Source organism: Virgisporangium aliadipatigenens, from assembly GCF_016863615.1.
In the GTDB taxonomy this organism is placed as follows: domain Bacteria; phylum Actinomycetota; class Actinomycetes; order Mycobacteriales; family Micromonosporaceae; genus Virgisporangium; species Virgisporangium aliadipatigenens.
The window spans coordinates 57,672-114,766 of record NZ_BOPF01000017.1; the positions used below are offsets into that span (position 1 = coordinate 57,672).

Genomic DNA, 57,095 nt, shown 5'->3' on the forward strand with positions numbered 1-57,095 from the left:
CGGGGAGCGTTCCATCGCGCGCGGCTACTCGAAGGCGGTCAAGCGGGCGCGGCGGCTGATCTACCTCGAGGATCAGTACATGTGGTCCTCGGACGTGGCCCGGTTGTTCGCGCGGGCGCTCAGGACCAACCCGGAGCTGCACCTGGTGGTCGTGGTGCCGCGCCACCCCGACGTGGACGGCGCACTGGCGCTTCCGCCGAACATCGTCGGCCGTCAGCAGGCGCTCGCCCTGTGCCGCAAGGCGGGCGGCGAGCGGGTGCACGTGTTCGACGTGGAGAACGAGCAGGGCACGCCGGTGTATGTGCACGCCAAGGTCTGCATCGTCGACGACGTGTGGGCAAGCGTGGGCAGCGACAACTTCAACCGGCGTTCGTGGACGCACGACAGTGAGCTCTCCTGCGCGGTGCTCGACGGGACCCGCGACCCGCGGGAGCCGGTCGATCCGGCGGGCACCGGGGAGGGCGCCCGGGTCTACGCCCGCGAACTGCGCCTGCGGCTGTGGCGCGAGCACCTCGACCGGCCGATGGACGGCAGCGCGGACGACGACCTGATCGACCCGTCGAAGGCGGTCGAGGCGATCGCGGCGTCGGCCGACCGCCTGGACCAGTGGTACGCCGGTGGCAAGGTCGGCCCGCGCCCGCCCGGACGGCTGCGCTGGCACCGCCCCGAACGCCTGCACGTCTTCTCGAAGCTGTGGGCGGTTCCGCTGTACCGGGTCGTATACGACCCCGACGGGCGGCCGCTGCGTAAGAGACTGGCCAAGCGATGGTGAGCGGAGACGACAGTGTGCGCCGGGCCGAGGTAGACCTCACGGAGTGGTTCCTGGCGGCCGACGAGCGGGACAACCCGGACACGGCGCTGCCGCTGTGGACCACCGGCAACCGGGCCACGCCGCTGGTGCACGGCGCCACGTACTTCGACCGCCTGGTGGAAGAGGTGGAGGCCCTGGAGGAGGGCGATCACCTCTTCTTCACCGACTGGCGGGGCGATCCCGACGAACGGCTGCGCGACGAGGGCCCCACCGTGGCCGAACTCTTCGGCGCCGCGGCCCGGCGCGGGGTCGTCGTCAAGGGCCTGATGTGGCGTTCGCACCTGGACAGGTTCCAGTACAGCGAGGAGGAGAACAGGCACCTGGGCGAGGAGGTGGCGCAGGCCGGCGGCGAGGTGCTGCTGGACCAGCGGGTCCGGCGGGGCGGCTCGCACCATCAGAAGCTGGTCGTGCTGCGCCATCCGAACGCGCCGGAGCGGGACGTGGCGTTCGTCGGCGGGATCGACCTGTGCCACAGCCGCCGCGACGACGCCGCGCACGGGGGCGACCGCCAGGCCGTGAACATGTCGCCGCGCTACGGCGAGCACCCGCCGTGGCACGACGTTCAGCTGGAGCTGCGGGGGCCGGTCGTGGGTGCGCTCGACACCGTCTTCCGGGAACGCTGGACCGACCCGACGCCGTTGGACCATCACAGCCCGGTGGCCTGGGCCAGGGACAAGCTGGACGGGGCGGACCTGCGGCCGGACCCGCTGCCCGAGCAGCCGGACGCGCCGCCGGAGTGCGGGCCGCACGCCGTTCAGGTGTTGCGCACGTATCCGGCGATCAAGCCGGGGTACCCGTTCGCGCCGGTGGGGGAGCGGTCGATCGCCCGGGGCTACACCAAGGCGGTCAACCGCGCCCGGCGGCTGATCTACCTGGAGGACCAGTACCTGTGGTCCCGTTCGGTGGCGCGGCTGTTCGCGCGGGCGCTGCGCGCCAACCCGGACCTGCACCTGGTGGCGGTGGTGCCGCGCTACCCCGACGTCGACGGCGGGATGGCCCTTCCGCCCAACCTGATCGGCCGGCAGGAGGCGATCGCCCTGTGCCGCAAGGCCGGCGGCGACCGGGTGCACGTGTTCGACGTGGAGAACCACGCCGGCACGCCGGTGTACGTGCACGCGAAGGTGTGCGTGGTCGACGACGTGTGGGCCAGTGTGGGCAGCGACAACTTCAACCGCCGTTCGTGGAGCCACGACAGTGAGCTCTCCTGCGCGGTGCTGGACGGCGAACTCGACGGTCGAGCGCCGGACGATCCCGGTGGGCGAGGGGACGGGGCGCGCCGGTATCCCCGAAATCTTCGTCTTGCCCTGTTGAAGGAGCACCTGGACCTCGACGACGACGCCGACCTGGTCGATCCGGAGTCGCTCTTCCGGTGCCTGACCGAGCGGGCGAACGCCCTGGACGCGTGGCACGAGGGCGGGCGGAAGGGGCCGCGCCCGCCGGGGCGGCTGCGGCATCACCGGCCGGAGCGGCTCCCGCTGCCGACGCGGCTGTGGGCGCTGCCGGCGTACCGGCTGATGTACGACCCCGACGGGCGAGCCTGGCGGGACCGGTTCCGGAGGCGCTGGTAGCCGCCATTCCCGGAGCGACGCGATGTGACCCAACCCACTTTCGATACGAGACCGTTCCGTTTTTACCGGGGAGATCCGTAGAGTCTCCACGTGAAACGGAACCGTCTCGTATTTAATTTTGGGGGGAAGGCGTGAACGTTCCGGAGAACACCGGGCACCCGCGCCGCTGGGCCATCCTCGGGGTCCTCGTGGTGTCCCTGCTCGTCGTGGTGCTCGACAACACCGTGCTCAACACCGCCCTGCGCGTGATCGCCGACAAGGAACAGGGCCTCGGCGCCACGCAGGGCGAGCTGGAATGGGCGATCAACTCCTACACCCTGGTCTTCGCGGGCCTGCTCTTCACCGCCGGCGTCGTCGGCGACCGCATCGGCCGCCGGCTGATGCTGACCGTGGGGCTCGTCGTCTTCGGTGCCGCGTCGCTGGCCTCGGCCTACGCGCAGAGCCCGGAGCAGCTCATCGCGGCGCGGGCGTTCATGGGGCTCGGCGCCGCCGGCATCATGCCCGCCACGCTCTCGATCATCTCGAACGTCTTCGACCCGCGCGAACGCGCCCGTGCCATCGGCGCGTGGGCCGGCGCGGTCGGGCTCGGCGCGGCCATCGGACCGCTGGTCGGTGGCGGCCTGCTGGAGAAGTTCTGGTGGGGCTCGGTCTTCCTGATCAACGTGCCGATCGTGATCGGCGGCGTGGTGGCCGTGACGGTGCTCGTTCCCGAGTCGAAGGACCCGAAGCCCGGGCGCATCGACGTCGGCGGCGTGCTGCTGTCCATCGTCGGCCTCACCGCGCTCGTGTACGGCATCATCCACGGCGGCGAGCACGGGTTCGACCGGCCGCAGGCGTGGGTGTCGATCGTGGCCGGCGTGGCGGTGCTCGCGACGTTCGTGTGGATCGAGAGCCGCTCGACGCACCCGTCGCTGGACGTGCGGCTGTTCCGCAACCCGGCCTTCTCGGCGGCCTCCGCCGCGGTGGGGCTGGCGTTCTTCGCCGTGCTCGGGTCGTTCTTCTTCATCGTGTTCTACCTGCAGCTGGTGCGCGGGCTGTCGCCGCTGGAGACGGGCTGGCTGATGGTGCCGTTCGCGGTGGCGCAGCTGATCTTCGCGCCGCGCAGTGCGGCGATGGTGCGCCGCTTCGGGCCGAAGTTCGTCGCCTCGGGCGGGCTCGCGCTGACGACGCTGGCGCTGGTCGGGTTCACCCTGATCCGGGCCGACACGCCGGTCTGGACGGTCGGGGCGCTCTTCTTCCTGATGGGCGTGGGCATGGCCAACGTCATGCCGCCGGCCACGGAGTCGATCATGTCGACGCTGCCGCGCGAGAAGGCCGGCGTGGGCTCGGCCGTCAGCAACACCGTGCGCCAGGTGGGGGGCGCGCTGGGTGTGGCGGTGCTCGGTTCGCTGCTGTCGGCGGCGTACCGCAACGCGATGGACGACCAGGTCGCCGGCCTCCCGGCACCGCTGGCGAAGGCCGCGAAGGAGTCGCTCGCCGGCACCTACGGCGTGGCCGACGGCCTGGGGGAGCGCGGTGCGGCGCTGATCGCCCCGGCGAACGCGGCGTTCATCGACGCGATGCACATGGTGGCGCTGGCCTCGGTGTTCGTCGGCGCGATCTCGGTCGCCGTGGTGCTGGCCTGGATGCCGCGCCGCAGCACGACCGCTCCGACGCCGACGCAGAAGCGGGAGACACCACAGGAACCCGCGTTGGCCGAGGCCACCGTGTAACGCCACAATGAATTCCATGACGCCAACCACTGCCGCGGTCGACCCGGACAAGCGCACCCCGGGCCGGCCGCGCAGTGCGCGCGCCGAGCAGGCCATCATCGACGCCGTTCTCGACCTGATCGCCGAGGACGTCGCCATCGAGGCGCTGTCGATCGAGTCCGTCGCGGCGAAGGCCGGCGTCGGCAAGGCCACCATCTACCGGCGCTGGTCCTCGAAGGAGGATCTGATCGTCGACGCGGCCGCCTCGCTCAAGCTCCCCGTGCCGGACCTGGTCGGGGAGGACGTGCGGGACGACCTGATCGCGCTCCTGACGTCGATGGGGCCGAGCGAATCGGCGACGAAGCGCAACCACGTCTTCACCTGCCTCTCCGCGCAGGTGCAGCGCAGCCCCGAGCTGCAGGTGTGGTACCGCAAGGTGATCGAGCCGCGGCGCGAGCGGGTGCGCGAGGTGCTGCGCCGCGGGATCGCCGAGGGCATGCTCCGCCCGGACCTCGACGTCGAGGTCACGTTGACCGTTCTGTCCGCACCCATGACGGGACGTCCGATCGGCGGCCTTCAGACCCAGATCGATCGGGGGGAACTGGCGGAGCGGGTGGTGGACGCCGTACTCGATGGCGCGCGCCGCCGCTGACCGTTCCGGCATGTTGGCACACATCGCCGAACAGGCGACAGGAAGCGGACAGGCGGCCCGGTTCAGGGCAGTATGGGGGCTGTGACGGTGGAGCCCGGTACGCAGTTGGACGTGGACCCGGCCGGAGGCGGGCTGATTCGCCTCCACGGGGAGCTGGACATCCGCACCTGCGTGAAGCTTGAGCAGGTGGTGGGTGTCGCCGTCGACGAGGGGCGCCGCGTGGTGCTGGACCTCGCCGAGCTGACGTTCTGTGACTCGACCGGACTCGCCGGACTGGTGCGGCTGCACAAGCGGGCCCAGGCGGCCGGCGGCGAGCTGGTGCTGCGGGACCCGGTGCCGCGCGTGCAGACCCTGCTCGGGCTGACCGGCCTCGACCGGCTCTTCCCCATCGAGAGCACGGTCTGAGGCGTTACTCCCCGTCGAGCCCTTGCTCGATGGCGAAGCGCACCAGCTCCACCCGGTTGTGCAGCTGGAGCTTGCCGAGCGTGTTCTGCACGTGGTTCTGCACGGTGCGGTGCGACAGCACGAGGCGTTCGGCGATCTGCTTGTAGGAGAGCCCCTTCGCCACCAGCCGCAGCACCTCGGTCTCCCGGGTGGTCAGCTGCGGCACGTCGGGCGTCGCCGGGGTGCTGGCCAGCCGCCGGTACTCGCCGAGCACGAGGCCCGCGAGCCCGGGCGTGAACACCGCGTCACCGGCCGCCGTGCGCGCCACCGCGTCGAGGAACTCCGCGGGCGACGCCGACTTCAGCAGGTAGCCGGCCGCGCCGGCCTTCACCGCGTCGAGGACGTCCTGCTGCTCGCCGCTCGCCGAGAGCATCAGCACGCGGGTGCTCGGGTGCGCGTTGAGCAGGCCGCGGATCACCTCGACGCCGGAGAGGTCGGGCAGCTGCAGGTCGAGCACCACCACGTCGGGGCGGGTGGCGGCGGCCAGGCGCACCGCGGCGGCGCCCTCACCCAGGCAGGCGGCGATCTCGTAACCGGCGGCCGCGAGGTCACGGGCGACGCCGTCGCGCCACATCGGGTGGTCGTCGACGACCATCACGCGGATTGCCTCCCCCATGCCGCACACCCTAGTTGGTGCGCGGTACGCGGAGTTCGACCTCGGTGCCCTCACCCGGTTTCGAGTAGATCTCGACGGTGCCGCCCAGGTCGGCGAGGCGTCCCTTGATCGACTGTGCGACCCCGAGCCGGCCCTCCGCCGCCGCGGCGTCCAACCGGCCGGGCTCGATGCCGGGGCCGTCGTCGCGCACGGTCACGGTCACCGCGTCGGGTTCGTCCTCCACCAGCAGCCAGGCCCGCGCGTCCGGCCCGCCGTGCTCCCGAACGTTGTCCAGCGCGGCGCCGATCGCGGCGGCCAGGCACTCGGCCGCGGCGGCGGGGAGCAGGACCGGTTCGGCCGGCTCGGCGAGGGTGACGTGCGGTGCGCCGAAGCGAGCCAGCTCCGCGCGCAGGTCCACCGGGCCGCCGGTCCGGTCGGGCGCCGGCCGGCCGAACGCCACCAGCGCGCGCAGCGCCGCCTCCTGCTCGCCGGCGAGTCTGCCCAGTTCGGCGGCCTCGCCGCCGATCTCCGCGCCGCGCCGCTGGACCAGGGCCAGCACCTGCAGCACGGAGTCGTGGATGTCGCGGGCGAGGCGTTCCCGCTCCCGGGTGGCCGCTTCGAGTTCGGTGGCGCGCTGAAGACGTTCCTCCGCGGAGACGGCGAGACGGGCGACGTGACCCACCGTCATCCCACCCAGGAGGAGCAGGACGGCGCCGGTCGGCGACCCACCACCCGGAACGTCGATCGCCTGCGTCCCGAAGTCGCACACGCCCATGACCGCACCCGCGATCACGCCCACGGTCCGCCCGCCCGCGACCGCCCACGCCAGAACGGGCGCCGCGTGCCACGTCACCGGCAGGATCGACTGCCCGGCGCCGAGCGCCTCGGCGCCCACGATCGGGCGGCTGAGCAGCACCAGCACCACCGCCACCAGGAGATCGACGGTGTACAGCGGCCACCCCCGCACCCGCGAACTCCCGTACGCCCACAGCATCGCGCCGGTCCACGCGATCATGACGGCCAGCACGCCCCAGCCCGCGGCCTGATTCGCGAACGTCTCCGCGCCCGCCACGATCCGCACGGTCGCGTAGGTGAGCGCGAGCACCCGGAACACGCCGAGCGAGCGCCACAGCGTGGCCTCGAACGCGGCGGTGTCCCCGGCGCTCACGTGGCCCGCGAGTACTCGGCCGGCCCGAAGATCACCAGCGCGGCGAAGTCCTCGCTGATCTCCACGAACCGGTGCACCTCCCCGGCCGGCACGAACAGCACGGCGCCCGGCACCGCGTCCGCCTCGCCCGACTCCGTGACCAGCCGCGCGCGACCCGCCGTGACGACGTAGATCTCGTCCTCCGTGTGCGGGCCCTGCCCGTCCGCACCGCCGGCCGCGATCGAGTACGTACCGACCGAGAGGTCCGGTACGGACAGGTGCTCGACATAGTTGGCGGTCTTCGCCGGGTCGTTCGACGGCGTGAACGCGCCCGCCCCGCTGACGATCTGCATGGTGGCTGACGGTAGCGGCTCCGGGAGCGGGCGTGTCGACGTCCACGCGCGATCGGGTGGCCGCTAGGGTCGAACCGGTGTTCGAGCGGGAGGAGGCCGTGGGGTGCGGGTGCTGGGCGTCGACCCCGGGCTGACCCGGTGCGGTGTCGGCGTGGTCGACGGGCGTCCGGGCCGTCCGGGCACCCTAGTCTTCGTCGACGTGGTCCGGACCGACCCCGACCTCGAGCTGGGCGACCGGTTGCTGCACCTGTCGCGGGAACTGACCCGGCACATCGCCGAGCACCGCCCGCAGGAGGTGGCCGTCGAGCGGGTGTTCGCCCAGCACAACGTGCGCACCGTCATGGGCACGGCGCAGGCCGGCGCGGTCGCCGTGCTGGCCGCGGCGCAGGCGGGACTGCCGGTACGGATGTACACGCCCAGCGAGGTGAAGGCCGCCATCACCGGTTCCGGGCAGGCGGACAAGCGGCAGATGACGGCCATGGTCACCCGGCTGCTCCGGCTCGACTCGCCGCCCCGGCCGGCCGATGCCGCCGACGCGTTGGCCCTGGCCATCTGCCACACGTGGCGGGGGACCGCGCAGAGCCGGCTCGCGGCCGCGCTCGCCGCCCAGCGCAACCCTGGAGGAAGATCATGATCGCAAGCGTGCGCGGGCGGGTCGCGGCACTCGCCCCGGACACCGCCGTCGTCGAGGTCGGCGGCGTCGGGCTCTCCGTCGTGTGCACCCCGGGCGTGCTGGCCGGGCTGCGGGTCGGCGCGGAGGCGCGGCTGGCCACCAGCCTGGTCGTCCGCGAGGACTCGCTGACCCTGTACGGGTTCGCCGACGACGACGCGCGCACGCTGTTCGAGCTGCTGCAGACCGCCAGCGGCGTCGGCCCCCGGCTGGCCCAGGCCGCCCTCGCGGTGCACGCGCCGGACGTGCTGCGCCGGGCCATCGCCTCCGGCGACACCACGACGCTGACCCGGGTGCCGGGCATCGGCAAGAAGGGCGCCGAACGCCTGGTGCTGGAGCTGCGGGACCGGGTCGGCCCGGTCGAGGGCGTCTCGGCGGCGGCCCCGGTGAGCGCCGGCTGGGCGTTCCAGGTGCGCGAGGCGCTGGTCGGGCTCGGGTGGACACCGCAGCAGGCCGACCAGGCGGTCGCCAAGGTGGCCGAGTCGCTCGACGGGCAGTCGCCGCCGGCCGTTCCGGTGCTGCTCAAGCAGGCCATCGGGCTCCTCGGCCGGGCCCGGTAATGACCGACTCCATGGTCTCGGCGTTCGCGGCGCCGGAGGAGCGGGACGCCGAAGCGAGCGTGCGGCCGAAGCGGCTCGAGGAGTTCGTCGGCCAGCCGCGCGTGCGGGAGCAGCTCGAACTTCTCCTGCACAGCGCCATGCGCCGCGGCACGCCGCCCGATCACATCCTGCTGTCCGGCTCGCCCGGCCTCGGCAAGACCACCCTCGCCATGATCGTCGCCGCCGAGCTCGGCACCGGCCTGCGGCTGACCAGCGGCCCCGCCATCGAGCGCGCCGGCGACCTCGCGGCCGTCCTGACCAGCCTCGGCCCGGGTGACGTGCTGTTCATCGACGAGATCCACCGCATCGCCCGGCCGGCCGAGGAACTCCTGTACAGCGCGATGGAGGACTTCCGGGTCGACGTGGTGGTCGGCAAGGGGCCGGGCGCCACCGCGATCCCGCTGGACGTGGAGCCGTTCACGCTGGTGGGGGCCACGACGCGGGCGGGCCTGCTGACCGGGCCGATGCGCGACCGGTTCGGGTTCACCGGGCATATGGACTTCTACGAGCCGGCCGAACTTCACCGGGTGCTGACCCGTTCGGCCGGCATCCTGGGCATCCCGATCACGCCCGAAGGTGCCGCCGAGATCGCGGGCCGTTCGCGCGGCACGCCGCGGATCGCCAACCGGCTGCTGCGCCGCGTGCGGGATTACGCCGAGGTGCGTGGGGCCGGTGTGGTGGATGTCGACGCCGCGCGCGCCGCACTCGCCGTTTACGACGTCGACGCGCTCGGATTGGACCGGCTCGACCGGGCCGTTCTGAAAGCGCTGGTGGAGAATTTCAGCGGGGGACCGGTCGGTTTGTCGACCCTCGCGATCGCCGTCGGAGAACAGCCGGACACCGTCGCCGAGGTCTGCGAACCCTTTCTCCTGAGGGTCGGACTCCTCGCCCGTACCCCCCGCGGGCGAGTGGCGACCGTCCATGCGTGGCACCATCTGGGCAGGACACCACCGCCGGTGGCGGGCCTGCAAAACGATTTGTTTAGTCTGGATACGTAAAGCTCCGTGTGACTGGACCGTGATCTCGGGCTGGCCCAACTCGCAGCTTCACCGATTAGACTCTCCGCGGTTCGTGTCGCGGACCGATTACATACCGGGTTCGCCCACGTGGATCCGGTCGACGGAAGGCCAGGAAAGAGATGCCCATCCCCAGCGCCGCGCCGGCCCAGGGTGGTGGAAGCAATATCAGCTTCTTCCTCATGTTGCTGCTCGTCTTCGGTGCCATGTACTTCCTCCTCATCCGCCCGCAGCAGAAGCGGCGCAAGCAGGTGCTGGAGATGCAGTCGCACATCGGCCCCGGCGACGAGGTGCTGACCATCGGCGGCCTGTTCGGCGTGGTGCAGGAGATCGACGACGAGTACGTCGTTCTCGAAGTGGCCACCGGCATCACCAACCGCTACGCGCGTACCGCGATCAGTTCGGTCGTCAACAAGGCCGACAGTGACGACGACGTCGCGGACGAGGAGGAGAGCGGCACCGAGGCGGTCGCCGCTGTCGAGTCCGAGCCCTCCACCGCCACCACCAGCAAGAAGGTCGACACCACCAAGGCCGTCGACTCCGACTGACGCACCCGCAGTCGCCACCCGGAACGCCATTCGCAGGGAGACCGAACCACCGTGGCCGCACCCACCGGACAGCTCAAAGCGTCGAGGTACTTCCTGGCGCTCGCGGCGATTCTCGCCGTGCTCTACGGGCTGGTCTTTTTCACGGGCTCCAAGAAGCCCGACCCGAAGCTCGGCCTGGACCTCCAGGGCGGCACGTCGATGACCCTGAAGGCGAGCACGCCCGACGGCAAGGCACCCGACCGCGAGCAGCTGGAGCAGGCCCGGCGGATCATCGCCGAGCGGGTCGACGCCACCGGTGTCTCCGAGCCCTCCGTCAACATCGACGGCGACCAGAACATCGTCGTCCAGGTGGCCGGTGACGTCGAGGAGGCCGAGCTGCGCCAGCTCGTCGCCCCGGCGACGCTGCGCTTCCGCAAGGTGCTCAGCACCCAGGCGGACGAGTCGGGTGAGGACGCCAACGCGACCACCAGCCCGTCGGCGAGCGCCTCGGCCTCGACCGGTCCGTCCGGCTCCGCCGCGCCGTCGGCGAGCGGGAGCGCCAGCGCCGCCCCGAGCGCCTCGGGTTCCGGTTCCGCGGCGCCGAGCGGCTCCCAGTCCGCCAGCGGCAGCGCGGCGCCGAGCGGCAGCGGTTCGCCGTCCGTCGACGCGCGCACCCTGAAGCTGCGTGAGCAGGTGGTCGCCAAGCTGGGCGACGCGCTCGACATCGCCGGCCAGATCCAGGACCCGAGCCAGATCTCGCAGATCCCGCCGGAGATGCTGGCGCCGTTCAGCACGCTGACGCCCGAAGAGGTGTCCGTGCTGCCGGCCCAGACCCAGCTGATCATCCCGCAGATCACCTGCCAGAAGCTCAACCAGCGGCCCGCCGGTTCGATCACCGACGAGAAGCAGCAGGTCGTGGCGTGCGGCGAGGAGAACGGCGCCCCCACGAAGTACCTGCTCGACATCGCCAAGGTGCTCGGTGAGGACGTCAGCGGCGCCGACTTCGGCAACGACCCCAGCCAGGGCTGGGTGGTGTCGCTGAAGTTCAAGAGCGGTGGCCAGGACAAGTGGACCAAGCTCACCAGCGAGGTCTACGGCGGCGGCAGCACCCCCGAGGAACAGCGCCGGGTCGCCATCGTGCTGGACAACAAGGTCGTCTCCGCGCCGACCATCCAGGGCGTGATCTCCGGCGACGCGCAGATCTACGGCAGCTTCTCCCGCACCGACGTGCAGACGCTGTCGCGGCAGCTCAAGTACGGTTCGCTGCCGCTGGCGTTCTCGATCGAGTCCTACGACACGGTCAGCGCGACGCTCGGCCTCGCGGCCCTGCGCGGCGGTCTCCTCGCCGGTGCCATCGGCGTCGGCCTGGTCATCCTGTACTGCTTCTTCTACTACCGGGCGCTGGGCCTGGTGGTGGTGCTGAGCCTCGTGGTGTCGGCGGCGACGATCTTCGCTTCGCTGATCCTCCTGGGTCGCAACTTCGGTTACACGCTCAGCCTCGCCGGCGTCGCCGGGTTCATCGTGGCGATCGGTATCACGGCGGACTCCTTCGTCGTCTTCTTCGAACGACTGAAAGACGAGGTCAAGGACGGCCGGACGGTCCGCAGCGCGGTACCCCGGGCCTGGTCCCGGGCGCGGCGGACGATCCTGTCGGCCGACACCGTCCTGATGCTCGGCGCGGTCGTGCTGTACATCCTCGCCGTCGGTGGCGTGAAGGGCTTCGCGTTCACGCTCGGCATGTCCACCATCATCGACCTGGCGGTGGTGTTCCTGTTCACGCATCCGCTGGTCGCGGTGCTGGCCCGGTCCAACGCGTTCACGTCGCCGCGGATCTCCGGGCTCGGCAACCTGCGTTCCGACCGGGCCGCCTCGGCGACCACCGGTGGGCGCGGCTCGCTTCGGACTAAGGAGTCCTGAGTCATGGGTGGTCTTCGCCGGCTCTACCGGGGCGAGACGAACATCAACTTCATCGGCACCCGGAAGCGGTGGTACGCCGCCTCCCTGCTGATCGTGTTGGTGCTCATCGGCAGCATGGCCTTCAAGGGCTTCCACCTCGGCGTCGAGTTCGCCGGCGGCAGCCAGTTCGTGGTGCCGGTGCAGAGCGGCACCACGGTCGAGAAGGTGCGGGAGGCGGTCGAGTCCGAGGGCATCACCGTCGTCTCCGCGCAGACCGTCGGCACCGCCGGTAAGGACCCGAAGTACCTGATCCGCACGCCCAAGCTCGACGACGAGCAGCGTGAGAAGGCGCTCGACGCGATCGTCGACACGGCCAAGGTGTCGCAGAACCAGGTCACGGCCACCGAGGTCAGCAGTTCCTGGGGCAGCGAGGTCACCGAGCGGGCACTGCTCGGCCTCGCGGTCTTCCTGGTGCTGGTCGCCGGTTACCTGTGGGTGCGCTTCGAGCGGCAGATGGCGCTGGCCGCGATCGGCGCGCTGATCCACGACCTGATCCTGACGGCGGGTGTGTACTCGCTGTCCGGCTTCGAGGTCAGTCCCTCCACGGTCATCGGCCTGCTGACGATCCTGGGCTTCTCGCTCTACGACACGGTCGTCGTGTTCGACAAGGTCGAGGAGAACACCCGGGGCCTGCTCGGCTCCAGCCGCCAGACCTACGCGGAGGCGGCCAACACCGCGGTCAACCAGACCCTCATGCGTTCGATCAACACCTCGGTGATCGCGCTGCTGCCGGTCGCGGGCCTGCTGTTCGTCGGCGCCGGTCTCCTCGGCGTGGGAACGCTCAAGGACCTCGCGCTCGTGCTGTTCGTCGGTCTGGCGGCCGGTGCCTACTCGTCGATGTTCCTGGCGACGCCGTGGCTGGTCGACTTCAAGCTGCTGGACTCCCGGTACAAGCTGCACACGCAGCGGGTGCTGGCCCGGCGGGCCGGCATCGACCCGAAGGAGGCCCGCAAGGGCGCCCGGGCGACCAAGGCGGCCGCGAAGAAGGCCAACCTCAGCAAGAGCGAGGACGACGAGGTCGACGAGGTCGAGGACGAGGAGATCGAGGAGCCGGTCGCGGCGTCGTCGCGTTCCTCGCGGGGCGGCGCGCCGCGTCCCGGTGGCCGGCCGGGGCCGGGTGGTCGCAACGCGCCGCGCAAGCGGCAGGGCGGCAAGCGCCGCTGAGCAGGACCTGATGGGCCCGGCACCGTGTGGATGGTGCCGGGCCTCTTCTTGAGCATGGGAGGGACGTCATGGCAGCCAAAGGGGACAGCGGGGAGAAGCTCGCCGCGCTGATCGCGAGTCGGATTCTCGACGTGCCGGACTTTCCGAAGCCGGGCATCGTCTTCAAGGACCTGATGCCGCTGTTCGCCGACGGTGCGGCGTTCACCGAGGTGATCGACGGGATCGTGGCGCACCACGGGCGGACCGGGTTCGACGTGGTGGCGGGCATCGAGGCGCGCGGGTTCGTGATCGCGGCGGCCGTCGCCTACGCGGCGGGAACGGGCGTCATCCCGGTGCGCAAGGCCGGCAAGCTGCCGCGCGCTACGCTGTCGGCGACCTATGCGCTGGAGTACGGCGAGGCGTCGATCGAGGTGCACGCGGACGCGTTCACTGCGGGGCAGCGTGTGCTGGTGGTGGACGACGTGCTCGCGACGGGCGGGACCGCCGAGGCGACGCTGGGCCTGATCGAACGGGCCGGCGGTTCCATCGCGGGGTTCAGTGTTCTCCTGGAACTCGAATTCCTCAACGCGCGACAGCGGCTGTCGAATCGCCAGGTACACGCGCTTCTGAAGGTGTAGGCCAACCGGCCAGGCCTCGTCGTCGACGTGGCATCTGGCCCGTGGGGTGCGGGTACGATGGGCGCGCGGCTCGGCGGGACCGGTCCGCTTGCGAACACGGCACCCGGAAGGGTGTGGAGGCGGGGTTTGCGTGGTCGAGGAGGAGCGCTCGGTGTCCGGCGAAGTCGCGCCTCCGGCGGAGGGTTCGGTCCGGCCGGCCGGGACATCCACCGGGGTTGACGAAAGCGGGGACGGCGCCGCTGTGGTCCTGCCGTTCCCGGAGGCGTCCGAAAACGGTGGGTCGACGGCTGCCAACGGCGGATCCGCGCGCCCGGCGTCGCCGCGGCCCGTGACGAGCGGCCCGCAGGGCTTCGTCCCCGGTGCCGAGGACGACTCGCCGTCCAGCGCGTTCGGGCTGCTGGGCACGCCGACCGGTCGCCGGGTGCGGGCGCGGCTCGCCCGGTTCAACGCGCCGTGGCAGTCCTCGCAGGTCAGTTCGGTGCTGGAGCCGCTGATCTCGGTGCACCGCAAGTCGCATCCGAAGGCGGACCTGCGGCTGTTGCAGAAGGCCTACGACAAGGCCAACGAGCTGCACCACGGGCAGTACCGGCGCTCCGGCGACCCGTACATCACGCACCCGCTCGCGGTGGCCACCATCCTGGCCAACCTGGGCATGGACTCGACGACCCTGGTGGCGGCGCTGCTGCACGACACCGTCGAGGACTGCGAGTACCCGCTGGACGAGATGCGCGCGGAGTTCGGCGGCGAGGTGGCGCTGCTGGTCGACGGCGTGACGAAGCTGGACAAGGTCAAGCTCGGCGACGCGGCCAAGGCCGAGACGATCCGCAAGATGGTCGTCGCGATGGCCAAGGACCCGCGGGTGCTGGTCATCAAGCTGGCCGACCGGCTGCACAACATGCGCACGCTGACGTTCCTGCCGCGGGAGAAGCAGGAGCAGAAGGCGAAGGAGACGCTGGAGATCCTCGCCCCGCTGGCCCACCGGCTCGGTATGAACACGATCAAGTGGGAGCTGGAGGACCTGGCGTTCGGGACGCTCTTCCCGAAGCGGTTCGAGGAGATCCATCGCCTGATCAACGAGCACGCGCCGCAGCGGGAGGCGCTGTTGCGGCAGGTCACCCAGAAGGTCGGCAACGACCTGCGCACCGCCAAGATCAAGGCGGAGGTGTCCGGCCGGCCGAAGCACCTGTACTCCGTGTACCAGAAGATGATCGTGCGCGGGCGGGAGTTCGCCGACATCTACGACCTGGTCGGGGTGCGGATCCTGGTCGACAGTGTGCGGGACTGCTACGCGGCCCTCGGTGTCATCCACGCCAACTGGCAGCCGGTCCCGGGCCGGTTCAAGGATTACATCGCGATGCCGAAGTTCAACATGTACCAGTCGCTGCACACGACCGTGATCGGGCCGACGGGTAAGCCGATCGAGCTGCAGATCCGTTCGTACGCGATGCACCGCACGGCGGAGTACGGCATCGCGGCGCACTGGCGCTACAAGGAGACCAAGAACGCCACGATCGCCGGCCCGCCGGCGCACATCGACGAGATGACGTGGCTGCGGCAGCTCCTGGACTGGCAGCGCGAGGCGGCCGACCCGAGCGAGTTCCTCGACGCGCTCCGCTTCGACCTGTCCAGCCAGGAGGTGTACGTCTTCACGCCGAAGGGCGACGTGATCGCGCTCCCGGCCGGGTCGACGCCGGTGGACTTCGCGTACGCGGTGCACACCGAGGTCGGGCACAAGTGCATCGGCGCCAAGGTCAACGGCAAATTGGTGCCGCTGGAGTCGACGCTGTCCAACGGCGACGTGATCGAGATCTTCACGTCCAAGTCGGAGACGGCCGGCCCGACGCAGGACTGGCTCGGGTTCGTCAAGAGCCCCCGGGCGCGCACCAAGATCCGCCAGCACTTCAACAAGGAACGCCGCGAGGAGGCCATCGAGGAGGGCAAGGACGCGCTGCTCAAGGCCATGCGCAAGCAGGGCCTGCCGATGCAGCGGCTGCTCACCTCCGACGCCCTGCTGGCCATCGCGCGGGACCTGCACCTCGCCGACGTGGCGGCCCTGTACGCCGCCGTGGGCGAGAGCCAGGTCTCCGCGCAGTCCGTCGTGCAGCGCCTCGTCGCCGGCTACGGCGGGGAAGAGGGCGCGGTCGAGGACATCGCCGAGACGGCCATCCCGACCAAGCCGCCGCGGGTGCGCACCTCCGCGCAGGACCCGGGCGTGGTGGTCAACGGCGACGACGACATCTACATCAAGCTCGCGCGCTGCTGCACACCCGTGCCCAACGACGCGATCTTCGGCTTCATCACCCGTTCCGGCGGGGTCAGCGTGCACCGGGACACCTGCGCCAACGCCGCCGACCTCAAGGCCCAGCCGGACCGGCTGCTCGAGGTGCAGTGGAAGCCGACGAGCGCCTCGACGTTCCTGGTCTCCATCCAGGTGGAGGCGCTGGACCGCAACCGGCTGCTGGCCGACGTGACGCGGGTGTTGAGCGAGGAACGGGTCAACATCCTCTCGGCGACGGTGACCACGACCCGCGACCGGGTGGCGGTGAGCCGGTTCAGCTTCGAGATGGCCGACCCGCAGCACCTGAAGCATCTGCTCGGCGCCGTCCGCAAGGTGGACGGTGTCTACGACGCCTACCGGGTGACGTCCGGCGCGTGAGCGTGTCCGGTCCCGTCCTGTGGACAGGCCGGACGGGGCCGCGGTGAGCTGCGGCGACAGCCGGCGTGCGCGCCGGTGTACGGAGTTCGGCCGGTGCGGGTGAGCGCGCTGGCAGGTTCATCGCATCCCTCCACACACATCAGAGGAGACGGGATGCGTAACAGGCTCACGATCGCCCTTCGGGTCATGGCCGCGGCGGTGTTCGTCGCGTCGCTCGGACTGGCCGCTCCGGCGGAGGCCGCGCCCTCGACCGGGTTCTTCATGATCCGGTCGAAGATGAACAACAAGTGCATGGTCCCGAAGGGCAGCGGGACCGGGAACCACGTGCCGATCGTCATGTTCACCTGCCGGAGCGGGGACCCGTGGCAGTTCTGGACGGTCATCGACAACAACGGCACCTCGAAGCGGTTCATGAACAAGCACAGCGGCCGTTGCCTGGACATCGCGGCGAACAGCGACGGCGAGGTCACGTTCGGGACCCGGCTCCAGACGTTCAGCTGCGACATCGCGGCGCAGTGGATCGAGGACCCGTTCGGCGCGAACGTCCTGCTCCGCTGGGCGAACCGGCCGTTCTGCATCGACATCGTGGACCGGAACCCGGGCAACAACGTGCCGGTGCAGATGCTCGATTGCAAGCCGTTCGAGGACGGCCAGCTGTGGAACTACCTACCCCAGACCGCCTGACGGGCTGAGGCGTCGCCGCTCACCGGTCGGTACCCCACCAGGTACCGGCCGGTGTCGCGCACCAGGAAGTCGTCGAACGCCGGGCCGGCCGTGCGCACCGGGCCGGCGGCGTAGGAACGCAGCAGGTCGTGGCATGTGTAGCGGCCCGGCGGCCGTTCGACCAGCAGGTTGGCGTTGAGCAACTCCGCGAGCAACGGCCGGATCCGGTCCGGCGGCAGCTCCGCGTGGTAGGCCGCGGTGGCGGCGTCTAGGTCCGGTTCGGGCCGGCAGGCGATGAGCCGCAGCAGCCGCGCCGCCTCCGACGACAGCGTCCGGTAGGACCAGGACAGCACGGCGCGCATGTCGGCGAACGGCCCACCGTCGGCGACCCGCAGGACGTCGAGGCGGGTGTCCACGGCGCGCAGTTCCTCGGCCAGCGCGCGCAGCGAACGGACGGGTGCGCCGGCGGCCCGACCGGCGGCGATGGCGAGTGCGGCCGGCAGCCGTGCGCAGCCGTCGATGACGGCCTCGGTGGCCGCCCGATCCGCCGTGGTCCGTGGCCGGCCGAGCCGGTGCTCCAGCAGTTCCCACGCCTCGTCGGCGGTGAGCGGGTCGAGCGTCATCGTCCGGGCGCCCTCGGTGACCGTCAGCGGGGTGAGCCGGCAGCGGGCGGTGATGACGACCATGCACCCCGGGGCGCCCGGCAGCAGCGGACGCACCTGTTCGGCGTCGCGGGCGTTGTCCAGCACGAGGAGCACCCGCCGACCCGCGATCAGGCTGCGGAAGCGGGCGGTGCGACCGGCCGGGCACGAGGGAACGTCCGCCGCCGGCACACCCAGCGCCGCGAGGAAGAAGCCGAGCGCCGCGTGCGGCTCCACCGGCTGCCCGCCGGGGGCGTGCCCGCGCAGGTCGAGGTGGAGCTGCCCGTCGGGGAACCGCACGGCGGCCCGGTGCGCCCAGTGCACGGCGAGCGCTGTCTTGCCGACCCCGGCGGTGCCGGTGAGCGCGACGATGGGGTAGCCCGGCCGCAGGTCGTCGGCGCCGGCGAGCGCGGCGTCAAGGGCGTTCAGCTCGGCGGAACGGCCCACGAAGCCGGCCGTCGCGACGGGCAGTTGCGCGGGCACCGGCCCCGTTCGGTGCGGCTCGCCAACCGTCGGTCCCGTGGCCGGCGCGCTGAACGCGTACTCGAGCACCGTGAACCGGGGCCGCCAGTGTTCGGCCAGGCCGGTGCGCAGTGAGAGGCGTTCGGTGCGGCTGTTGTCGACGGCGTGCTCGCGGATGCACTCGACCAGCCCGGCGACGACCTGCCAGTCCGGCGGCCGGCGGATCTGCCCGTTGAGGATCGCGCTGAGCTGGCTCTTGCCGAGTCCCAGGCGGCCCGCCATCACCCGCAGGCTCGGCCCGCCCGCCTGGGCCCGCAGCTGCCGCAGATCCGTGCAGAGTGACGCGAGCAGTTCCTGTGCCGACGGCGCCATCGACCCTCCCCCGTGCGTCGGTCGCGGCGCGACCTGGCTCCGGCTTGTGAGGCGTTCCCCGTCGTTCCATACGAAAGTGGCCCGGGACAGGGGTCCCGGACCACTTCTCTGCGACGTCGCGTGGGAGCTAGGCGACCTTCTCGACCGTCACGGTCTGGATGATGGTCTCCAGCTTGGGCATGCCGCCGCCCGGCTCGGGCTCGTACTTGCCGTCGTCGCCGGCCTCGGCGATCTTCTTCACCACGTCCAGCCCGGCCGTGACCTTGCCGATCACCGTGTACTGCGGCTGCAGCGCGTTGTCCTTGTACACGAAGAAGAACTGGCTGCCGTTGGTGTTGGCGCCGGCGTTGGCCATCGCGACCAGGCCCTCGGAGTAGGCCGGGCGGCGGTTGGTCGGCAGGTTCTCGTCGTCGAACCGGTACGTCGGGCCGCCGGTGCCGTCGCCCTGCGGGTCGCCGCACTGCAGGGCGCCGATGGCCGGCACCAGGCGGTGGCACTTGGTGTTGTCGAAGAACTTCTTCTCCGCCAGGTACGCGAAGCTGCCCGCCGTGCAGGGCACCTTGGTCAGGTCCATCTCGACCTTGATGACGCCCTGGTTGGTGGTGATCGTCATGACCTGCTTGCCGGTGCGCGGCACGTCGGCGCTCGGCTTGCCGACCTCCTTGGCACCGGAGGGCAGCGGCGCCGGGGAGGACGGGGTGGACGCGCCCGGCTCCGGGTCGTTGACGCCGCGGTACGTGCACGTGGTCGGCGTCGACGAGGCGGACGGGTCGCCGCTCGGGCTCGCGCTCGGCTTGTCGTTGCCGTCGGAGGTGGCGATGGCCACCCACACGATGGCACCGACGAGGACGGCACCGGCCGCCACGCTGGCCACGATGGTCTGCGTGCGGCGGCGCTTGGCGGCCCGCTCGGCGCGCAGCGCCATGTCGCGTTCGAGCCTGGCCCGAGCTGAGGCACGCGCGCGGTCGCGGTTTGACGTCACGGTCCGTTCTCCCTGGTCTTTGCGGTCTTGTGGGGGGTCAGGAGGTGCTGGCGCTCGGGGCGCTGCTCGCCGACGGTGCCGTCGAGGCGGAGGCGCTCGGGGCGGGCTCGCCGGCACTCATCGTCAACGACTGGATGACGACCTCCTCCTTGGGGGCGCCGTCGGTGTTGCCCTCGGCAGTGCCCGCCTTGGCGAGGGTCTGCACCACGTCCAGGCCCTTGGTGACCGTGCCGAGGACCGCGTAGTTGGGGTCCATCGTCGAGTCCTGGTACACGATGAAGAACTGGCTGCCGTTGGTGTCGGCACCCGAGTTGGCCATGGCGATCGTGCCGGCCTTGTAGACCACCTTGCCGGCCGGCGGGGCGGCGCTGGCGCTGGCGCTGGGGTCGGTGGCCGGGGTGCTCGCGGCGGGGGTCGGCAGGTTCTCGTCGGCGAACTTGTAGCCGGGGCCGCCCTTGCCGTTGGCCGCCGGGTCGCCGCACTGCAGGACGAAGATGCCCTCGGTGGTGAGCCGGTGGCACTTGGTGTCCTTGAAGTAGTCCTTGCCCGCCAGGAACGTGAAGCTCGCCGCGGTGCACGGCACCTTCGACACGTCGATCAGGGCCTCGAGTTCGCCCTTGTTCGTCGTGAGCTTCATCGTCTGGAAGCCGTTTTCGAGGATCTTCTCCGTCGGCGGCCGACCGACGTCCTTCGATCCCTCGGCGGCCTCCGTGGTCCACGCGCACTTCTGCGCCAGGGGGTCGACCTTGTCCGGCTCGAACACGCCGCCGATCCACAGGCCGCCGAGCACCACCAGGACCAACGCGATGCCAGCGGCCGTACCGGCCTGGATCTGGCGCTTGCGGCGGGCCGCGGCGGCACGGCGAGCGATCTGCCGCTCGAGCTTGGCGCGTGCCAACGCGCGCTGGCGGTCCTTGGTGCGGGCCACGGTGCTAACCCCTTCCGATGTCTTACCCATCGTGTACTGCGGCGCGGCCCACCTAGGACACGCCCCGGCGAGTGTACGGTCCCGGACTTCGAGGCGTGTGCGCGACCGGTCCCGGTTTGGCTACAGATACTCTGTGACAGGTCCACTGCCCGCTTTGCTGAGAGGTTTCCCAGTGTTCGTCGCCGGTTTCCCCGCTGACGCGTTCGGCACCAACTGCTATGCCGTCGCCACCGCGCCGGGGGAGCAATGCGTGGTCGTCGATCCCGGTATCGGCGTGACCGAACGCCTCGACGACCTGCTGAAGGAGCATCGGCTGCACCCCGTGGCGGTGCTGCTGACGCACGGGCACCTGGACCACACGTTCTCGGTGACGCCGGTGTGCGAGGCGCGGGACATCCCGGCCTATCTGCACCCGGCGGACGACTTCATGCTGGCGGACCCCGCCAAGGGACTCTCGATGGACCTCCGTGAACTTTTCGGCGGCAGGTTCACCTGGGCGGAGCCGAGCGACGTGAAACCGCTCGCCGACGGGTCGACCCTGGAGATCGCCGGGTTGGAGATCACGGTCGACCACGCGCCGGGCCATACCGGCGGGTCGGTGCTGTTCCGGCTCCCCGGCGACGACGCACCGCTGTGCATCAGCGGCGACGTGCTCTTCCAGGGATCCATCGGGCGCACCGACCTGCCGGGCGGCGACATGGGTCAGATGCGGACCAGCCTGCGGGACAAGATCCTGCCGCTGGCCGACGAGACCGTCGTCCTGCCCGGCCACGGCCCCGCGACCACCATCGGCCGTGAACGCGCGAGCAACCCGTTCCTGCGCGAGGTCCAAGACGGACCGGCGGCCCCCACCAGAGGCTGGTAGACCTTTCCATGACCCGTCCCACTCCACTGTCCGGCTTCCCCGAATGGCTGCCCGGACAGCAGATCGTCGAACAGCGCTTCGTCGAACGCCTCCGTTCCGTCTTCGAGCTGCACGGGTTCGCGCCGGTCGAGACCCGCGCCGTCGAGCCGCTCGACCAGCTGCTGCGCAAGGGCGAGACCTCCAAGGAGGTGTACGTGCTGCGCCGGCTGCAGGCCACGCCGGAGGACACCTCCGACGAGCAGCTCGGGCTGCACTTCGACCTGACCGTGCCGTTCGCCCGCTACGTGCTGGAACACGCCGGCAAGCTGCAGTTCCCGTTCCGCCGCTACCAGATCCAGAAGGTGTGGCGCGGCGAGAGCCCGCAGGCGGGGCGGTACCGGGAGTTCCGCCAGGCGGACATCGACATCGTCGACCGCGACGAGGTCGGCCTGCACTACGACTACGAGCTGCCCCTGGTGGCGGCCGAGGCCCTCGCCGGGCTGCCGATCCCGCCGGTGGTGATCCACACCAGCAACCGGAAGCTGGCGCAGGGGTTCTACCGGGGGCTGGGCGTCGAGGATCCCGCCGCCGTCCTGCGGATCGTCGACAAGCTCGACAAGATCGGGCCGGACAAGGTGGTCGCCGCGCTCGTCGCGGAGGGGCTCTCCGACGGTCAGGCCAAGGCGTGCCTGTCGCTCGCCGAGGTGGTCACCCCGGATGCCTCCTTCGTCGAACGGGTCGCCGCGCTCGGCGTCTCCGACCCGCTGCTCGACGAGGGGCTGGCGGAGCTGGCGACCGTGCTGAGTGCGGCGTCGGAGCTGGCGCCCGGGCTGCTGGTGGCGGACCTGAGCATCGCGCGGGGGCTCGACTACTACACCGGCACGGTGTACGAGGGGAAGATGCGCGGGTTCGAGAAGTCGGGAGCCGTGTGCGCGGGCGGGCGTTACGACAACCTCGCCAGCACCGGCACCGATCGCTTCCCGGGCGTGGGCATCTCGATCGGGGTGTCGCGCATCCTCGGGCTGCTGTTCGGCTCGGGCGCGCTGTCCGCGTCGCGGCCGGTGCCGACGTGCGTGCTCGTGGCGCTGCCCGACGAGGCACGCCGGCGCGAGTGCGACCGGATCGCCGTGGCCCTGCGCGCGCGGGGGATCCCGGTGGAGGTGGCGCCGACGGCCGCCAAGTACGGCAAGCAGATCCGCTACGCCGACCGGCGGGGCATCCCGTTCGTGTGGTTCCCCGGCGAGGAAGCCGGTGCCGGCGAGGTGAAGGACATCCGCTCCGGCGACCAGGCCCCCGCGGATCCCGCGACCTGGGTGCCCCCGGCCGAGGACCTGCACCCCACGCTCGGCTGACGCCGGCGCACGGCGGCCGGACGGTGTGATCCGGCCGCCGGAGGCGAGCGTGACCGCACGCGGGCGCGGGAGCGTAGACCCGGAGGGTCCAGTGGTGCGGCCCGGGAGGCAGCGGTCGCGCCCCCGGCGGACGTGCGAGGTGGTCCGGGCCGGTCCTCACGAGGAACTCGGCGACGAGCCGGTGCACGCGTTGCTCGCGGTGTAGGCCGCCCGCTCAGGACGCGGGGGAGAAGCGGATGACCGCGCGGCGGCCGTCGGCGCGGATCACCTCGATGTGCAGCGCGTCGTTGACCGTGATGTTCGTGCCGTAGGCGATCGTGCCGCCGGGCAGCAGGAACCCCGTGTTGCCCGGTGCCACGCTGACGATCTGGATCCGGTCGACCGGTGGGGTGGCGCGGATGCGCTCGCCGAAGCGGATCACGTCACCGGTCTTTACCTCGACCTCGCACGTTCCGTCGAAACAGGCCGAGAGGTCGGAGCCGTCGGCCGCCGGGGCATCCGTCGGACGGGCGGGGGACGGACTCGGACTCGGGCTTGAACTGCGGCTCGGGGTCGGGGTCGGCAGCTCCCTGGCCACGCTCCGGTCCGCGGGCCGGGCACAAGCGGCGAGCGACAGCACGGCGACCGCCGTCGCCACGATCGCGCGGGCACGACTGTCCACAGTGGTCCCTCCTGCACGGGAACGGCGCCGCCAGTGTGCTTCCGCACGCCCGGGACCCGTCCCCGGGACCCTCCGGCAGGCTCGGCAGGAACAGGACGACGCGCGCGTGCGGGGTCGCGGCGAAGGGACACTCGACGGGTGTCCATCGTGCTGCCGCCGCGCCCCGGCGATCCCACCCGGATCGGCGACCACCGGATCGTGGGCCGGCTCGGTGAGGGCGGCATGGGCGTGGTCCACCTCGGACACACGCCCGGCGGGCGGCCGGTCGCCGTGAAGGTCGTGCGGGAGCGGTTCGCCCGCGACGCCGAGTACCGGGCGCGGTTCCGGCGCGAAGCCGTGCTCGCGAAGGCGGTGACGGGAGCCTTCACCGCGGCGGTGCTCGCCGTCGACGCGGACGCGCCGGCGCCGTGGCTGGCGACCGCGTTCCTGCCCGGGCCGACGCTGCGGCGCGCCGTGGCCGCACGCGGGGCGCTCGCGCCGGCCGCGGTCCGCGCGCTCGCGGCCGGCCTCGCGGAGGCGCTCGCCGATATCCACCGGGTGGGCGTCGTGCACCGCGATCTCAAGCCCGCCAACGTGATCCTCACCGCCGACGGGCCACGGGTCATCGACTTCGGGATCGCGCGCGCCGCGGACGTCACCGCCATCACCCACCACGGGACATTCGTGGGAACGCCCGGATTCATGGCACCCGAACAGCTCACCGCTGCCGGGGCGTCGGCGGCGTCGGATCTGTTCGCGCTCGGGGCGCTGGTGGCGTTCGCGGCCACCGGGCGGGAACCGTTCGGGACCGGGGACGCCGCGTCGAAGCTGGTGCGCGCGGCGCGGGGAGAGGTCGACCTGTCGGGGGTGGACGACGTGTTCGTGCGCGGGTTGGTCGGGGCGTGCGTGGCGCCGGTGCCGGGGCGGCGGCCGTCGGCGCGCGAGGTGCTCGACGGGGTGTCCGCGTGGGGTGTCCTGCGTGGGGGCGGCCTCGGTGGTGCTGACGGGCGCGGGGGTGGCGGACGTGGTGTCTTCGATATGGGTGGTGCCGTGGCGGTGGACGCGGTGACCGTTGCGCCGTCGGTGGCCTCCACCGTGGACGGTGGGCGGCGGATGTCCCGGCGGGCGCTGATCGGCGCGGGAGCCGCGGGCGCGGCCGGTGCCGTCGGAGCGGCCGCCGCGTGGCTCACGGGCGCGGGCTCGTGGTCCGGTATCGGGTCGGACGTCGGCTCGTGGTCCGGCGTCGGTTCGGTCGCTGGTGCGGGGGCAGCCGGCGTGCGGGCCGTCGGCGGGGCGGCCGGGTGGGACGGGAGCGCCGGTGCGGCCGGCTGAGGCGGGCGACCCGCGCACCGTCGGCCGGTTCCGCATCCTTGCCCGAATCGGGGCCGGCGGGATGGCGACCGTCTACTTCGGACGTTCGCCGTCGGGACGGCCGGCGGCGGTGAAGGTGCTGCACGCCGAGTTCGCCACCGATCCGCCGCTGCGCGAACGGTTCCGCGCGGAGGTCGCCGCCGCCCGGGCCGCCGGCGGACCGTACAGCCCGGCGGTGCTGGCGGCCGACCCCGACGACGAACGGCCGTGGCTCGCGACGGAATACCTCGCCGCCGTGTCGCTGCGGGAGGCGGTGCGCCTCGGCGGCCCACTGCCGCCCGGATCGGCGCGGCCGCTGGCCGTGGGACTGGCCGAGGCGCTGGCCTCCGTGCACGCCGCCGGAGTGGTGCACGGCGACGTCAACCCGGCGAACGTCCTGCTCACCGCCGACGGTCCGCGGCTGGTCGACTTCGGCCTCGCCCGGCTGGGCCCGGACGCCGCCGCGGTGCCGGCCGGGGCACCGGGCTTCATGGCGCCGGAACAGGCACTCGGCGGCATCGTCGGGCCGGCCGGCGACGTGTACGGGTACGGGGCGACGCTGGTGTACGCCTGCGCGGGGACGCGGGTCGACGGGACGGCCGGGGTCGGCGACGCGCACCTGCGGGAGCTGCTCGCACAGTGCCTGTCCCGGGAACCGGCGCGTCGGCCGGGCATCGGGGACGTGGTGCGGCGTGCGGCGTCGGGAGCCGCGGCCGCTCCGAGGACTGTCCACAGTGGACGATTTCCGGGCGGTGGCCGGCCTGCCGGCCCGGGTGGCGCCGGCGGCGGTCGTGGCGGTGGCCGGCCGGCCGGTCCGGGTGGCGGTGGTGGTCGTGGGGGTGGGGCGGTGCCGGGTCTCGCCGATCGGGTCAAGTCCGGTGGGCACGGGACGAGCGGCGCCCCGACGGTCCCCTTCGCCGCGCCGGCCGCATCCGTCGTGGTCGATGACGCGGGGATCGGGGCCGCCGCGGCGGGGACGGCGTGGCTGGCGCCGGCCGTGATCGCCGGCATCGAGCGGGCGGCGGCCGAGGCCGTCGACCCGCCGCCGCGAGGGGAGCCACCGGTAGGCCGTGACGCCGTCGGCACCGGTGCACCCTCGGACGCTGCGGCAGGCGGGTCGGGTGGCGCCGGTGTCGTGTGGGACGCGGCGCCCGATGCCCGGGTACCGGGGCAGGCGGCAACCGCCCCGGAAAACCCCGACGCGCGCGTGCCCGATGGCGCCGCCGCCGGTCCGGATGACCCCGGCACCCCGCCCCGGTTCAGCCGCAGGCGCCTGCTCCTCGCCGCCGCCGGCGGTCCGCTCCTCCTCGGTGGTGGCGCACCGGCGGCCGGCACCGTCCGAAGTGGACACGATGCGATCCGCGTGCCGTTCGACGGCGCGACGTTCGGGACGGGCGGCGGTCGGGCGTCCGACGGCGGTGTGGCGGAGGTGGACGGCGATGGCACCACGTGAGTCGAAGGTGCGGCTGCTGCCGGCGGAGTTCGGGTCGCCGGGGCGTGGGCTGCCGGCGGCGGAGCCGGGCACGCTGTTCGTCATGGGCAGCGCGGGCGGGATCCGGGTGGCGCCGGACGCCGGGTTCGAGGTGATCTTCGGCCGGAACGTCCCCGACGTGCACGTCTGCGTGGGAGCCACCGATCCGCACGTGAGCCGCCGGCACGGCCGCATCGCGCGCGGGCGGGACCGCTGGGTGCTGACGAACCTGGGCCGGCTGCCGATCCGGTTCCCCGACGGCCGGCTGCTGCTCGGCGGCGACCGGGCCGAACTGGCATCGACGCACACGGCGCTCTTCGTCGTCGGCCCGCGCCAGGAGCACCTCCTGGAGACCCGCGTCGCCCTGGGCAGCCGCCCCGCCGAGCCGGTCGACGGATACGATGCGGACACCGCACGCGGCACCGCCTGGCACCTGGAACACCACGAACGCCTCGTGCTCGCCTGCCTGAGCCGCCGCTATCTCGGCAACGAACCGGCCCCGCAGCCGCTGACCTGGGCGCAGGTGGCCGAGGAACTGAGCCGGCTGCGCCCCGGCGAACAGTGGACCTGGCGGCGGGCCGCGCACATCGTCACGAACGTGCGCAAGCGGCTCAGTCCCACCGTTCCACGGCTGATGGAGGAGGAGATCCCACCACCCGTCGGCAACGCTCTCAACCACAATCTGATCCGGGAACTCCTCGTCACCGGCACGCTCTCCCCGACGGACCTAGGCCTGCTGGAGGAGTGACAGCGTGAGCCGGCCCGGCCCGGCGAGCGGCAGCACGGCGGACGCCGGGCCGAGCACCCGCGGGTCCTCGGGTTTCAGGTCGGGGTCGACCTCCAGCAGCGAGCCGATCGCGCCGGCCCCGCCGAGCACCGCCGCCGCGGACCAGCCCGGTGCCGACGGCCCCACCGCGAACTCGTGTTCCAGCAACGGTTTCCCGCCGTAGCGCACGGACAGGCCGAGGCGCGCGTCGCCGGGATCCTCGCCGTGACGGCCGCAGACGAGTTCGTCGCGCCACCGCACCCGCCCGCCGTCGGCGATGTCCACTGTGGACGTTCCAATGTGGACGCAGCCGGCCGTCGCGATGAGCGGCTCGGGGAGCCAGTGCAGGGTGCCGCCGGTGGCGACGTTCGCGGTGACGGCGAGGCGCGACGTGCCGTTGCCCGGGTAGACGATCGTCGCGGCGACCGACCGCACCTCCAGGCTCGCCCCCTCTCCGACCTCCAGGTGGAACGTCAACTCGTCCCCACCCAGCGGCCCGGCCGCCCCACCGACGAGGTGCACCACGGCGCCACCGTCGGCGCGGCTGCCGGTCCGGCGGGGCAGCAGCGGCACCTCCCCGCGCACGTCCACCAGGCGGGTACGGCCGGCCGGGTCGGCCTCGGCCACGATCAGCGCGTGCGCCCGCACTCAGGCCACCCGCCCCGCGCCGGCCCGACGCACCGTGCCCGCGATGCGGTCCGCCAGGTCCGGCGCACGCCGTCGAGCCACCCGCACGCCCACCCGGATACCGGCCCGCAGAAGCACACGCTCAGCCCCGGCACGCCCGCGCGCCGCGGACCCGGCCGCCAGGCCCGCGCTCACACGCCCGCGACCACGGCGGCTTTCCTTCCGCTCACGCACCGGCGGCGCGGGCGGCCACTCCCGCGCGGACCCACTCGGCGACGGGCGCGGCCGTGGGGTCGTCGACCAGGGACAGGAACACCGTCGGCAGGTCGCCCCGGCGCGCACCCGCGTCGCGGGCCATCACGCCGAGGTCGGCCCCGACCAGCGGCGCCAGGTCCGTCTTGTTGATGACGAGCAGGTCGGCCGAGGTGACCCCCGGGCCGCCCTTGCGCGGCACCTTGTCGCCGCCGGCCACGTCGACGACGAAGATCTGCCGGTCCACCAGCCCCCGGCTGAACGTCGCCGTCAGGTTGTCGCCGCCGCTCTCCACGAGGACGAGGTCCAGCGGCCCGAGCCGGTGTTCGAGGTCCTCGACGGCGTCGAGGTTGGCGGCGATGTCGTCGCGGATGGCGGTGTGCGGGCAGCAGCCGGTCTCGACGGCGACGATCCGCTCCGCCGGCAGAACGCCGTTGCGCAGCAGGAAGTCGGCGTCCTCCGTGGTGTAGATGTCGTTCGTGACGACGGCGAGGTTCAGGTCGCCGGCCAGGATGCGGCACAGCGCCGCGACGAGGGCCGTCTTGCCCGAGCCGACCGGCCCGCCGACGCCGATCCGCAGCGCGCGCCGCCCGCCGTCGAGCGGGGCGTGCGGGTCGCCGTGCGGGTGGGGATGGGTGTGCTGTTCAGCTTGCAAAGAGCCGTACCTCCCAGGTGGCGTGAACCTCGGCCGTGATGTCCAGCAACGGTGCGCTCGCGGCGGGCAGGTCGCCGGCGGCGGCGCGCGCGGTGGCGCGTGCGGCGGTGTCGTCGCAGTCGCCGGCGAGGCGGGCCAGCACACCCTGCACCGCGTAGGGGTCGAGCCCGAGCAGCCGCACCGCCGCGCTCGCCGGCCCGGTGACGGACTGGTACGCCGCCACGAACGCCGCGTCCCCGGCGTCCAGCCGGGCCGCCGCCGCGACGACGCCGAGCGCCACGGGCTGGTGCGGCGCGGCGGGGCACGGTGCGAGCGTCCACATGGCTCGCCCGGCGCGCATCAGCGCCCGCCCCTGGGCCCGGGAGGCGCGGCGCAGCGCCGGGGACGGCGTCCGCGCATCGAGCGCGAGATCGAGCCCGTCGAGCCCACCGAGCGCTACACCGCCGCCGGGCGTCGCGCCGCCGGCTGCGGCAGCGGTCGCGGCGGTCACGGCCGCTGCGGCGAAGGCGGCGGCGACCAGGCCGGACGTCGCGAGGCGGCCCTCCAGGAAGCCGCGCAGCGTGTGCGTGTCGGTCACCCGGCCCGCCGCGACGGCCGCCTCCAGGCCGCCGGAGTGGGCGTGCGCGCCGGCCGGCAGGCGGGAGTCCGCGAGCAGCAGCAGCGACGTGCGGGCGTTCATCAGAAAAGGAAGTAACGCTGGGCCATGGGCAGCGAGTCGACCGGTGCGGCCTCCACCGTCTCACCGTCGATCTTCACCGTGAACGTGTCCGGCGCGACCTCGATGCGCGGCAGTGAGCCGTTCTCCGGCATGTCGACCTTGCCCCGGCTGCGAACGTCGGCGACCGGCACCAGCCTGCGCTCGACGGCGATCCGCGAAGCCAGCCCGTCCTCGATCGCGGCCGGCGCGACGAACGCCACGCTGGTCGCCGCCGGCACCCGCCCGTACGCCCCGAACATCGGCCGCGGCAGCACCGGCTGCGGCGTGGGGATGGAGGCGTTCGCGTCGCCCATGGCGGCCCAGGCGATCATGCCGCCCTTGAGCACCACGTGCGGCCGCACGCCGAAGAACGCCGGTTCCCACAGGACCAGGTCGGCGAGCTTGCCGCGTTCGACGGAACCGACCTCGCTCTCGATGCCGTGCGCGACGGCCGGGCAGATCGTGTACTTGGCGACGTACCGGCGGGCCCGCAGGTTGTCGGCGGCGCCGTCACCCGGCAGGGCGCCGCGGCGCGCCTTCATCACGTGCGCGGTCTGCCAGGTGCGCAGGATGACCTCGCCGACCCGCCCCATCGCCTGCGAGTCCGAACCGATCATCGAGATCGCGCCCAGGTCGTGCAGGATGTCCTCGGCCGCCATCGTCGAGGGCCGGATCCGGCTCTCCGCGAACGCCAGGTCCTCCGGCACGGACGGGTTCAGGTGGTGGCACACCATCAGCATGTCGAGGTGTTCGTCCAGCGTGTTGCGGGTGTAGGGGCGCGTGGGGTTGGTGCTGGAGGGCAGCACGTTCGGGTGGCCGGCGACCGTGATGATGTCCGGCGCGTGGCCGCCCCCGGCGCCCTCGGTGTGGTAGGCGTGGATGGCCCGCCCGGCGATCGCCCGCAGCGTCTCCTCCACGAACCCGGCCTCGTTCAGCGTGTCCGTGTGGATGTTCACCTGGACGCCGGAGGCATCCGCGACGCGTAGGCAGGCGTCGATCGCGGCCGGCGTGGTGCCCCAGTCCTCGTGCAGCTTGAACCCGCCCGCGCCGCCGCGCAGCTGTTCCCACATCGAGGCCTCGGAGACGGTGTTGCCCTTGCCGAGCAGCATCACGTTGACCGGCCAGGCGTCGATCGACTCGAGCATGCGGGCCAGGTGCCAGGCGTTCGGCGTGACCGTGGTGGCCTTGGTGCCCTCGGCCGGACCGGTGCCGCCGCCGATGACCGTGGTGATCCCGGACGCGATCGCCTCTTCGAGGATCTGCGGGCAGATGAAGTGCACGTGGCTGTCGATCGCGCCGGCGGTCAGGATGCGGCCGTTGCCGGCGAGGATCTCGGTGCCGGGGCCGATCACGAGGTCCGGGTGGACGCCGTCCATCGTGTCCGGGTTGCCGGCCCGGCCCAGCGCGACGATGCGGCCGTCGCGGATGCCGACGTCGCACTTGACCACGCCCCAGTGGTCCAGCACCACGGCGCCGGTGATCACCAGGTCGGGGGTGCCCTCGGCGCGGGTCGCCGTCGACTGGCCCATCGACTCGCGGATCACCTTGCCGCCGCCGAAGACCGCCTCGTCGCCGCCGGCGCAGTCGTCGCGTTCGATCTCGATGAGGAGGTCGGTGTCGGCGAGCCGGATCCGGTCGCCGGCCGTGGGGCCGTAGAGGCTCGCGTACCTTCTCCGGTCGAGCCTCATCTGCCCCCCGTTCGCGACAGCGGTCCTCGCAAGCTGCGGTCCTTGCTGCTCACAGCGAACCTCCCACTTCTCCGCGAAGTCCGGGAACGACCCGCTGTCCGGCCAGCGGCACCAGCGCCACGTCACGGGGGATGCCGGGCTCGAAGCGCACGGACGTTCCCGCGGGAATGCCGAGACGGTGCCCACGCGCGGCCGCGCGGTCGAAGTCGAGCGCCGGGTTGGCCTCGGCGAAGTGGTAGTGCGAACCGACCTGGACCGGCCGGTCGCCGGTGTTGACCACGCGCAGCTCCAGCACGGCGCGGCCCGCGTTGATCTCGACCTCGCCGTCGCCGAAGAGAATCTCGCCGGGAACGATGCCCGTCATTGCTTCCCGCCCAGCGTCGGGGCGGCGCCTGAGACGCCGCCTTCCCTCGTCGCTGCGCTCCTCGGTCCAGGCGACGTCGCACCGCCCCGACGCGCGCTCATTGCTTCCCGCCCAGCGTCGGGGCGGCGCCTGAGACGCCGCCTTCCCTCGTCGCTGCGCTCCTCGGTCCAGGCGACGTCGCACCGCCCCGACGCGCGCTCATGGGATCGGCTCGTGCACGGTCACCAGCTTGGTCCCGTCCGGGAACGTCGCCTCCACCTGCACCTCCGCGAGCATCTCGGGAACGCCGTCCATGACGTCCTCGCGCGCCAGCACACCCCGCCCGGCCTGCATCAGATCCGCAACAGTGCGCCCGTCCCGCGCCCCCTCCAGCAGGAACGCCGTGATGACGGCGACCGCCTCGGGATAGTTGAGCCGCAGGCCCCGCGCGCGGCGCCGCTGCGCCAGGTCGGCGGCCACATGGATCATGAGCCGCTCCTGCTCGTGCGGCGTCAGGAACATCGCACCTCCAGGGTGGGGGTACCGGATCTTCGCAACAAAGTGTTTCCGACCGGTTACATCCTGCCCTGGCCGGGTGTCCCGCCCGGGCGTAATGCTCTCGCGGCTCCTGGAAGAATGTCCCGGGAACGACCGCGCCGAAGGAGACGTCACAGTGATCCGAACCCACGAAGCCGGCACGCTGCGCCCCGCGCACGTCGGCAAGACCGTCATCCTCGCCGGCTGGGTGGCCCGCCGGCGCGACCACGGCGGCGTGATCTTCGTGGACCTGCGGGACGCCTCCGGCATCGTGCAGGTGGTCTTCCGCGAGGAACTGGCCGAGGCGCACGGCCTGCGCAACGAGTACTGCGTCAAGGTCACCGGCGAGGTGCGCGAACGCCCGGCCGGCAACGAGAACCCGGAGCTGCCCACCGGCGCGATCGAGATCGTCGCCACCGAGCTGGCGGTGCTCTCCGAGGCGGCCCCGCTGCCGCTGCCGGTGGACGACCACGTGGACGCCGGGGACGACGTTCGGCTCAAGTACCGGTATCTCGACCTGCGGCGCAGCGGCCCGGCGAAGGCCCTGCGGCTGCGCAGCTCCGCCAACCAGATCGCCCGCAAGGTGCTGCACGAGCGGGCGTTCCTGGAGATCGAGACGCCGACGCTGACCCGTTCGACCCCGGAAGGGGCCCGGGACTTCCTGGTGCCGGTGCGCCTGCAGCCCGGCACGTGGTACGCGCTGCCGCAGTCGCCCCAGCTGTTCAAGCAGCTGCTGATGGTCAGCGGGATGGAGCGCTACTACCAGATCGCCCGCTGCTACCGGGACGAGGGCTTCCGGGCCGACCGGCAGCCGGAGTTCACCCAGCTGGACATCGAGATGTCGTTCGTGACCCAGGACGACATCATCGACCTGGGCGAGGCGATCGTCGGTGCGCTCTGGGGCGAGCTGGCCGGGTACACCGTCCAGACGCCGATCCCGCGGCTCACCTGGCACGACGCGATGGCCCGCTACGGTTCGGACAAGCCGGACCTGCGCTTCGGGCTGGAGCTCAACGAGCTGACCGAGTACCTGCGCGGCACCGAGTTCCGGGTGTTCGCCGGGGCGATCGACGCCGGTGGCTACGTCGGCGCGGTCGTCATGCCCGGCGGGGCGGCGCAGACCCGCAAGGAGCTGGACGGCTGGCAGGACTGGGCCAAGGCGCGCGGTGCCCGCGGGCTGGCGTACGTCGTGCTGGACGCGGAGACCGGCGAGGCGCGTGGCCCCGTGGCCAAGAACCTCTCCGCGGATCACCTCAACGGGCTCGCCGACGCCGTCGGTGCCAAGCCCGGCGACGCGGTGTTCTTCGCCGCCTCGGCCAACCGCCGGGAGGCCCAGGAGCTGCTGGGCGCCGCCCGGCTGGAGATCGGCAAGCGGGCGCAGTTGATCGACCCGGACGCGTGGGCGTTCTGCTGGGTGGTCGACGCGCCGATGTTCGAGCCGGCCGAGGACGGCGGCTGGACGGCGGTGCACCACCCGTTCACCTCGCCCAACGAGGAGTGGATGGACCGGTTCGAGGAGGCGCCGGACCGGGCCCTCGCGTACGCCTACGACATCGTGTGCAACGGCAACGAGATCGGCGGCGGCTCCGTGCGTATCCACCGGGGCGACGTGCAGAAGCGGGTGTTCGACACGCTCGGGATCACGCCCGAGGACGCGGCCGACAAGTTCGGGTTCCTGCTCGAGGCGTTCCAGTACGGGCCGCCGCCGCACGCCGGGATCGCCTTCGGGTGGGACCGGATCTGCATGCTGCTCACCGGGGCCGACTCGATCCGCGAGGTGATCGCGTTCCCGAAGACCGGCGGCGGGTTCGACCCGTTGACCGGTGCGCCGACGCCGATCACCGCGCAGCAGCGGGCCGAGGCGGGCGTCGACGCCAAGCCGAAGGCCCCGGCCGCCGCCGGTACCGCCGGTGGTGCGGCGCCGGTCGAGCGGGCCGGCTGATGGTCTCGCGGCGGCGGCTTCTCGGTGGGGCCGCCGCCACCGCGGCACTCGCGGCCTGTGACGACGCTCCGGCGCCGTCGCCCGCCGCGAGCGCCGCCGCCTCCGGCGTCCCGCGAGCTTTCCGGTGGGGCGCCGCCACGAGCGCGTTCCAGGTCGAGGGCGCCACCGCAGAGGATTCCCGGGGAACGTCCATTTGGGACACCTTTACCCGTTCCCCCGGAAAAATCAGGGGCGGCGACAACGCCGACGTCTCCGCGGACCACTACCACCGGTGGGCCGGGGATCTTGATCTGGCCCGTGATCTCGGGCTCACCAGCTACCGCTTCTCCGTCGCGTGGCCGCGGATCCAGCCGGACGGGCGCGGCCCGGCCAACCAGAAGGGCCTCGACTTCTACAAGCGGCTGGTCGGCGGCCTGCGCGAACGCGGCATCTCCCCGGTCGTCACGCTGTACCACTGGGACCTGCCGCAGGCCCTGCAGGACCAGGGCGGCTGGGAGAACAGGGACAGCGCCCAATGGTTCGGCGACTACGCCGAGATCGTCTTCCGGGCGCTCGGCGACGCGACCCCCACCTGGCTCACCATCAACGAACCCAAGACGATCGTGCAGCTCGGCTACGCCGACGGCGTGCACCCGCCCGCCAAGCGGGACCGCGCCGCCGCGCAGGCGGTAATGCACCACCTCAACCTGGCGCACGGCACCGCCGTTCGCCGCCTGCGCGCCGCGCTCCCCGGCCAGCGCATCGGCCCCGCGCTCAACCTGTCGCCGGTGGTGCACGACGGAAACGCCGACCCGGCACAGGTGACCGCCGCCGACATCTTCGAGAACAGGCGCTTCCTCGACCCGCTGTTCAAGGGCGCGTACCCGTCCGGGGTCGAGGCGCCGGTGCGCGACGGCGACCTCGCACTGATCTCGGCCCCGAACGACGTGCTCGCCGTGCAGTACTACAACCCGGCGACCCTGGGCGGCAAGAAGTTCCCCACCTCGCAGGCGACCTGGGAGCAGATCTACCCGCAGGGCATGTACGACCTGCTGGTCCGGCTCAAGCGCGACTACGGCGACATCCCCCTGATGATCACCGAGAACGGCGCACCCTTCCCGGACACCCTCGAGGGCGACCGGGTCCACGACCCGCAGCGCACCGCCTACATCCGCGACCACATCGCCGCCATGAAGAAGGCGATCGCCGAGGGCGTGAACGTCGAGGCGTACCACGTATGGTCATTGCTCGACAACTTCGAGTGGACCGAGGGATACGGCCAACGCTGGGGAATCGTCTACGTGGACTACCCCACACAGCGGCGGATCCTCAAGGACAGCGCCCTCTGGTACCGGGACATGATCGCCGGACGTGCGGTTTAGGTCGGGCGCCCTTTCCCTCGGTACTGTCGCGGGGTGGACGACGGGCTGTTCGAGATCAACGAACCGGGGGAGGGCTTCACGCCGCCTCCGGCGGACGCGCCCCTCGCCGTCCGCATGCGCCCCGGCTCCATCGACGAGCTGATCGGCCAGGAACACCTGCTCGCGCCCGGTGCGCCGCTGCGCCAGCTGGTCACCGGCACGTCCCCCATGTCGGTGATCCTGTGGGGGCCGCCCGGCTCCGGCAAGACCACCGTCGCGCACCTGGTGGCGGGGGCCGGCGACCGGAAGTTCGTGGCGATGTCGGCGCTGACCGCCGGGGTCAAGGACGTGCGCGCGGTGATCGACACCGCGCGGCGGCGACGGCGTTCCGGCGGGGCGCCGACCGTGCTGTTCATCGACGAGGTGCACCGGTTCAGCAAGACCCAGCAGGACTCGCTGCTCGCGGCCGTCGAGGACCGCACGGTCACGCTGCTGGCGGCCACCACCGAAAACCCCTACTTCTCGGTGATCTCCCCGCTGCTGTCCCGCTGCGTCCTGCTCACCCTGCGTCCCCTCGACGAGAACGCCGTGCGCGAACTGATCATCCGAGCGTTGGAGGATCCGCGTGGCCTCGACGGTGCCCTGAAACTGGCGCCCGAGGCGGCGGATCATCTCGTGCGGCTGGCCGGCGGCGACGTGCGCAAGGCGCTCACCGCCCTGGAGGCGGCGGCCTCGTCCGCAGTGGCCTCCGGTGCCGCCACCATCGATCTGGCCATGGCGGAGAAGGCCGTCGACGTCGCCGCCCTGCGCTACGACCGGGCCGGCGACGCGCACTACGACGTGGTGAGCGCGTTCATCAAGAGCATGCGCGGGTCCGACCCGGACGCCGCCGTGCATTACCTCGCGCGGATGCTCTCCGCCGGCGAGGACGCCCGGTTCATCGCCCGGCGCATGGTCATCTTCGCCAGCGAGGACGTCGGCATGGCCGACCCCATGGCACTTCTCGTGGCGAACGCAGCAGCCCACGCGGTGGAATACGTCGGACTCCCCGAGGCACAGTTGAACCTCGCCCAGGCGGTGATCCACCTGGCGACCGCACCGAAGTCCAACACGGTCACCGCCGCCATCGGGGCGGCCGTCGCGGACGTGCGCAGCGGAGCGGCCGGGCCGGTGCCGATGCACCTGCGCGACGCGCACTACGCGGGGTCGAAGGGGCTCGGGCACGGTTCGGGCTACAAATATCCGCACGACGACCCGCGCGGTGTCGTCACCCAGCAGTACCCACCCGACGAACTGGTCGGCCGGGACTACTACCAGCCGGGTGAACACGGTGCGGAGCGCGCCGTGGCGACGCGGCTGCCGAAACTGCGGCGTATCGTGCGCGGCGGAACGACAGGCGAGGAGGAGGCGTGAGCACGCAGCGGGGCGGCGCGGTGCCGTCTGGACCGAGGAGCGTAGGGAGCGCAGCGACCGGAGCGACGAGGGAAGGCGGCGCCATCGGCGCTGTTCCGATGCTGTGCGGGGTGAGGGCGTGAGCCGGCGCGGCCACACCGATGACGACGACGGCGCATGGCTGGCCGGCCTGCAGGGCGAGCCCGAGGACGGCAACCGCCCACGCCCCCGCCCCGGTCCACGCACTCGCGGCGACGAGCCGGTCCCCGGCCCACGCGGACCCGTCGACGCGCGCAGCGCACCCACGGAGCACATCCCCGTCATGAACGACGAACCGCGCGCCGGGCGCCGTAGCGGGGCGCCGCGGCCGGCCGGTACGGCGCGGCCCGTTCCGCCCGGTGGGTCCGGTGCACCCGGTGGCTCCGGCGTGCCCGGAACTCAGGCCGGGCCTTCCCGCGGTGGTGCCGCGGTGTACGGGTCCGGTGGCCCTGGTGGGCCCGGTGGGGCCGGTGGTCCTGGCGGCGCTGGACGGCCCGGTGGTCCGCAGGGGCCGGGTGGTTACGGCGGGCCCGGTGGTCCTGGCGGGCCGGTTGGTCCTGGTGGTCCCGGCGGTTACGGCGAGCCCGGCGGTGCCGGTCCTGGCGGTGGGCGGCCCGGTGGCTACGGCGAGCCCTTTGGGCCCGGCGGCACTGGCGGTCCTGGCGGCCGGCCCGGTGTGCAGGGGGCCGGCGGTTACGGCGAGCCCGCTGGTGCGGGCGGTGGCCGACCCGGTGGCTACGGCGAGCCGGGACGGCACGGCGGTGCTGGCGGTGCTGGCGGTCCCGGCGGTCCTGGCGGTGGTCGACCCGGTCCGCAGGGGCCCGGCGGCTACGGCGGTCCTGGTGGGCCCGGCGGCCGGGCGGGTGGTCAGCAGGGCGTCGGCCATGGCGGCCCTGGAGGGCCCGGTGGTGCTGGTGGTTCTGGCGCCGGTCGGCCCGGTCCGCAGGGGCCGGGCGGTTACGGCGAGCCCGGTGGGCCGGGTGGTGCTGGTGGTTCTGGCGGTGGTCGGCCCGGTGCTTTGGGTGCGCCGGGGGCCGGCGGCCCTGGTGGGCGGCCCGGCGGTTACGGCGAGCCCGGTGGGCCCCCGGTGCCCGGTGGTCCGCAAGGGCCCGGCGGGCGTTCCGGCCCGCAGGGGCCCGGTGCCTTCCACGGCCCCGGTGGGCCCGGTGGCCGCGACCGCCGTGGCGTGCCCGCCCCCTACGACGGCTCGCCGGAAGGCGGCCCCGCCGGTGGTCCCGGATTCCCCGGTGGACCGACCGGTGGAGCCGGCATGCCCGGCCAAGGCGACGGACCGGCGGGCCGCGGTGGCGCGCCCGGCCCGCAACGGCAGGGCCCCGGCGGCCCACGGCAGGCCCCACCGGCGGGCAACCCGCCGCGTCAGGCGGCCTCCGGAGCGGCCGCCCCGCCGGTGAACCCACGCGGTGGTGCCCCGGTCTACGGCGGCCCGACGGACGGGCGGCCGCATCCGGCGGACAGCCCCTCGGGTTCGCATCGTCAGGTCCCCGGCGGGACCACTTACTCGGCCGGTGGCGCCTCCGGTTCGCATCGTCAGGTCCCCGGTGGCGCAAGCTACTCCGCCGACGGGCCGTCCGGTTCGCACCGGCTGGTGCCGGGCCACTCGGTCGACACGCCGTCCGGCTCGCATCGGCAGGTGCCGGGTGGGACGAGCTACTCGGCCGGTGGCGCCTCGGGTTCACATCGTCAGGTGCCGGCGGGACGCCGTCCTCCGGGCGGTGCGGCGTGGAACGATCCCGGGCACAGTCCGGACGAGGACACCCCGTCGGGTCGCCGGCGCCGCGCCGAGGGAGCCGGCGAACGCGACTGGGAGACCACCGGCCGGCGTCGCGTCGACGGTCCGCCGCCCGGCGACCCGGAGACGACCGGCGGCCGGCGCCGGGTCGACGGCCCGCCGCCCGGCGGTCCCGAATCGACGGTCGGCCGTCGGCGTGCGCAGGGCGGGCCGCCGGATTGGGAGACCACCGGTGCGCGTCGGGTGGACGGTACGCCGTCGGGTGATCCCGAGGTGACGGGTGGGCGGCGCCGTGTGGACGGTCCGCCGCCGGGGGATCCCGAGACGACCGGGGGGCGGCGGCGTGCCGAGGCCGGGCCGCCGGACTGGGAGACGACGGGTGGCCGACGCCGGGTCGACGGTTCGCCGCCCGGGGGGCCCGAGACCACGGGTGGGCGTCGCCGTGCCGCTCCGGAGCGGGAGGCGCCGACCGGCGCGCGTCGTCGGCCGGGGACGGACGTTCCCACGGCGTTCATCGCGCCGATGGACGGACCCGATACGCCGCCCGAGGAGACCACCGGCGGTCGCCGTCGCGCGGCCGACGACACTCCCACGGGCGCCCGCAGGCGGAACGTGGACGACAGCGGACGACCCGCACCAGGGGACGGCCCGGGGCGCCCGCAGCCCCGACCGACACCGGGACGGCCGGTGCCGGGTGCGCGTTCCGGCCCGCCCGCGCCGCGTCCCTCGCCCGCCGCCCCGCCGAACATCGCTTCCGTCCCGGCCCAGGGCGCGGCCCCCGTCGGCGGTGCCGCGTCCGGCTCCGTGCCGGTGGGTGCCACGGGCGCGGTGGCCGCTGCCCGGGTGGTGCCTCCCGGAACGCGCCCGGACGGTGCGCCCGGCTCCCGTAACGACACCCGCGGCGATGCCCCGGCGGGTCCCCCCGCGCCCCGGCCCGGTGGCGCCGGTGCGCGTCCCGACGGGCCCACCACGGGACGGGCCCGCCCCGGCGTCGCTCCGGCGCCCGGGGGCCGGACCGCGCCCCGCGCCTCCGCTGCCGCGCCGGTGCAGGCCCCGCCGGGCGGCCCTGCCGCGCCCGACGGCCCGCCGCTGTCCGGTCCGGGCCGTGGCGGCCCCGACGGTCCCGGCCGCCCCGACGACGTGCCGCACTCCGGCGGGCCCGGGCGTGGCCCGGGCGGTCCGGCGCGCGGCGGTGCCGCCGTCGGCCCCGCCGGCCCCGGCGGTCCGCCGCCCGGCCGTGGTCCGGACGGGCCGGTTCGTGGTGCCGCGCCGGTCGGTCCGGGTGGTCCTGGTCGTGGTGGGCCGGACGGGCCGAGCCGTGGTGCCGCGCCGGTCGGTCCGGGTGGCCCTGGTCGTGGTGGTCCCGACGGGCCGGTTCGTGGTGGTGCGGCGGTCGGTTCCGCGCATGGCGGTCCGGACGGGCCGGGGGGTCCCGGCACGGCCGGGGTGGCGTCCGTTCCGGGGCGGGCGGGCGGTGCGGTAGCGGCCGCGGCCGTCCCGGTGCCGCCCGTGCAGGCGAAGCCCGCCGAGCCGGCCGCACCCGCCCCGCCGCCGCTGTTGGGCGAGATCCCGTCGCCGATCGCCGACGACCAGACCCCGCTGGATCAGGCGCCCGACCTGACCATCGAGAAGGATCCGTCGCAGATCGGCGTCATCAGCGGCGAGCGGGAGATCCGCAGCCGGCGCGCCGAGGTGGGCGTCGACTTCGACCAGGCGCGCCGGTTCAAGATGTTGACGATGATGCTGATCGTGCTGGCCATCCTCGGGGCGCCGCTGACCGTGTACATCATGCGGGAGGCGACCAGGGACCCGGTGTTCGTCGGCCTGGACGCGCTCGAACTGCCGAAGGACATGTCACTGAGTCCGCAGGACACCGCGAACGGCAGCCGCTGGTGCATCAACGAGTGCCGGTTCCGTCAACGGGTCTACCAGTCGGAGCAGAACCCGGAACCGACGCACGCGGCGTACGAGAAGGCGCTGCGCGCGGCGGGCTGGCTGCCCTGGAAGGCCGCCGGCTGTCCGGCCGGGGAGATCGCCGGCACCAAGGAGTCCTGCTGGCAGCGCGACGAGTACGTGCTGGACCTGTGGGTGCACCAGGAACGGTGCGAGGTCGACCTGAACGCCCCGGCCCAGGATCAACCCGGCGCGAACCCGAAAACGACGGTGGAGTGCCCGAAGACGGAGATCTCTCTCAAGGTCATCAACCGGATCGCCTATCGCCCGCCGGCCGGTGGCGCCTAGGACACACCCGCGCGTGTCCAGCGAAAACCGCGTGCCCTGAAGAGCGAACGTCCACTACGGACGGTAGGGTCTGCACGGTTGACGGATAGCGCGGGAAGGTGAGTGGCGTGACGCCTACGGAAATTGCCGCACTGGTGGCGGCGATCGCGTTCGCGGTCCTGGTGGTGGCGCTGGCGGTGCCGATCCTGCGGTTGCGGCACACGGTTGACGCGGCCACCAAGGCGATGCGGGACGTCGCCGACCAGACGGGTCCGCTGCTGACGTCGGTCAACACCACGATCGGCAATGTCAATACGGCTCTCACGCAGGTGCACACCTCGCTCGACGGGGTCAACCTGCAGCTGGCCCGGGTGGACGCGATCAGCAACAACGTTCAGCACATCAGCACCAACGTCGCGAACCTGTCCACTGTGGTCAGTGCCGCCGCGGCCAACCCGCTGGTGAAGGTGGCGGCGTTCGGCTACGGCGTGCGCAAGGCGGCCGCGGGCCGGCGCCAGGCCGACGAGGACAAGGCGGTGCGCGCGGAGCTGCGCCGCCGGCGCAAGCAGAAGGTGTAGGGGGCGACGATGCGCCGGTTGTTGTGGCTCGGGGTGGGCCTCGCGGTCGGGGGACTGGTGTTCCGGGCGATGTCGAAGAAGGCTCAGGCGTTCACGCCGGAGGGCATCGCGGGTTCGGTGCAGCAATCCGCTGTCGGCCTGCTGGAGTCCGTCCGTACCTTTGTGGACGACGTGCGCGAGGGCATGGCCGAGCGGGAGGCGGAGATCCACGCCGCCATCGCGGAGGGGCTCATCCTCGACGAGGAACTCAATCCTGAGGAAGGCATCGACTACCGATGAGAACAGCGGAGATCAAGCGGCGGTTCCTGGGCCACTTCGAGCAGGCCGGACACGCCGTGGTCCCGAGTGCTCCGCTCCCCGCGATCGACGACCCCAACCTGCTGTTCATCAACGCCGGCATGGTGCAGTTCGTGCCGTTCTTCCTGGGGCAGCGCACCCCGCCGTGGCCGCGGGCGACCAGCGTGCAGAAGTGCATCCGCACGCCGGACATCGACGAGGTGGGCAAGACCACCCGGCACGGCACGTTCTTCCAGATGAACGGCAACTTCTCGTTCGGCGACTACTTCAAGGAAGACGCGATCACCCTCGCGTGGGACCTGTCGACGAAGTCGTTGGACCGGGGCGGCTACGGGTTGGACCCGGAGAAGATCTGGGTGACGACGTATCTCGACGACGACGAGGCGATCGAGATCTGGCACAAGACCGTCGGCCTGCCGATGGACCGGATCGTGCGCCGCGGCAAGGCGGACAACTACTGGTCGATGGGCATTCCCGGCCCGTGCGGCCCGTGTTCGGAGCTGTACTACGACCGGGGCCCCGACTACGGCCGCGAGGGCGGGCCGGAGGTCGACGAGGACCGGTACATGGAGTTTTGGAACCTCGTCTTCATGCAGTACGAGCGGGGTCCGGGCGCCGGCAAGGAGGACTTCCCGATCCTCGGCGAACTGCCGGCGAAGAACATCGACACCGGCATGGGCCTGGAGCGGATGTCGACCCTGATGCAGGGCGTCGACAACCTGTACGAGATCGACGAGACGCGGCCGATCCTGGACAAGGCGGCGGAGCTGACCGGTAAGCGCTACGGCGCGCACTCGGGGCACGCGGCCAGCGAGAGCCACCCGGACGACGTGCGGCTGCGGGTGATCGCGGACCACGTGCGCACCGCGCTGATGGTGATCGCCGACGGGGTGACGCCCTCCAACGAGGGGCGCGGCTACGTGCTGCGCCGCATCATGCGCCGGGCGATCCGCAGCGTGCGCCTGCTCGGGTTCCAGGAGCCGGCGTTGCCGCTGCTGCTGCCGGTGGCGCGGGACTGCATGGCGCCGTCTTACCCCGAGGTGGCGGACGACTACGACCGGATCTCCTCGTACGCGTACGCGGAGGAGGAGGCGTTCCTGTCGACGCTGCGGCAGGGCACGACGATCCTGGACGTGGCGGTCGCCGAGACGAAGAAGACCGGCGGGCAGACGCTCAGCGGCGACAAGGCGTTCCAGCTGCACGACACGTACGGCTTCCCGATCGACCTGACCCTGGAGATCGCGGCCGAGCAGGGGCTGGCGGTCGACACGGAGGGGTTCCGCCGGCTGATGGCGGAGCAGCGCACCCGGGCGAAGGCGGACGCGCAGGCCCGCAAGACGGGGCACGCGGACCTGTCGTCGTACCGGTCGGTGCTGGACGCCGGCGGCGCGGTGACGTTCGTCGGCTACCAGGACGTGGCGCGCGAGACGGTGGCGCGGGCGGTGCTCGACGCGCAGGGCGCCCCGCTGGCCGCCGCGGGTGAGGGCACGGCCGTCGAGGTGGTGCTGGACACCACGCCGTTCTACGCGGAGGGCGGTGGCCAGCAGCCGGACCAGGGCGTGATCACGTTCGCGGGCGGTGGGCAGGTGACCGTTCATGACGTGCAGACGCCGGTGCCGGGGCTGGTGGTGCACCGCGGGAAGGTGACCCGGGGCGAGGTCCGCCCGGGCGAGCAGGCGTACGCCGAGATCGACGTGACGCGCCGGCGGGCGATCTCCCGTTCGCACACGGCGACGCACCTGATCCACCAGACGATGCGCTCCTTCCTCGGCGAGTCGGCGACGCAGGCCGGTTCGCTCAACGCGCCGGGGCGGTTGCGGTTCGACTTCAACACCCCGGGCGCGGTCACGCCGTCGGTGCTGCACGACGTGGAGCAGCAGGTCAACGAGGTGCTGATGGACGACCTCGAGGTCCGGGCGTTCGTCACGACGCAGGAGCAGGCTCGCAAGATCGGGGCCATGGCGCTCTTCGGCGAGAAGTACGGCGACGAGGTGCGGGTCGTCGAGGTCGGGGATTATGCGCGGGAACTGTGCGGAGGCACGCACGCGGCCCGTTCGGGCCAGCTCGGGCTGGTGAAGATCCTGCACGAGTCGTCGATCGGCTCCGGGGTGCGCCGCGTCGAGGCCCTGGTCGGGATGGACGCGTTCGGGTTCCTCGCGAAGGAGCACCTGCTGGTGTCGCGGCTCGCGGACCTGTACCGCGTGCCGCTTTCCGGCGTGGGCGAACGGGTCGAGCAGACCATCGCCCAGCTGCGCGACGCGGAACGGGAGCTGGAGAAGCTGCGGGCGCAGATCGTGCTGGCCGGTGCGGGCAATCTGGCGGACCAGGCGAAGGACCTCGGCGGGGTGGGCTACGTCGGCACCGAGGCGCCGGAGGGCGCGGGCGGCAACGACGTGCGCACGCTGGCGCAGGACATCCGGGGCAAGATCCCGGCGGGCCGGCCGGGGGTCGTGGCGGTCGTGTCGCGCGCCAACGGCAAGGCGGCCCTGGTCGTGGCGGTGAACGCGGCGGCCAAGGAGCGCGGCCTGTCCGCCGCTGACCTGGTCAAGGGAGCGCTGTCCGGCCGGGGTGGCGGCAACGCCGATCTGGCCCAGGGCGGCGGCCTGCCCGCGGCGGAGGCACCGGCGCTGCTGGCGGCCGTCGAGAAGGCGATCGCCGGCACGTGATGCGGCGAGACGACGCACGGGGCGGCGTTCACCGAAAGGTGGGCGCCGCTTCGGCGTTCGATGGAATGTCCTTTTTGCTCTTTTGGACTGCCTCGTGACCGGGTGGACGCGGGGGGTCCGTCTGGCCGTCGACGTCGGCACTGTCCGGATCGGGGTGGCGCGCTGCGACCCGGACGGGATTCTCGCGACGCCCGTCTCAACCGTCGCCCGGGCGGCTGCGACCACGCGGACGTCCCCTGAAAGTTTCACGCAGATCCCGTCGGATATGACGGAAATCAAGCGACTTGTCGAAGAGTACGAAGCGGTACAAGTGATTGTTGGGATGCCGATCACGCTGGGCGGGGTCGAACGACAGGCCGCCGCGGCCGTGAGAGAGTACGCTGCGGCGCTGGCGACCCTGATCGATCCGGTGCCGGTCGTCTTCACCGACGAGAGGATGTCCACAGCCGTCGCTGCGCGTAGGCTGTCCGAGCGCGGCGTCCGAGGACGTCGGCAGCGTGCTGTGGTCGATCAGGCGGCCGCGGTGGAGATCCTGCAAAGCTGGCTCGACACGCAGCGGAGGCGGACGTGAGGATTGACGAGCACGAGCTCGATCTGTCGTGGGAGGACGACGAGCGGCCACGCCATCGTCACCGGCGCGGCGGCGCACAGCCCCCCGCGGACCGGGGCAGTTCGGAGAAGGGTCGGGGCGGGCGCACCGCCGTCGCCCTGTTGCTGGTTCTGCTGATCATGGGTCTGCTCGGCGGCGGTGCCTGGTACGGGTTCGACAAGGCCCGCGACTTCTTCGCCGTCCCGGACTACAACTCCGGCGGCGCGGGCGAGACGCAGTTCGAGGTGAAGTCGGGCTCGACGGCGGCGCAGATCGGCACCGACCTGACGACCGCCGGCGTGGTGAAGAGCCAGAAGGCGTTCGTCGAGGCCGCGAAGAAGAACGCGCGCAGCAAGGACATCCAGCCGGGCTTCTACAAGATGCGGCTGAAGATGCGCGCCGCCGACGCCCTGTCGCTGCTGCTCGACCTCAACAACAAGGTCCAGAGCAAGGTCACCATCCCCGAGGGGAAGACCACGTTCGAGATCTACGAGCTGCTCGCCAAGGGGACGAACATCCCCGTGCAGCAGTTCAAGGACGCGGCCAAGGATCCGAAGGCGCTCGGCGTGCCGGACTTCTGGTACACGCGGTTCGACAAGAAGGAGTCGGCCAAGGGCGTCGAGGGCTTCCTGTTCCCGCAGACCTACCAGTTCAACCCGGGGGTCACGGCGCAGCAGGTGCTCAAGGAGATGGTCCAGCACTTCCTCGACGTGGCCGCCAAGGTCGACTTCGTGAAGAAGCTGGAGGCGGCGGGCAACCAGTTCAGCCCGTACGAGGCGCTGATCCTGGCGTCGCTGTCCCAGGCGGAGGCCGGTGTGGCCGAGGACCTCGGCAAGATCTCCCGGGTCGGCTACAACCGGATCAAGAAGAAGAACATGCCGCTGGAGTACGACGTCACCACCAACTACTGGCTCCAGCTCAACGGCAAGCCGAAGAAGGCCTCCAAGGACCTGACCGACGCCGAGATGACGGACCCGAAGAACAACTACAGCACCCACGGCAAGCTGGGTCTGCCCCCGGGTCCGATCTGCAGCCCGGGCGAGGCGGCCCTGGTCAGCGCCGTGGAGCCGACCCCGGGTGACTGGATCTTCTTCGTCGCGGTCGACAAGGAAGGCCACTCGAAGTTCGCCACGACCGACGCCGAGCACCAGAAGAACGTGCAAGAGGCGAAGAAGAACGGGGTCCTGTGAGCAGCAAGGCGCGCAGCTTGCGAGCACCGCTGTCGCGAACCGGTCAGCAATGATCAACAGGAGCGCTGCCGTCCTGGGGCAACCCGTCGCGCATTCGCTCTCGCCCGCGCTGCACACCGCCGGGTACGCCGCCGCCGGGCTCACCGGCTGGGCGTACACGGCGGTGGAGTGCGCCGAGGACGAACTGGCGCCGTTCGTCGGCGGGCTGGGGCCGGAGTGGGCCGGGCTGTCCCTGACCATGCCGCTGAAGTCGGTCGCGCTCACGGTCGCCACCGAGGTCGACCCGTTGGCGCGGGCGCTCGGTGCGGCCAACACGCTGGTGCGCACCGACACCGGCTGGACGGCGTACAACACCGACGCGCCGGGCATGACGGACGCGCTCGGCTGGGCGGGCGTCACCGGTGCGCAGCGGATCGCCGTCCTGGGCGGCGGCGGGACCGCGCGTGCGGCGCTCGGCGCGGCCCGCGACCTGGGTGCCGAGGTGGTGCTCTACGTGCGGCGACCCGAGGCCGCCGAGGAACTGCGCCCCGTCGCCCACGCGCTCGGCGTGCCGTTCGTGGTGGAGGGGTGGGGCCGGGCGCAGGACGCCGTCACGGCCGACGTCGTCATCTCCACCGCGCCGAAGGGCGCCGCCGACGCGCTGGCCGTCGCGGCGTGGTCCGCGGAGACCGTGGTCTTCGACGTCGTCTACGACCCGTGGCCGACCGCGCTCGCCGCCGGTGCGCAGCGGGCCGGGTGCCGCGTCGTCAGCGGACTCGACCTCCTGCTGGCCCAGGGCGTGCGGCAGTTCACGCTGTTCACGGGCGTCGATGCGCCGGTATCCGACATGCGGGCCGCCCTGGAGGGCGCTGCCGGCCGGTAGGCGCGCCATGACACACTGGCGCGCGTGTTTCGGTGGCTGACCGCGGGCGAATCGCACGGACCCGCGCTGGTGGCGGTACTCGACGGCGTTCCGGCCGGGGTCGAGGTGACCAGCGACGACCTGCGCAAGGATCTGGCACGCCGGCGCCTGGGCTACGGCCGCGGCGCCCGGATGGCGTTCGAGCAGGACGAGATCGAGATCATCGGCGGGCTGCGCCACGGGGTCACCCTCGGCAGCCCGGTGGCGGTCCGGATCGGCAACTCGGAGTGGCCCAAGTGGGAGACCGTCATGGCGGCCGACCCGGTCGACCCCGAGGAGCTCGCCGGCCAGGCCCGTAACGCGCCGCTGACCCGCCCGCGGCCCGGGCACGCCGACCTCGCCGGCATGCAGAAGTACGGGCACACCGACGCCCGGCCGATCCTGGAGCGGGCCAGCGCCCGCGAGACCGCCGCGCGGGTGGCCGTCGGGGCGGTCGCGAAGGCGCTGATCAAGCAGACGCTCGGGATCGACATCGTCTCCCACGTGGTGGAGCTGGGCTCGGTCGCCGTCAAGGCCGGCCTGCAGCCGCACCCGGAGGACTTCGACCGGATCGACGCCGACCCGCTGCGCTGCCTCGACCCCGAGGCCAGTGCGCGGATGGTCGAGGAGGTCGACGCCGCGAAGAAGGACGCCGACACGCTCGGTGGGATCGTCGAGGTGCTCGCTTACGGCGTTCCCCCGGGACTTGGTAGTCATGTGCAGTGGGACCGCAAGCTCGACGCGCGGCTGGCCACGGCGCTCATGTCGATCCAGGCGATCAAGGGTGTGGAGATCGGCGACGCCTTCACCCAGGCGCGGTCGCGCGGCTCGGCCGCGCACGACGAGATCGTCCCGACGCCGGAGGGCGTGCGGCGGGTGACCGACCGCGCCGGCGGCCTGGAGGGCGGCATCACCTCGGGCGAGCCGCTGCGGGTCCGCGCGGCGATGAAGCCGATCTCCTCGCTCAACCGGGCGCTGCAGACCGTGGACGTCACCTCGGGCGAACCGGCCACCGCCATCAACCAACGCTCCGACGTGTGTGCGGTGCCGGCCGCGGCGGTCGTCGCCGAGGCGATGGTGGCGCTGGTGCTGGCCGAGGCGGCGACGGAGAAGTTCGGCGGCGACTCGGTGGTGGAGATCCGCCGCAACGTGGCCGGCTACCTCGACAACCTCTTCATCAGGTGAGCGCGCGGCGGGGCGGCACGACGCTGCGTGGGGAGCACTGATGGGGCCGCGGGCCGTTCTCGTCGGGGTGATGGGGGCGGGGAAGACCACGGTCGGCGTGCTGCTGGCCGAGGCACTCGGCGTGCCGTTCCGGGACACCGACACCGACATCGAGGCCACCGCCGGCAAGCCGATCTCCGACATCTTCGTGCAGGACGGCGAGGAGCACTTCCGGGCGCTGGAACGCGAGGCCGTCGCGACCGCGCTGGCCGGCTTCGGCGGCGTGCTCGCCCTCGGCGGCGGCGCGATCCTGGCGCCGGAGAACAGGGCGGCGCTGCGCGGTCACCCGGTCGTGTACCTGGAGGTCGACCTCTCCGACGCGATCTCACGGGTCGGCCTCGGTGCCGGCCGGCCGCTGCTGGCGATCAACCCGCGGGCGACCCTGAAGCACCTGCTCGACCAGCGCCGGCCGCTGTACGAGGAGGTGGCGACCGTGGTGGTGAAGACGGGCGGCCGCACGCCCGAGGAGGTCACCGCCGAGGTGGTGCGGGCGCTGTAGCGGCCTCGGGCCGTTCGGCCGTGGTGCGGGAGTGTCGCTGGGGGCGGCGTCAGCGCCGAGGTGGTGCGGGCGCTGTAGCGGCCTCGGGCCGTTCGGCCGGTCGGGTCTCGTCGCTGTCGGGGCCGCGCAGCGGCTGGCCGCCGGGTGAGCCGAGCACGATCGCCGCCAGGAGTGCCGCTCGCCGGTCCCGCATGTCCGACCTCCAGGTTCCCGCTAGTTATGGGATGGGACGCGGCGCGGTGCCGTTCGGTTCCGCCGGTGTGGAAGACTTCCCAGCCGATGGAGACCGTTATCGAGGTGCCCGGCGACCGTCCGTACGACGTGGTGGTGGGGCGTGATCTGCTCGCCGCGCTGCCACGACTGGTGGCCGGTGCCGCACAGACCGCCGTACTCTACGCCGCGCCGCTTCGGGCGCACGCCGACCGGATCGCCGCGTTGCTGCGCGACGCCGGCATCGCGCCGCTGCCGCTGGAGGTGCCCGACGCCGAGGCCGGCAAGACCATCGAGGTCGCCGCCCGGTGCTGGGACGAGCTGGGCGCCGCCCGGTTCACCCGCACGGACGCCGTGGTGGCCGTCGGCGGGGGCGCCGTCACCGACCTGGGCGGCTTCGTCGCCGCGTGCTGGCTGCGGGGCGTGCCGGTCGTGCACGTGCCGACCAGCCTGCTCGGCATGGTCGACGCGGCCGTCGGCGGGAAGACCGGGGTCAACACGGCCGCGGGCAAGAACCTGGTCGGGGCGTTCCATCCGCCGGCGGGTGTGCTGTGCGACCTGTCCACGTTGGACACCCTCCCCAGAGCGGATCTGGTCGCGGGGCTGGCCGAGGTGATCAAGTGCGGGTTCATCGCGGATCCGATTATTTTGGAACGCTGTGAGTCCGGCGACCCCACCGGCGCGCACCTGGCGGAGCTGGTCGAGCGGGCCATCCGGGTCAAGGCCGACGTGGTCTCGGGCGACCTGCGGGAGTCCGGCCGGCGCGAGATCCTCAACTACGGCCACACGCTCGCGCACGCCATCGAAAAGGTCGAGGGCTACCGCTGGCGGCACGGCGACGCGGTGTCGGTGGGCCTCGTGTACGCGGCGGCGCTGGCCGGGGCGGCCGGCCGGCTGGATCCCGCGTCGGTGGCCCGGCACCGGGAGATCCTGACCCGGATGGGGCTGCCGGTGAGCTACCGCGCGGACGCGTTCGACGAACTGCTGTCGGTGATGCGGGTCGACAAGAAGGCCCGGGGCAACAAACTCCGCTTCATCGTGCTGGACGCGATCGGCGAACCGTCCACACTGGACGGTCCGAGCGACGACCTGCTCCGCGCCGCCTACGCGGCGGTGACCGCATGAGCGCGCGACGGTCCGGCACCTCAGGCGCCGGCACGGCGCTTGCGCGGGAGACATCATGAAGGTGCTCGTGCTCAACGGGGTCAACCTCGGCCGGCTCGGCACCCGGCAGGTGGACGTCTACGGGCTGACCAGCTACGCGGATCTCGTTCAGAGCTGCGTCGAGCTCGGCGCCGAGCTGGGGCTCGACGTCGAGGTGCGCCAGACCGACGCCGAGCACGAGATGATCGGCTGGATCCACGAGGCGGCCGACACCGGCGCGGCGGTGGTGCTCAACCCGGCCGCCTGGTCGCACTACTCGATCGCGCTACGCGACGCCTGTGCGCTGCTGCGCTGGCCGCTGATCGAGGTGCACATCTCCAACATCCACGCCCGGGAGGAGTTCCGGCACCACTCGGTGATCTCCGCGGTCGCCCGCGGCGTGATCTGCGGTCTCGGCATCGAGGGCTACCACCTCGCGCTTCGGTACGTCGCCGCGCAGCAGGGCCGGGAGTAGCCCCGCCGGGCGCAGCGACGCGAGCGCCAGCCCGGCCCCGACGAACGCCCCGACGACCTGCGCCGGCCCGGGGGAGTCGCCCATCGGCTGGAGCAGGAACGTCAGCACCGCGCTCACCAGGATCGCCGGGCGCAGCATCCGCCGGTCGGCCGTGCCGGCGGCGAGCGGCACGGTGCCCCAGATCAGGTACCAGGGGTGCACCACCGGCCCGAACACCACGACGGCGCACAGCGCGATCCCCAGCCCGGCGACCGGCGGCTTCCTCCGCAGCGCCCGGCCGACGGTGACCACGACCGCCGCGAACCCGACCACGCGGGCGGCCTCGATGGAGCGTTCGAAATCGGCGACGCCGAGCACGTGCGGCAGCCACCCGAACGCGTACCCGAGGTCGGTGCTGAGCGACAGGCCGTTGTGCACGACGGCCGGGGTGCGCAGCGCGCCGATCCAGCCGTAGCCGAGCCCGGTGAACTCGGTGACGGCGACCGTCGTGACGACTCCGACCAGGCCGAGCCTGGCGGCGGTCCGCACGAGCACCCGCGCCCCGGCTCCCCGGCCGGCCCGCAGGCGTTCCGCGACCCGACCGGCGCGTGACCGTCCCGACTCCCGGACGGCGGCGGGCGGGCCCGACTCCCCGCCGGCCCCGGGTGGGTCCGGCACCCGGCCGGCGGCGGGTGGGCCTTGCTCCCGGCGGGACCCGGGCGGCCCGGCGTCCCGGCCGGCGAGCAGCGGAACGGCGAACAGCAGCGCCAGCCCGGCCGGCGCCTTGACCAGGGCGGCGAGGGTCAGCGCCACGGCGCCGCGGGTGGCCCGCCCGCGCAGCACCAGCACCAGCCCGGTGACCATGAGCCCGACCATCAGCGCGTCGTTGTGCATGCCGGCGACGAGATGGACGATCACCAGCGGGTTGAGCACGCCGAGCCACAGGGCGCCGGAGGGGTCGACGCCGGTGCGCCGGGCGAGGATCGGCACGAACCGCACCATCAGCGCCACCCCGGCGAGCGCCACGATCCGCACGGCCACGACGCCCGCGAGCCCGTACCCGTCGGTGAACGTGTCGGCGACGGCGGCCAGCGCCAGGAACACCGGCCCGTAGGGCGCCGGCGTGTACTGCCAGATCGGCGGCACGTCGAGGGAAGCCACCCCGCCGAGGACCGCCGGTCCGAAGACGTACGGGTCGAGCCCGTCGCGGACCATCGCGCCCTGCGCCAGGTAGCTGTAGGCGTCCCGGCTGAACATCGGCGGTGCCAGCAGCAGCGGCGCGCACCAGCAGGCCAGCGTGACGGCGAGGTCCCGGGGCCGGGGCAGGGCGGCACCGAGCCGCAGCCACGCGGAGACCAGCAGCACCAGCCCGGCGTAGACGACACCGACCGCCAGTCCGGGAACGGCGTGCAGTTCGCGGACGAGGGGCAACTGCGCGTATGGATCGACGACCGACAGCGCACCGGCCGCCACGCCCCCGACGGCGATCAGTGCGGTGCCCGCCGTGCCGAGCCACCGGCAGGTGAACGGGTCCGGTTCGGGGCGCACCCGGGCACCCTGCCCGGAGAAGGTGTCGCCGCGGTGACCCTGGATGTCGCGCCGGGTGAACATCGGGCCTGGCGCGCGGTGCCGGCCCGGCGCCGGTACACTTGCGCGGGCTTTTAGCAGCGGAACGGAAGTAGGGAACCCCACCGGTATGGCCACCACCAACGACCTGAAGAACGGTCTCGTGCTCAACCTCGACGGCGGGCTGTGGTCCGTTGTCGAATTCCAGCACGTCAAGCCAGGCAAGGGCGGGGCCTTCGTCCGGACCACGCTGAAGAACGTGCTCTCCGGCAAGGTCGTCGACAAGACGTTCAACGCCGGCACCAAGGTCGAGACGGCGACCGTCGACAAGCGCACCATGCAGTACCTGTACGCCGACGGCGACGACTTCATCTTCATGGACCTGGACACCTACGACCAGATCCCGGTCCCGGCCGCCACCGTGGGTGACGCCGCCAACTACCTGCTGCCCGAGGCGGAGGTGATCGTGGCGACGCACGAGGGTGTGCCGCTGTACACCGAGCTGCCGGCGAGCGTGGTTCTGGAGATCACCTACACCGAGCCGGGCCTGCAGGGCGACCGTTCGACCGGTGGCAACAAGCCGGCGACGCTGGAGACCGGCGCGACGGTCAACGTGCCGCTGTTCATCACCACCGGCGAGAAGATCAAGGTCGACACGCGGGACGGCCGTTACCTCGGACGCGCCTGATGACCTCTGGCGACTACTCCCTGCCGGAGTATGTCGAGCTGGATCCCGATCCCGCGGAGAGCGGCGAGGCGCGGCCGGGGCCCGACGCGAGCATGCCGGCGGGCAACCTGTCGTCCCGCCGCAAGGCCCGTAAGCGCGCGCTCGACGTGCTGTACGAGGCTGACCTGCGCGACGCGGAGATCCGGCCGACCCTGGAGACGTACCTGGGCCGGCTGGAGCCGAAGCCGGATCACCTGGCGTACACCGTGCGCCTGGTCGAGGGCGTCGCCGGGCACCGGGACCGGATCGACGAGGTGATCTCCTCGTACGCGGAGGGCTGGACGCTGGACCGGATGCCGGTCGTCGACCGCAACCTGGCCCGCATCGCCGTGTTCGAGCTGCTCTACGCCGACGACATCGATTCGCCGGTGGCGATCACCGAGGCGGTCGAACTGGCGAAGGCGCTCTCCACGGACGACTCGCCCCGCTTCCTCAACGGCGTTCTCGGTCGCATCGCCGAGTACGCCGCCTGAGCCCCCCGGGGCACTGGACCGGAGCGCAGCGGAGGGAAGCCGCCGTGGGGCGGAGCCGTGCACTGAGCGGGAAGCACTGATCGGGGGGACTGCCCGCGGCGTGCGCGCATCGGCCACAATGGTGCTCCCATGCGCGGTGAGGCGAGGGTGTGATGGTGACGTCGACGGGTCGGCCGCAGGAGTCGCACCACTCCGTCCGTACCCGCCGGACGCTGGCGCTCGGTGCGCTGGCGGTGGCGGTGGTGATCGCGGCGGCGTCGGCCAGTGTCGCCGTTCTCGGGTTCGACATGGGGCGGGATCGGGAGTCCGCCGGCCCGCCCGCCGGAGCGGTGGCGTCGCCGTCGGAGTCCGCCCCGGCGGCGCCCGGTGGCACGTTCGGCCCGGGGGCGCCGTCGCGGTCGACGGGTGTGCAGCAGTCGCCGGAGCCGCCCCGGCCGCGTGAGGTGCGGCTGTCGAAGGAGATCGTCAGCGTCGACCTCGACACCGACCGCAGCCCGGCCGGCGTGGGGGCCGATCTGACGTTCCAGCCCACGCATCTGCAGGCGTGGGACAGGGCGTTGCAGGTGCGCGGCACCGGCCCGCCGGTGAATCCGGACAGTTGCCAGGCGTCACCGGGGACGTGGCTGTACGTGGTCGACGCGGGCCAGCTCACCCGCGGATTGATGCTCTGCGTGCGCACCGACCAGGACCGCTACGGCACGCTCACCGTCACCGACGTGGTGCCCGGCCGGGACACGCCGCTGGAGTCGGTCAGCTTCATCTACACGCTGCTCGGTTAGCGTTCACATCGCCGCCATGGACGCCAAAGGGCCGCCCCCGGCCGGGACGACCCCTTTGTTGTCAGCGGTGAATCAGGAGGCGAACAGCGAGCGCGGGTCGGTGACCAGCACCCCGTGCTCGTTGAGCCGCTCGACCAGGCTCGACGTCGACTCGTCGTACACGATGGCCAGCGCCCGCAGGTCGTCGGCCCGGATGGAGAGCACGCGACCGTTGTAGTCGCCGCGCTGCTGCTGGATCGCCCGGGCGTACCGGGCCACGTACTGCAGATCGTCGCCGGAGGCGTCGTAGAGCTTCTCCAGGTCGAGCACGATCTTGCCGGCGGACTCGTGGCGGACGCCGCTGCCCTCGGGCAGGAGCTCGGCCACCGGAACCCGGTAGAACTCGGCCAGCTCGGCGAGGCGGGACACGGTGACGGCCCGGTCTCCCCGCTCGTACGAACCGACGACGACGGCCTTCCAACGCCCGGCCGACTTCTCCTCGACGCCCTGCAGGGAGAGGCCCTGCTGCTGGCGAATGGAGCGCAGACGGGCTCCGAGGGACTTGGCGTACTCAGACGGCATACGGACACTCCCAGTTACTGTGCCGAGGGTGGTTCCCCGCGATCGCTACGGAGCGTGACCGTAACCGGGTTGGCACCAGCGGTCAAGGGGTGTGACGAAACAGATCCGCTCAACGGGCCTGTCAATGGGCTGAGCGGCAGGCCCGACGGTAGGCTGTCGGGCGTTCGGCATCCTTTAACGACCCGTCCCGTGAGGCGGGGAAGGAGGGCCCTTCCATTGGGCTACCCAGCGTCGTCTGCGTCGGCCGCTTCGCCATCCACGCAGGGTAAGACGATTCTCGAAACGGGCGATATCGGTCGAATCATAGACCGGATCGCCCATCAGATCCTCGAAAAGACCTCCGGCGCCCGTGACGTCGTTCTGGTCGGGATCGCCACCCGCGGTGTGCCGTTGGCCCGACGCCTGGTGGAACGGATCTCGACGTTCGAGTCCGTCGATGTACCGCTCGGTGTGCTCGACATCACTCTGTACCGGGACGATCTTCGCTTACGCGGTGCACGCTCGGTCGGTCACACGGAGGTACCGCCGGAGGGCATCGACGGGCGACGCGTGGTTCTCGTCGACGACGTGCTCTTCTCCGGCCGGACGGTCCGCGCCGCGCTCGACGCGTTGAAGGACATCGGTCGGCCGCGTGCCGTGCAGCTCGCCGTTCTCGTCGACCGTGGCCACCGGGAACTGCCGATCCGCGCGGACTACGTCGGCAAGAACATCCCCACCGCGCTCACCGAGTCGGTGAAGGTGCTGCTGACCGAGACCGACGGCCGCGACGCCGTCGTTCTCCAGGAGGAAACGGCATGATCCACGACCTGCTGTCGGCGGCCGACCTGGACGCCGACTCCGCCACGCTGATCCTGGACACCGCCGTCGAGATGGCGGCGATGGCCGACCGGGACATCAAGAAGCTGCCGACCCTGCGCGGGCGTACCGTCGTGAACCTCTTCTACGAGGACTCGACGCGGACCCGGATCTCGTTCGAGGCGGCCGCCAAGCGCCTGTCCGCCGATGTGATCAATTTTTCGGCCAAGGGGTCGAGCGTCTCCAAGGGCGAGAGCCTGAAGGACACCGCGCTCACCCTGCAGGCCATGGGCGCCGACGCGGTGGTCGTGCGGCACCAGGCCTCGGGCGCGCCGCACCGCCTCGCCACCTGGGTCGACGGCCGGGTGATCAACGCCGGCGACGGCACCCACGAGCACCCCACCCAGGCGCTGCTGGACGCCTACACGCTGCGTTCGCGGCTCGGCGGGATCGCCGGACGGCACGTGGCGATCGTCGGCGACGTGCTGCACAGCCGGGTCGCCCGTTCCAACGTGCTGCTGCTGCACACGCTCGGCGCCAAGGTCACCCTGGTCGCCCCGCCGACGCTGGTGCCGGTCGGGGTGTCCGAGTGGAACGCCGACGTCAGCTACGACTTCGACGCGGTTCTCCCGTCGGTCGACGCCGTGATGATGCTGCGGGTGCAGCGGGAACGGATGGGTGAGGCCTACTTCCCCTCCGCCCGCGAGTACTCGCGCCGCTACGGGTTGGACCCGGTGCGCGTGAGCCGCCTGCCGGAGCACGCCATCGTCATGCACCCCGGTCCGATGATCCGGGGCATGGAGATCACCCCCGAGGTGGCCGACTCGCCGCGTTCCACCATCGTGGAGCAGGTCGCCAACGGGGTCGCGGTGCGCATGTCCGTTCTTTACCACCTGCTGGGTGGCTTCAAGTGAGCAGCAAGGGCGCAGCTTGCGAGCACCGCCGTCGCGAACAGGAGACAGCATGACGACGTTCCGGATCAGAGGCGCACGGATCCTGGGCGGTGACCCGACCGACCTGCTGGTGCGCGACGGCGTCGTGGCGGCCGTCGGTGCCGACGCGGACGCCCCGGGCGCCGAGAGCGTCGACGCGGACGGCCTGGTCGCCCTGCCGGGTCTCGTGGACCTGCACACCCACCTGCGCGAACCGGGCCGCGAGGACGCCGAGACCGTGCTGACCGGCTCCCGCGCGGCCGCCCTGGGCGGGTACACGGCGGTGTGCGCGATGGCCAACACCGACCCGGTCGCCGACACGGCCGGCGTGGTCGAACAGGTCTGGCGGCTCGGCCGCGAGGCGGGGCTGGTCGACGTGCAGCCGATCGGCGCCGTGACGGTGGGCCTGGGCGGCGAACGCCTCGCCGAGCTGGGCGCCATGGCGGACTCCGCGGCCAGTGTGCGGGTCTTCTCCGACGACGGCCACTGCGTCTTCGACCCGCGGCTCATGCGGCGCGCGTTGGAGTACGTGAAGGCGTTCGACGGAGTGATCGCCCAACACGCCGAGGAACCGCGACTGACCGTCGGCGCCCAGATGCACGAAGGCGTTGTTTCGGCCCGGCTCGGGCTGACCGGGTGGCCGGCGGTCGCCGAGGAGTCGATCATCGCGCGGGACGCCCTGCTGGCCGGCCACGTCGGCGCCCGGCTGCACATCTGCCACGTCTCGACCAGGGGCAGTGTCGACATCATCCGCTGGGCCAAGGCGCGCGGCGTGCGGATCACCGCCGAGGTGACGCCGCACCACCTGCTGCTCACCGACACCCGCGCGGAGTCCTTCGACCCGGTCTTCAAGGTGAACCCGCCGCTGCGCACCGCCGAGGACGTCGAGGCGCTGCGGGAGGCGCTCGTCGAGGGGATCGTGGACATCGTCGCCACCGACCACGCGCCGCACACCACGGAGGACAAGGAGTGCGAGTGGGCCTACGCCCGGCCGGGCATGCTCGGCCTGGAGACGGCCCTGTCGATCGTGCAGGACGTGGCGCTGGACCGGCTCGGCTGGGACGGCATCGCCGAGCGGATGTCCCGCACGCCGGCCCGCATCGCCGGGCTCAC

General features: G+C 72.5%; 55 protein-coding genes and 1 pseudogene (2 of these 56 cut by a window edge). 40 read left to right on the plus strand and 16 right to left on the minus strand.

The genetic code is table 11. The annotated features are described in order from the left end of the window. The 5 genes from Val02_RS23105 to Val02_RS23125 all read left to right on the plus strand — a co-directional run. Positions 1-772, plus strand: partial view of a phospholipase D family protein gene (locus tag Val02_RS23105; RefSeq protein WP_203901258.1) — the 3' end only. It extends 818 nt beyond the left edge of the window; 772 of the gene's 1,590 nt are visible here — the last part of the coding sequence; the start codon falls outside the window, past its left edge; it ends in the stop codon at positions 770-772. Then, positions 766-2,379 (plus strand): phospholipase D family protein, encoded by a 1,614-nt coding sequence (locus Val02_RS23110; protein ID WP_203901259.1) that lies wholly within the window; start codon positions 766-768, stop codon positions 2,377-2,379. The genes Val02_RS23105 and Val02_RS23110 overlap by 7 nt, the downstream gene beginning before the upstream one ends. A 131-nt stretch (positions 2,380-2,510) precedes the next feature. Then, on the plus strand, positions 2,511-4,091 hold the full coding sequence (locus tag Val02_RS23115; protein WP_203901260.1) for an MFS transporter: 1,581 nt from the start codon (positions 2,511-2,513) through the stop codon (positions 4,089-4,091). Between the two features lie 16 nt (positions 4,092-4,107). Then, entirely contained in the window at positions 4,108-4,722 is a 615-nt protein-coding gene (locus Val02_RS23120) for a TetR/AcrR family transcriptional regulator (protein WP_239153269.1), read from the plus strand. An 81-nt stretch (positions 4,723-4,803) separates the two neighbouring features. Further along, positions 4,804-5,127, plus strand: a complete 324-nt coding sequence (locus Val02_RS23125; RefSeq protein ID WP_203901262.1) for an STAS domain-containing protein — start codon at positions 4,804-4,806, stop codon at positions 5,125-5,127. Positions 5,128-5,131: 4 nt separating this feature from the next. On the opposite strand, the gene Val02_RS23130 is transcribed toward Val02_RS23125, so the two are convergent. The 3 genes from Val02_RS23130 to Val02_RS23140 are packed head-to-tail and all read right to left on the minus strand — an operon-like array spanning position 5,132 to position 7,261. Then, positions 5,132-5,782 (minus strand): response regulator, encoded by a 651-nt coding sequence (locus tag Val02_RS23130; RefSeq protein WP_239153270.1) that lies wholly within the window; start codon positions 5,780-5,782, stop codon positions 5,132-5,134. A gap of 10 nt (positions 5,783-5,792) precedes the next feature. After that, on the minus strand, positions 5,793-6,929 hold the full coding sequence (gene macS, locus Val02_RS23135) for a MacS family sensor histidine kinase (RefSeq protein WP_239153271.1): 1,137 nt from the start codon (positions 6,927-6,929) through the stop codon (positions 5,793-5,795). Then, complete coding sequence (locus Val02_RS23140) at positions 6,926-7,261, minus strand: cupin domain-containing protein (protein ID WP_203901263.1); 336 nt, start codon at positions 7,259-7,261, stop codon at positions 6,926-6,928. The genes macS and Val02_RS23140 overlap by 4 nt, the downstream gene beginning before the upstream one ends. A gap of 103 nt (positions 7,262-7,364) precedes the next feature. Between Val02_RS23140 and ruvC the strand changes: the two genes are divergently transcribed. The 9 genes from ruvC (at position 7,365) to Val02_RS23185 (ending at position 17,150) form a co-directional block, all read left to right on the plus strand. After that, positions 7,365-7,895 carry a crossover junction endodeoxyribonuclease RuvC gene (gene ruvC / locus Val02_RS23145; RefSeq protein WP_203901264.1) on the plus strand — a complete coding sequence of 177 codons (531 nt, stop codon included), beginning with the start codon at positions 7,365-7,367 and terminating at the stop codon, positions 7,893-7,895. Continuing rightward, a complete protein-coding gene (gene ruvA / locus Val02_RS23150) occupies positions 7,892-8,491 on the plus strand; it encodes a Holliday junction branch migration protein RuvA (RefSeq protein WP_203901265.1) in 600 nt (199 codons plus the stop codon). The genes ruvC and ruvA overlap by 4 nt, the downstream gene beginning before the upstream one ends. Then, positions 8,491-9,528 (plus strand): Holliday junction branch migration DNA helicase RuvB, encoded by a 1,038-nt coding sequence (gene ruvB / locus Val02_RS23155; protein WP_203901266.1) that lies wholly within the window; start codon positions 8,491-8,493, stop codon positions 9,526-9,528. The genes ruvA and ruvB overlap by 1 nt, the downstream gene beginning before the upstream one ends. A gap of 140 nt (positions 9,529-9,668) precedes the next feature. After that, positions 9,669-10,094 (plus strand): preprotein translocase subunit YajC, encoded by a 426-nt coding sequence (gene yajC, locus Val02_RS23160; protein WP_203901267.1) that lies wholly within the window; start codon positions 9,669-9,671, stop codon positions 10,092-10,094. A gap of 51 nt (positions 10,095-10,145) precedes the next feature. Beyond that, positions 10,146-11,990, plus strand: a complete 1,845-nt coding sequence (secD, locus tag Val02_RS23165; protein ID WP_203901268.1) for a protein translocase subunit SecD — start codon at positions 10,146-10,148, stop codon at positions 11,988-11,990. Between the two features lie 3 nt (positions 11,991-11,993). Then, a complete protein-coding gene (gene secF, locus Val02_RS23170; RefSeq protein WP_203901269.1) occupies positions 11,994-13,193 on the plus strand; it encodes a protein translocase subunit SecF in 1,200 nt (399 codons plus the stop codon). Between the two features lie 68 nt (positions 13,194-13,261). Next, positions 13,262-13,810, plus strand: a complete 549-nt coding sequence (locus Val02_RS23175) for an adenine phosphoribosyltransferase (RefSeq protein ID WP_203901270.1) — start codon at positions 13,262-13,264, stop codon at positions 13,808-13,810. Between the two features lie 151 nt (positions 13,811-13,961). Next, positions 13,962-16,466: a RelA/SpoT family protein gene (locus Val02_RS23180; protein WP_203901271.1), complete on the plus strand. Its 2,505-nt coding sequence runs from the start codon at positions 13,962-13,964 to the stop codon at positions 16,464-16,466. Between the two features lie 153 nt (positions 16,467-16,619). Continuing rightward, a complete protein-coding gene (locus tag Val02_RS23185) occupies positions 16,620-17,150 on the plus strand; it encodes an RICIN domain-containing protein (protein ID WP_203901272.1) in 531 nt (176 codons plus the stop codon). Here the strand turns inward: Val02_RS23185 and Val02_RS23190 are convergent. The 3 genes from Val02_RS23190 to Val02_RS23200 all read right to left on the minus strand — a co-directional run bounded on the left by Val02_RS23190 (position 17,129) and on the right by Val02_RS23200 (position 20,514). After that, the gene (locus tag Val02_RS23190; protein WP_203901273.1) at positions 17,129-18,604 is read right to left on the minus strand and encodes a helix-turn-helix domain-containing protein; all 1,476 of its coding nucleotides are present in this window, start codon (positions 18,602-18,604) and stop codon (positions 17,129-17,131) included. The genes Val02_RS23185 and Val02_RS23190 overlap by 22 nt on opposite strands. Before the next feature lie 127 nt (positions 18,605-18,731). Further along, a complete protein-coding gene (locus Val02_RS23195) occupies positions 18,732-19,586 on the minus strand; it encodes a peptidylprolyl isomerase (RefSeq protein ID WP_239153272.1) in 855 nt (284 codons plus the stop codon). Between the two features lie 37 nt (positions 19,587-19,623). Beyond that, positions 19,624-20,514, minus strand: coding sequence for a peptidylprolyl isomerase (locus Val02_RS23200; RefSeq protein WP_203901274.1), 891 nt, complete (start codon positions 20,512-20,514; stop codon positions 19,624-19,626). Positions 20,515-20,686: 172 nt separating this feature from the next. Here Val02_RS23200 and Val02_RS23205 point away from each other — a divergent pair, with 172 nt between their 5' ends. Next, entirely contained in the window at positions 20,687-21,379 is a 693-nt protein-coding gene (locus tag Val02_RS23205; protein WP_203901275.1) for an MBL fold metallo-hydrolase, read from the plus strand. Positions 21,380-21,387: 8 nt separating this feature from the next. Beyond that, on the plus strand, positions 21,388-22,710 hold the full coding sequence (gene hisS, locus Val02_RS23210) for a histidine--tRNA ligase (protein ID WP_203901276.1): 1,323 nt from the start codon (positions 21,388-21,390) through the stop codon (positions 22,708-22,710). A gap of 214 nt (positions 22,711-22,924) precedes the next feature. Here the strand turns inward: hisS and Val02_RS23215 are convergent, their stop codons facing one another. Next, a complete protein-coding gene (locus Val02_RS23215) occupies positions 22,925-23,371 on the minus strand; it encodes a hypothetical protein (RefSeq protein WP_203901277.1) in 447 nt (148 codons plus the stop codon). A 138-nt stretch (positions 23,372-23,509) separates the two neighbouring features. On the opposite strand from Val02_RS23215, the gene Val02_RS23220 reads away from it, so the two are divergent. The 3 genes from Val02_RS23220 to Val02_RS23230 are packed head-to-tail and all read left to right on the plus strand — an operon-like array spanning position 23,510 to position 26,919. Continuing rightward, complete coding sequence (locus Val02_RS23220; protein ID WP_203901278.1) at positions 23,510-24,682, plus strand: serine/threonine-protein kinase; 1,173 nt, start codon at positions 23,510-23,512, stop codon at positions 24,680-24,682. Then, positions 24,669-26,153: a protein kinase domain-containing protein gene (locus Val02_RS23225; RefSeq protein ID WP_203901279.1), complete on the plus strand. Its 1,485-nt coding sequence runs from the start codon at positions 24,669-24,671 to the stop codon at positions 26,151-26,153. The genes Val02_RS23220 and Val02_RS23225 overlap by 14 nt, the downstream gene beginning before the upstream one ends. Beyond that, complete coding sequence (locus Val02_RS23230) at positions 26,140-26,919, plus strand: FHA domain-containing protein (protein ID WP_203901280.1); 780 nt, start codon at positions 26,140-26,142, stop codon at positions 26,917-26,919. Before Val02_RS23225 ends, Val02_RS23230 begins: the two co-directional genes overlap by 14 nt. Here Val02_RS23230 and Val02_RS23235 read toward each other — a convergent pair. The 6 genes from Val02_RS23235 to Val02_RS23260 form a co-directional block, all read right to left on the minus strand. After that, positions 26,899-27,585 carry an urease accessory protein UreD gene (locus Val02_RS23235; protein ID WP_203901281.1) on the minus strand — a complete coding sequence of 229 codons (687 nt, stop codon included), beginning with the start codon at positions 27,583-27,585 and terminating at the stop codon, positions 26,899-26,901. The two genes, Val02_RS23230 and Val02_RS23235, sit on opposite strands and share 21 nt — an antisense overlap. A gap of 205 nt (positions 27,586-27,790) precedes the next feature. Further along, positions 27,791-28,471 (minus strand): urease accessory protein UreG, encoded by a 681-nt coding sequence (gene ureG, locus Val02_RS23240; RefSeq protein WP_203901282.1) that lies wholly within the window; start codon positions 28,469-28,471, stop codon positions 27,791-27,793. Beyond that, on the minus strand, positions 28,461-29,150 hold the full coding sequence (locus Val02_RS23245; RefSeq protein ID WP_203901283.1) for an urease accessory protein UreF: 690 nt from the start codon (positions 29,148-29,150) through the stop codon (positions 28,461-28,463). Before Val02_RS23245 ends, ureG begins: the two co-directional genes overlap by 11 nt. Continuing rightward, positions 29,150-30,856 carry an urease subunit alpha gene (locus Val02_RS23250; RefSeq protein ID WP_203901284.1) on the minus strand — a complete coding sequence of 569 codons (1,707 nt, stop codon included), beginning with the start codon at positions 30,854-30,856 and terminating at the stop codon, positions 29,150-29,152. Before Val02_RS23250 ends, Val02_RS23245 begins: the two co-directional genes overlap by 1 nt. A gap of 49 nt (positions 30,857-30,905) precedes the next feature. Next, complete coding sequence (locus tag Val02_RS23255) at positions 30,906-31,220, minus strand: urease subunit beta (RefSeq protein WP_239153273.1); 315 nt, start codon at positions 31,218-31,220, stop codon at positions 30,906-30,908. A 198-nt stretch (positions 31,221-31,418) separates the two neighbouring features. Beyond that, positions 31,419-31,721: an urease subunit gamma gene (locus Val02_RS23260; RefSeq protein WP_203901285.1), complete on the minus strand. Its 303-nt coding sequence runs from the start codon at positions 31,719-31,721 to the stop codon at positions 31,419-31,421. Positions 31,722-31,872: 151 nt separating this feature from the next. Between Val02_RS23260 and aspS the strand changes: the two genes are divergently transcribed. The 13 genes from aspS (at position 31,873) to Val02_RS23325 (ending at position 48,342) form a co-directional block, all read left to right on the plus strand. Beyond that, positions 31,873-33,678 carry an aspartate--tRNA ligase gene (gene aspS, locus Val02_RS23265; RefSeq protein ID WP_203901286.1) on the plus strand — a complete coding sequence of 602 codons (1,806 nt, stop codon included), beginning with the start codon at positions 31,873-31,875 and terminating at the stop codon, positions 33,676-33,678. Continuing rightward, positions 33,678-35,039: a GH1 family beta-glucosidase gene (locus Val02_RS23270; RefSeq protein ID WP_203901287.1), complete on the plus strand. Its 1,362-nt coding sequence runs from the start codon at positions 33,678-33,680 to the stop codon at positions 35,037-35,039. The genes aspS and Val02_RS23270 overlap by 1 nt, the downstream gene beginning before the upstream one ends. A gap of 33 nt (positions 35,040-35,072) precedes the next feature. Further along, complete coding sequence (locus Val02_RS23275) at positions 35,073-36,431, plus strand: replication-associated recombination protein A (protein ID WP_239153274.1); 1,359 nt, start codon at positions 35,073-35,075, stop codon at positions 36,429-36,431. Positions 36,432-36,892: 461 nt separating this feature from the next. Continuing rightward, complete coding sequence (locus Val02_RS48690; protein WP_203901288.1) at positions 36,893-37,861, plus strand: hypothetical protein; 969 nt, start codon at positions 36,893-36,895, stop codon at positions 37,859-37,861. Between the two features lie 293 nt (positions 37,862-38,154). Continuing rightward, a complete protein-coding gene (locus tag Val02_RS23285; RefSeq protein ID WP_203901289.1) occupies positions 38,155-40,440 on the plus strand; it encodes a hypothetical protein in 2,286 nt (761 codons plus the stop codon). A gap of 107 nt (positions 40,441-40,547) precedes the next feature. Beyond that, complete coding sequence (locus Val02_RS23290) at positions 40,548-40,997, plus strand: DUF948 domain-containing protein (RefSeq protein WP_203901290.1); 450 nt, start codon at positions 40,548-40,550, stop codon at positions 40,995-40,997. A gap of 9 nt (positions 40,998-41,006) precedes the next feature. After that, positions 41,007-41,276 (plus strand): hypothetical protein, encoded by a 270-nt coding sequence (locus tag Val02_RS23295; RefSeq protein WP_203901291.1) that lies wholly within the window; start codon positions 41,007-41,009, stop codon positions 41,274-41,276. Next, complete coding sequence (gene alaS / locus Val02_RS23300) at positions 41,273-43,960, plus strand: alanine--tRNA ligase (RefSeq protein ID WP_203901292.1); 2,688 nt, start codon at positions 41,273-41,275, stop codon at positions 43,958-43,960. Before Val02_RS23295 ends, alaS begins: the two co-directional genes overlap by 4 nt. A 94-nt stretch (positions 43,961-44,054) precedes the next feature. Then, the gene (gene ruvX, locus Val02_RS23305; protein ID WP_203901293.1) at positions 44,055-44,531 is read left to right on the plus strand and encodes a Holliday junction resolvase RuvX; all 477 of its coding nucleotides are present in this window, start codon (positions 44,055-44,057) and stop codon (positions 44,529-44,531) included. Then, positions 44,528-45,739 carry an endolytic transglycosylase MltG gene (gene mltG, locus Val02_RS23310; RefSeq protein WP_239153275.1) on the plus strand — a complete coding sequence of 404 codons (1,212 nt, stop codon included), beginning with the start codon at positions 44,528-44,530 and terminating at the stop codon, positions 45,737-45,739. Before ruvX ends, mltG begins: the two co-directional genes overlap by 4 nt. A gap of 49 nt (positions 45,740-45,788) precedes the next feature. Beyond that, a complete protein-coding gene (locus tag Val02_RS23315; RefSeq protein ID WP_203901294.1) occupies positions 45,789-46,601 on the plus strand; it encodes a shikimate dehydrogenase in 813 nt (270 codons plus the stop codon). 24 nt (positions 46,602-46,625) lie between these two features. Further along, on the plus strand, positions 46,626-47,804 hold the full coding sequence (aroC, locus tag Val02_RS23320) for a chorismate synthase (RefSeq protein WP_203901295.1): 1,179 nt from the start codon (positions 46,626-46,628) through the stop codon (positions 47,802-47,804). Positions 47,805-47,844: 40 nt separating this feature from the next. Beyond that, positions 47,845-48,342, plus strand: coding sequence for a shikimate kinase (locus Val02_RS23325; protein ID WP_203901296.1), 498 nt, complete (start codon positions 47,845-47,847; stop codon positions 48,340-48,342). Between the two features lie 49 nt (positions 48,343-48,391). Here Val02_RS23325 and Val02_RS23330 read toward each other — a convergent pair whose 3' ends face one another. Beyond that, entirely contained in the window at positions 48,392-48,535 is a 144-nt protein-coding gene (locus Val02_RS23330; RefSeq protein WP_203901297.1) for a hypothetical protein, read from the minus strand. Positions 48,536-48,621: 86 nt separating this feature from the next. Here Val02_RS23330 and aroB point away from each other — a divergent pair, with 86 nt between their 5' ends. Then, complete coding sequence (aroB, locus tag Val02_RS23335; RefSeq protein ID WP_203901298.1) at positions 48,622-49,677, plus strand: 3-dehydroquinate synthase; 1,056 nt, start codon at positions 48,622-48,624, stop codon at positions 49,675-49,677. A gap of 55 nt (positions 49,678-49,732) precedes the next feature. Then, positions 49,733-50,170 carry a type II 3-dehydroquinate dehydratase gene (aroQ, locus tag Val02_RS47550; protein ID WP_239153276.1) on the plus strand — a complete coding sequence of 146 codons (438 nt, stop codon included), beginning with the start codon at positions 49,733-49,735 and terminating at the stop codon, positions 50,168-50,170. Between the two features lie 24 nt (positions 50,171-50,194). Here aroQ and mptB read toward each other — a convergent pair. Continuing rightward, positions 50,195-51,760 (minus strand): annotated as a pseudogene (gene mptB / locus Val02_RS23340) (polyprenol phosphomannose-dependent alpha 1,6 mannosyltransferase MptB); the annotation flags it as partial. Between the two features lie 85 nt (positions 51,761-51,845). On the opposite strand from mptB, the gene efp reads away from it, so the two are divergent. The 3 genes from efp to Val02_RS23355 all read left to right on the plus strand — a co-directional run bounded on the left by efp (position 51,846) and on the right by Val02_RS23355 (position 53,694). Beyond that, the gene (gene efp / locus Val02_RS23345) at positions 51,846-52,403 is read left to right on the plus strand and encodes an elongation factor P (protein ID WP_203901300.1); all 558 of its coding nucleotides are present in this window, start codon (positions 51,846-51,848) and stop codon (positions 52,401-52,403) included. A 107-nt stretch (positions 52,404-52,510) separates the two neighbouring features. After that, positions 52,511-52,915 (plus strand): transcription antitermination factor NusB, encoded by a 405-nt coding sequence (gene nusB / locus Val02_RS23350; protein WP_203901330.1) that lies wholly within the window; start codon positions 52,511-52,513, stop codon positions 52,913-52,915. 152 nt (positions 52,916-53,067) lie between these two features. Continuing rightward, on the plus strand, positions 53,068-53,694 hold the full coding sequence (locus tag Val02_RS23355) for a hypothetical protein (protein WP_203901301.1): 627 nt from the start codon (positions 53,068-53,070) through the stop codon (positions 53,692-53,694). 72 nt (positions 53,695-53,766) lie between these two features. Here Val02_RS23355 and bldD read toward each other — a convergent pair whose 3' ends face one another. Next, the gene (gene bldD / locus Val02_RS23360) at positions 53,767-54,255 is read right to left on the minus strand and encodes a transcriptional regulator BldD (RefSeq protein WP_203901302.1); all 489 of its coding nucleotides are present in this window, start codon (positions 54,253-54,255) and stop codon (positions 53,767-53,769) included. Positions 54,256-54,528: 273 nt separating this feature from the next. Here bldD and pyrR point away from each other — a divergent pair, with 273 nt between their 5' ends. The 3 genes in view from pyrR to Val02_RS23375 are tightly spaced (at most 49 nt apart) and all read left to right on the plus strand, a layout consistent with a single transcriptional unit that may run on beyond the window. Continuing rightward, entirely contained in the window at positions 54,529-55,053 is a 525-nt protein-coding gene (pyrR, locus tag Val02_RS23365; protein WP_373317946.1) for a bifunctional pyr operon transcriptional regulator/uracil phosphoribosyltransferase PyrR, read from the plus strand. After that, positions 55,050-55,964: an aspartate carbamoyltransferase catalytic subunit gene (locus Val02_RS23370; RefSeq protein ID WP_203901303.1), complete on the plus strand. Its 915-nt coding sequence runs from the start codon at positions 55,050-55,052 to the stop codon at positions 55,962-55,964. The genes pyrR and Val02_RS23370 overlap by 4 nt, the downstream gene beginning before the upstream one ends. A gap of 49 nt (positions 55,965-56,013) precedes the next feature. After that, positions 56,014-57,095, plus strand: the 5' portion of a protein-coding gene (locus Val02_RS23375) for a dihydroorotase (RefSeq protein WP_203901304.1). It continues 202 nt past the right edge of the window; the window shows 1,082 of its 1,284 coding nt (coding positions 1-1,082); it begins with the start codon at positions 56,014-56,016; its stop codon lies off the right edge, out of view.

Bases quoted from the DNA above. Each gene is read 5' to 3' on its own strand.
- Val02_RS23110 (WP_203901259.1), top strand. From the start codon at position 766: ATGGTGAGCGGAGACGACAGTGTGCGCCGGGCCGAGGTAGACCTCACG.
- Val02_RS23120 (WP_239153269.1), top strand. From the start codon at position 4,108: ATGACGCCAACCACTGCCGCGGTCGACCCGGACAAGCGCACCCCGGGC.
- Val02_RS23130 (WP_239153270.1), bottom strand. From the start codon at position 5,782: ATGGGGGAGGCAATCCGCGTGATGGTCGTCGACGACCACCCGATGTGG.
- Val02_RS23140 (WP_203901263.1), bottom strand. From the start codon at position 7,261: ATGCAGATCGTCAGCGGGGCGGGCGCGTTCACGCCGTCGAACGACCCG.
- ruvA (WP_203901265.1), top strand. From the start codon at position 7,892: ATGATCGCAAGCGTGCGCGGGCGGGTCGCGGCACTCGCCCCGGACACC.
- ruvB (WP_203901266.1), top strand. From the start codon at position 8,491: ATGACCGACTCCATGGTCTCGGCGTTCGCGGCGCCGGAGGAGCGGGAC.
- yajC (WP_203901267.1), top strand. From the start codon at position 9,669: ATGCCCATCCCCAGCGCCGCGCCGGCCCAGGGTGGTGGAAGCAATATC.
- secF (WP_203901269.1), top strand. From the start codon at position 11,994: ATGGGTGGTCTTCGCCGGCTCTACCGGGGCGAGACGAACATCAACTTC.
- Val02_RS23175 (WP_203901270.1), top strand. From the start codon at position 13,262: ATGGCAGCCAAAGGGGACAGCGGGGAGAAGCTCGCCGCGCTGATCGCG.
- Val02_RS23185 (WP_203901272.1), top strand. From the start codon at position 16,620: ATGCGTAACAGGCTCACGATCGCCCTTCGGGTCATGGCCGCGGCGGTG.
- Val02_RS23190 (WP_203901273.1), bottom strand. From the start codon at position 18,604: ATGGCGCCGTCGGCACAGGAACTGCTCGCGTCACTCTGCACGGATCTG.
- hisS (WP_203901276.1), top strand. From the start codon at position 21,388: ATGACCCGTCCCACTCCACTGTCCGGCTTCCCCGAATGGCTGCCCGGA.
- Val02_RS23230 (WP_203901280.1), top strand. From the start codon at position 26,140: ATGGCACCACGTGAGTCGAAGGTGCGGCTGCTGCCGGCGGAGTTCGGG.
- Val02_RS23245 (WP_203901283.1), bottom strand. From the start codon at position 29,150: ATGAACGCCCGCACGTCGCTGCTGCTGCTCGCGGACTCCCGCCTGCCG.
- Val02_RS23250 (WP_203901284.1), bottom strand. From the start codon at position 30,856: ATGAGGCTCGACCGGAGAAGGTACGCGAGCCTCTACGGCCCCACGGCC.
- Val02_RS23255 (WP_239153273.1), bottom strand. From the start codon at position 31,220: ATGACGGGCATCGTTCCCGGCGAGATTCTCTTCGGCGACGGCGAGGTC.
- Val02_RS23260 (WP_203901285.1), bottom strand. From the start codon at position 31,721: ATGTTCCTGACGCCGCACGAGCAGGAGCGGCTCATGATCCATGTGGCC.
- Val02_RS23270 (WP_203901287.1), top strand. From the start codon at position 33,678: ATGGTCTCGCGGCGGCGGCTTCTCGGTGGGGCCGCCGCCACCGCGGCA.
- Val02_RS23295 (WP_203901291.1), top strand. From the start codon at position 41,007: ATGCGCCGGTTGTTGTGGCTCGGGGTGGGCCTCGCGGTCGGGGGACTG.
- alaS (WP_203901292.1), top strand. From the start codon at position 41,273: ATGAGAACAGCGGAGATCAAGCGGCGGTTCCTGGGCCACTTCGAGCAG.
- Val02_RS23315 (WP_203901294.1), top strand. From the start codon at position 45,789: ATGATCAACAGGAGCGCTGCCGTCCTGGGGCAACCCGTCGCGCATTCG.
- Val02_RS23325 (WP_203901296.1), top strand. From the start codon at position 47,845: ATGGGGCCGCGGGCCGTTCTCGTCGGGGTGATGGGGGCGGGGAAGACC.
- Val02_RS23330 (WP_203901297.1), bottom strand. From the start codon at position 48,535: ATGCGGGACCGGCGAGCGGCACTCCTGGCGGCGATCGTGCTCGGCTCA.
- aroB (WP_203901298.1), top strand. From the start codon at position 48,622: ATGGAGACCGTTATCGAGGTGCCCGGCGACCGTCCGTACGACGTGGTG.
- aroQ (WP_239153276.1), top strand. From the start codon at position 49,733: ATGAAGGTGCTCGTGCTCAACGGGGTCAACCTCGGCCGGCTCGGCACC.
- efp (WP_203901300.1), top strand. From the start codon at position 51,846: ATGGCCACCACCAACGACCTGAAGAACGGTCTCGTGCTCAACCTCGAC.
- Val02_RS23355 (WP_203901301.1), top strand. From the start codon at position 53,068: ATGGTGACGTCGACGGGTCGGCCGCAGGAGTCGCACCACTCCGTCCGT.
- bldD (WP_203901302.1), bottom strand. From the start codon at position 54,255: ATGCCGTCTGAGTACGCCAAGTCCCTCGGAGCCCGTCTGCGCTCCATT.
- Val02_RS23370 (WP_203901303.1), top strand. From the start codon at position 55,050: ATGATCCACGACCTGCTGTCGGCGGCCGACCTGGACGCCGACTCCGCC.